50 protein-coding genes and 1 tRNA gene (1 of these 51 running past the window's edge) are annotated in these 57,671 nt (G+C 61.6%); 29 read left to right on the forward strand and 22 right to left on the reverse strand.

Features of this window, described 5'->3' with window-relative positions:
* The 5 genes from OW493_RS06475 to OW493_RS06495 form a co-directional block, all read left to right on the forward strand.
* A protein-coding gene (locus OW493_RS06475) for a sodium:solute symporter family protein (protein ID WP_164850310.1) crosses the window boundary here: on the forward strand, window positions 1-250 show its end. It extends 1,178 nt beyond the left edge of the window; 250 of the gene's 1,428 nt are visible here — the last part of the coding sequence; its start codon lies off the left edge, out of view; its stop codon occupies window positions 248-250.
* A 662-nt stretch (window positions 251-912) separates the two neighbouring features.
* Window positions 913-1,902 carry a TRAP transporter substrate-binding protein DctP gene (dctP, locus tag OW493_RS06480; RefSeq protein ID WP_084208578.1) on the forward strand — a complete coding sequence of 330 codons (990 nt, stop codon included), beginning with the start codon at window positions 913-915 and terminating at the stop codon, window positions 1,900-1,902.
* Window positions 1,903-1,912: 10 nt separating this feature from the next.
* The gene (locus OW493_RS06485; RefSeq protein ID WP_279874900.1) at window positions 1,913-2,464 is read left to right on the forward strand and encodes a TRAP transporter small permease; all 552 of its coding nucleotides are present in this window, start codon (window positions 1,913-1,915) and stop codon (window positions 2,462-2,464) included.
* 3 nt (window positions 2,465-2,467) lie between these two features.
* The gene (locus OW493_RS06490) at window positions 2,468-3,772 is read left to right on the forward strand and encodes a TRAP transporter large permease subunit (protein WP_289863644.1); all 1,305 of its coding nucleotides are present in this window, start codon (window positions 2,468-2,470) and stop codon (window positions 3,770-3,772) included.
* A 22-nt stretch (window positions 3,773-3,794) separates the two neighbouring features.
* Window positions 3,795-4,463: an RraA family protein gene (locus tag OW493_RS06495; protein WP_170212591.1), complete on the forward strand. Its 669-nt coding sequence runs from the start codon at window positions 3,795-3,797 to the stop codon at window positions 4,461-4,463.
* 79 nt (window positions 4,464-4,542) lie between these two features.
* On the opposite strand, the gene OW493_RS06500 is transcribed toward OW493_RS06495, so the two are convergent.
* Window positions 4,543-4,815 carry a helix-turn-helix domain-containing protein gene (locus OW493_RS06500; RefSeq protein WP_289863645.1) on the reverse strand — a complete coding sequence of 91 codons (273 nt, stop codon included), beginning with the start codon at window positions 4,813-4,815 and terminating at the stop codon, window positions 4,543-4,545.
* Between the two features lie 440 nt (window positions 4,816-5,255).
* A complete protein-coding gene (locus OW493_RS06505) occupies window positions 5,256-5,753 on the reverse strand; it encodes an OsmC family protein (protein WP_289863646.1) in 498 nt (165 codons plus the stop codon).
* 157 nt (window positions 5,754-5,910) lie between these two features.
* Here OW493_RS06505 and OW493_RS06510 point away from each other — a divergent pair, with 157 nt between their 5' ends.
* Window positions 5,911-6,996 (forward strand): hypothetical protein, encoded by a 1,086-nt coding sequence (locus OW493_RS06510; RefSeq protein WP_289863647.1) that lies wholly within the window; start codon window positions 5,911-5,913, stop codon window positions 6,994-6,996.
* A 12-nt stretch (window positions 6,997-7,008) separates the two neighbouring features.
* On the opposite strand, the gene OW493_RS06515 is transcribed toward OW493_RS06510, so the two are convergent.
* The 3 genes from OW493_RS06515 to OW493_RS06525 form a co-directional block, all read right to left on the reverse strand.
* Window positions 7,009-7,599, reverse strand: coding sequence for a hypothetical protein (locus OW493_RS06515; protein WP_289863648.1), 591 nt, complete (start codon window positions 7,597-7,599; stop codon window positions 7,009-7,011).
* Window positions 7,600-7,743: 144 nt separating this feature from the next.
* Complete coding sequence (locus OW493_RS06520) at window positions 7,744-8,667, reverse strand: hypothetical protein (RefSeq protein WP_289863649.1); 924 nt, start codon at window positions 8,665-8,667, stop codon at window positions 7,744-7,746.
* A gap of 65 nt (window positions 8,668-8,732) precedes the next feature.
* Window positions 8,733-10,391, reverse strand: a complete 1,659-nt coding sequence (locus tag OW493_RS06525; RefSeq protein ID WP_289863650.1) for a sigma 54-interacting transcriptional regulator — start codon at window positions 10,389-10,391, stop codon at window positions 8,733-8,735.
* 394 nt (window positions 10,392-10,785) lie between these two features.
* On the opposite strand from OW493_RS06525, the gene speB reads away from it, so the two are divergent.
* The 4 genes from speB to OW493_RS06545 all read left to right on the forward strand — a co-directional run bounded on the left by speB (window position 10,786) and on the right by OW493_RS06545 (window position 16,696).
* Window positions 10,786-11,736, forward strand: coding sequence for an agmatinase (speB, locus tag OW493_RS06530; RefSeq protein WP_289863651.1), 951 nt, complete (start codon window positions 10,786-10,788; stop codon window positions 11,734-11,736).
* Window positions 11,737-12,044: 308 nt separating this feature from the next.
* On the forward strand, window positions 12,045-13,361 hold the full coding sequence (locus OW493_RS06535; protein WP_084209696.1) for a YjiH family protein: 1,317 nt from the start codon (window positions 12,045-12,047) through the stop codon (window positions 13,359-13,361).
* A 131-nt stretch (window positions 13,362-13,492) separates the two neighbouring features.
* Window positions 13,493-15,145, forward strand: coding sequence for a 5-guanidino-2-oxopentanoate decarboxylase (locus OW493_RS06540; protein WP_289863652.1), 1,653 nt, complete (start codon window positions 13,493-13,495; stop codon window positions 15,143-15,145).
* 84 nt (window positions 15,146-15,229) lie between these two features.
* Window positions 15,230-16,696: an aldehyde dehydrogenase family protein gene (locus tag OW493_RS06545; RefSeq protein ID WP_289863653.1), complete on the forward strand. Its 1,467-nt coding sequence runs from the start codon at window positions 15,230-15,232 to the stop codon at window positions 16,694-16,696.
* Window positions 16,697-16,850: 154 nt separating this feature from the next.
* Here the strand turns inward: OW493_RS06545 and sulP are convergent, their stop codons facing one another.
* The 3 genes from sulP to OW493_RS06560 form a co-directional block, all read right to left on the reverse strand.
* Window positions 16,851-18,680, reverse strand: a complete 1,830-nt coding sequence (gene sulP, locus OW493_RS06550; protein ID WP_289863654.1) for a sulfate permease — start codon at window positions 18,678-18,680, stop codon at window positions 16,851-16,853.
* A complete protein-coding gene (locus OW493_RS06555) occupies window positions 18,673-19,986 on the reverse strand; it encodes an FAD/NAD(P)-binding oxidoreductase (RefSeq protein ID WP_289863655.1) in 1,314 nt (437 codons plus the stop codon). Before OW493_RS06555 ends, sulP begins: the two co-directional genes overlap by 8 nt.
* 79 nt (window positions 19,987-20,065) lie before the next feature.
* Complete coding sequence (locus OW493_RS06560; protein ID WP_289863656.1) at window positions 20,066-20,944, reverse strand: MBL fold metallo-hydrolase; 879 nt, start codon at window positions 20,942-20,944, stop codon at window positions 20,066-20,068.
* Between the two features lie 233 nt (window positions 20,945-21,177).
* Here OW493_RS06560 and OW493_RS06565 point away from each other — a divergent pair, with 233 nt between their 5' ends.
* The 11 genes from OW493_RS06565 to OW493_RS06615 all read left to right on the forward strand — a co-directional run bounded on the left by OW493_RS06565 (window position 21,178) and on the right by OW493_RS06615 (window position 35,237).
* Complete coding sequence (locus OW493_RS06565; protein WP_255304498.1) at window positions 21,178-22,650, forward strand: sugar porter family MFS transporter; 1,473 nt, start codon at window positions 21,178-21,180, stop codon at window positions 22,648-22,650.
* Window positions 22,651-23,026: 376 nt separating this feature from the next.
* Complete coding sequence (locus OW493_RS06570) at window positions 23,027-24,028, forward strand: substrate-binding domain-containing protein (RefSeq protein ID WP_169477265.1); 1,002 nt, start codon at window positions 23,027-23,029, stop codon at window positions 24,026-24,028.
* Between the two features lie 55 nt (window positions 24,029-24,083).
* The gene (locus tag OW493_RS06575) at window positions 24,084-25,352 is read left to right on the forward strand and encodes an extracellular solute-binding protein (protein ID WP_141391550.1); all 1,269 of its coding nucleotides are present in this window, start codon (window positions 24,084-24,086) and stop codon (window positions 25,350-25,352) included.
* 196 nt (window positions 25,353-25,548) lie between these two features.
* Window positions 25,549-26,397, forward strand: a complete 849-nt coding sequence (locus OW493_RS06580) for a sugar ABC transporter permease (RefSeq protein WP_289863657.1) — start codon at window positions 25,549-25,551, stop codon at window positions 26,395-26,397.
* On the forward strand, window positions 26,397-27,302 hold the full coding sequence (locus tag OW493_RS06585; protein WP_205700530.1) for a carbohydrate ABC transporter permease: 906 nt from the start codon (window positions 26,397-26,399) through the stop codon (window positions 27,300-27,302). The genes OW493_RS06580 and OW493_RS06585 overlap by 1 nt, the downstream gene beginning before the upstream one ends.
* A gap of 87 nt (window positions 27,303-27,389) precedes the next feature.
* Complete coding sequence (locus OW493_RS06590) at window positions 27,390-28,415, forward strand: ABC transporter ATP-binding protein (RefSeq protein ID WP_077375967.1); 1,026 nt, start codon at window positions 27,390-27,392, stop codon at window positions 28,413-28,415.
* Between the two features lie 124 nt (window positions 28,416-28,539).
* Window positions 28,540-29,883, forward strand: a complete 1,344-nt coding sequence (locus tag OW493_RS06595; RefSeq protein WP_289863658.1) for a trehalase family glycosidase — start codon at window positions 28,540-28,542, stop codon at window positions 29,881-29,883.
* Window positions 29,883-31,145: an AGE family epimerase/isomerase gene (locus OW493_RS06600; RefSeq protein WP_354670135.1), complete on the forward strand. Its 1,263-nt coding sequence runs from the start codon at window positions 29,883-29,885 to the stop codon at window positions 31,143-31,145. The genes OW493_RS06595 and OW493_RS06600 overlap by 1 nt, the downstream gene beginning before the upstream one ends.
* A gap of 348 nt (window positions 31,146-31,493) precedes the next feature.
* Window positions 31,494-32,789, forward strand: coding sequence for a DUF3100 domain-containing protein (locus OW493_RS06605; protein ID WP_084208564.1), 1,296 nt, complete (start codon window positions 31,494-31,496; stop codon window positions 32,787-32,789).
* A gap of 85 nt (window positions 32,790-32,874) precedes the next feature.
* The gene (locus tag OW493_RS06610) at window positions 32,875-34,035 is read left to right on the forward strand and encodes a M20 aminoacylase family protein (RefSeq protein ID WP_084208563.1); all 1,161 of its coding nucleotides are present in this window, start codon (window positions 32,875-32,877) and stop codon (window positions 34,033-34,035) included.
* A 119-nt stretch (window positions 34,036-34,154) separates the two neighbouring features.
* Complete coding sequence (locus OW493_RS06615; RefSeq protein ID WP_289863660.1) at window positions 34,155-35,237, forward strand: NAD-binding protein; 1,083 nt, start codon at window positions 34,155-34,157, stop codon at window positions 35,235-35,237.
* A gap of 49 nt (window positions 35,238-35,286) precedes the next feature.
* Here the strand turns inward: OW493_RS06615 and OW493_RS06620 are convergent, their stop codons facing one another.
* Complete coding sequence (locus OW493_RS06620; protein WP_289863661.1) at window positions 35,287-36,207, reverse strand: LysR family transcriptional regulator; 921 nt, start codon at window positions 36,205-36,207, stop codon at window positions 35,287-35,289.
* Window positions 36,208-36,634: 427 nt separating this feature from the next.
* On the opposite strand from OW493_RS06620, the gene arfB reads away from it, so the two are divergent.
* The 4 genes from arfB to OW493_RS06640 all read left to right on the forward strand — a co-directional run bounded on the left by arfB (window position 36,635) and on the right by OW493_RS06640 (window position 38,629).
* On the forward strand, window positions 36,635-37,048 hold the full coding sequence (arfB, locus tag OW493_RS06625; protein WP_289863662.1) for an alternative ribosome rescue aminoacyl-tRNA hydrolase ArfB: 414 nt from the start codon (window positions 36,635-36,637) through the stop codon (window positions 37,046-37,048).
* Between the two features lie 105 nt (window positions 37,049-37,153).
* On the forward strand, window positions 37,154-37,861 hold the full coding sequence (locus OW493_RS06630) for an SIMPL domain-containing protein (protein WP_289863663.1): 708 nt from the start codon (window positions 37,154-37,156) through the stop codon (window positions 37,859-37,861).
* Between the two features lie 73 nt (window positions 37,862-37,934).
* Entirely contained in the window at window positions 37,935-38,237 is a 303-nt protein-coding gene (locus OW493_RS06635) for a winged helix-turn-helix domain-containing protein (protein ID WP_077375943.1), read from the forward strand.
* Between the two features lie 83 nt (window positions 38,238-38,320).
* Window positions 38,321-38,629, forward strand: coding sequence for a hypothetical protein (locus OW493_RS06640; RefSeq protein ID WP_289863664.1), 309 nt, complete (start codon window positions 38,321-38,323; stop codon window positions 38,627-38,629).
* Window positions 38,630-38,730: 101 nt separating this feature from the next.
* Here OW493_RS06640 and OW493_RS06645 read toward each other — a convergent pair whose 3' ends face one another.
* The 3 genes from OW493_RS06645 to OW493_RS06655 all read right to left on the reverse strand — a co-directional run bounded on the left by OW493_RS06645 (window position 38,731) and on the right by OW493_RS06655 (window position 40,468).
* Window positions 38,731-39,066 carry a hypothetical protein gene (locus tag OW493_RS06645; protein ID WP_084208556.1) on the reverse strand — a complete coding sequence of 112 codons (336 nt, stop codon included), beginning with the start codon at window positions 39,064-39,066 and terminating at the stop codon, window positions 38,731-38,733.
* Between the two features lie 349 nt (window positions 39,067-39,415).
* Window positions 39,416-39,805, reverse strand: a complete 390-nt coding sequence (locus OW493_RS06650) for a DUF1090 family protein (protein WP_289863665.1) — start codon at window positions 39,803-39,805, stop codon at window positions 39,416-39,418.
* Between the two features lie 586 nt (window positions 39,806-40,391).
* Window positions 40,392-40,468 (reverse strand) — tRNA-Pro (locus OW493_RS06655).
* A 211-nt stretch (window positions 40,469-40,679) separates the two neighbouring features.
* Here OW493_RS06655 and OW493_RS06660 point away from each other — a divergent pair.
* Both OW493_RS06660 and OW493_RS06665 read left to right on the forward strand, forming a co-directional pair.
* Entirely contained in the window at window positions 40,680-40,955 is a 276-nt protein-coding gene (locus tag OW493_RS06660) for a hypothetical protein (RefSeq protein ID WP_084208554.1), read from the forward strand.
* A gap of 320 nt (window positions 40,956-41,275) precedes the next feature.
* Window positions 41,276-42,379: a GGDEF domain-containing protein gene (locus tag OW493_RS06665; RefSeq protein WP_127735216.1), complete on the forward strand. Its 1,104-nt coding sequence runs from the start codon at window positions 41,276-41,278 to the stop codon at window positions 42,377-42,379.
* Between the two features lie 206 nt (window positions 42,380-42,585).
* Here the strand turns inward: OW493_RS06665 and OW493_RS06670 are convergent, their stop codons facing one another.
* From OW493_RS06670 to OW493_RS06685, 4 genes are all read right to left on the reverse strand, one after another.
* Window positions 42,586-43,125, reverse strand: coding sequence for a YaeQ family protein (locus OW493_RS06670; protein WP_289863666.1), 540 nt, complete (start codon window positions 43,123-43,125; stop codon window positions 42,586-42,588).
* A 160-nt stretch (window positions 43,126-43,285) separates the two neighbouring features.
* Complete coding sequence (gene mtnK, locus OW493_RS06675) at window positions 43,286-44,536, reverse strand: S-methyl-5-thioribose kinase (protein ID WP_289863668.1); 1,251 nt, start codon at window positions 44,534-44,536, stop codon at window positions 43,286-43,288.
* A 213-nt stretch (window positions 44,537-44,749) separates the two neighbouring features.
* A complete protein-coding gene (gene cls, locus OW493_RS06680) occupies window positions 44,750-46,177 on the reverse strand; it encodes a cardiolipin synthase (protein ID WP_077375918.1) in 1,428 nt (475 codons plus the stop codon).
* A 171-nt stretch (window positions 46,178-46,348) separates the two neighbouring features.
* On the reverse strand, window positions 46,349-47,854 hold the full coding sequence (locus OW493_RS06685; RefSeq protein ID WP_077375915.1) for a fumarate hydratase: 1,506 nt from the start codon (window positions 47,852-47,854) through the stop codon (window positions 46,349-46,351).
* Between the two features lie 301 nt (window positions 47,855-48,155).
* On the opposite strand from OW493_RS06685, the gene OW493_RS06690 reads away from it, so the two are divergent.
* Together OW493_RS06690 and OW493_RS06695 are read left to right on the forward strand one after the other, a co-directional pair.
* On the forward strand, window positions 48,156-49,079 hold the full coding sequence (locus tag OW493_RS06690) for an N-acetylmuramoyl-L-alanine amidase (protein ID WP_289863669.1): 924 nt from the start codon (window positions 48,156-48,158) through the stop codon (window positions 49,077-49,079).
* A gap of 207 nt (window positions 49,080-49,286) precedes the next feature.
* A complete protein-coding gene (locus tag OW493_RS06695) occupies window positions 49,287-49,643 on the forward strand; it encodes a hypothetical protein (RefSeq protein ID WP_176494016.1) in 357 nt (118 codons plus the stop codon).
* Window positions 49,644-49,797: 154 nt separating this feature from the next.
* Here the strand turns inward: OW493_RS06695 and OW493_RS06700 are convergent, their stop codons facing one another.
* From OW493_RS06700 to uvrB, 6 genes are all read right to left on the reverse strand, one after another.
* A complete protein-coding gene (locus OW493_RS06700) occupies window positions 49,798-50,499 on the reverse strand; it encodes an ABC transporter ATP-binding protein (protein ID WP_084209692.1) in 702 nt (233 codons plus the stop codon).
* A gap of 74 nt (window positions 50,500-50,573) precedes the next feature.
* On the reverse strand, window positions 50,574-51,329 hold the full coding sequence (gene livG, locus OW493_RS06705) for a high-affinity branched-chain amino acid ABC transporter ATP-binding protein LivG (protein ID WP_084209691.1): 756 nt from the start codon (window positions 51,327-51,329) through the stop codon (window positions 50,574-50,576).
* Window positions 51,330-51,411: 82 nt separating this feature from the next.
* On the reverse strand, window positions 51,412-52,737 hold the full coding sequence (gene livM / locus OW493_RS06710; RefSeq protein WP_084208549.1) for a high-affinity branched-chain amino acid ABC transporter permease LivM: 1,326 nt from the start codon (window positions 52,735-52,737) through the stop codon (window positions 51,412-51,414).
* A complete protein-coding gene (livH, locus tag OW493_RS06715; protein WP_043336883.1) occupies window positions 52,737-53,657 on the reverse strand; it encodes a high-affinity branched-chain amino acid ABC transporter permease LivH in 921 nt (306 codons plus the stop codon). Before livH ends, livM begins: the two co-directional genes overlap by 1 nt.
* 230 nt (window positions 53,658-53,887) lie before the next feature.
* Complete coding sequence (locus OW493_RS06720; protein WP_289863670.1) at window positions 53,888-54,991, reverse strand: branched-chain amino acid ABC transporter substrate-binding protein; 1,104 nt, start codon at window positions 54,989-54,991, stop codon at window positions 53,888-53,890.
* Window positions 54,992-55,641: 650 nt separating this feature from the next.
* Window positions 55,642-57,669, reverse strand: a complete 2,028-nt coding sequence (gene uvrB, locus OW493_RS06725; RefSeq protein ID WP_289863671.1) for an excinuclease ABC subunit UvrB — start codon at window positions 57,667-57,669, stop codon at window positions 55,642-55,644.
* Window positions 57,670-57,671: the final 2 nt, after the last annotated feature.

Below are 57,671 nucleotides of genomic sequence, written 5' to 3' on the forward strand. Positions count from 1 at the left end.
TGGCAGCGCGATGCTTGTCTGCGGGGTACTGGTGCCGACGGTGGTGGCCCTGTGTCGCCGCTCGCCAGACCCGCGCGGCGGGGTGATCATGATGTGGGGCGGGCTTGCCACCGCCATTCTCTGGCAGCTGCTGGGTCATCCCTTCGGGCTGCATCCGGTGATGATCGGCCTGCCGGTCTCGCTGGCACTGATGCCGTTGGCGCTGCGCAAGCCGAGTCTGAACCTCGCGACCGACACCGCCACGCGCTGAGCCTGATGAGCGGGACTCGCGCCGCTGTCAGACGCTGGGGCACGCCTCGTCATGCATGAGACCTGCTGCATGAGACCTGATGCATAGGACCTGATGCATGCAACATGAAGCCCCGGTTCCCGATGCTGTCATCACGACATCGAGAACCGGGGCCTTGTTGCGGTCTTCGCTCGAAGCCCTGCGGTTCTTGCCTTTCTTGCAGTGGTGTCTGTTCTTTCCTCTTTTTCTCCCCCCTTCCCTTGCGTTCTCACCTTGTATTCCATCGCTTTCCACCAGATTCATCCCCCTGTATCGGTCAGAAGTACTCTGAGATATCTGCCAGTATCACTCTGGTTTCTCTACCAGGATCATCTCGTGTTGCCTTGTGGTTCGCACCGGGACTTTGCCTTGAATTGCCGAACTATGCCCCTCGAATTGACGCTGGAAGTCACTGGACAAAACACACAGGTTTTCTTACATAAATCTCGCAAATACTGCATATTGAAATTTGAAAGCCCAAAAGGCTGATGATTCGTTGACCGCAGCCAAGGCGGCTCATAGATTGAAGACGTACCATCAACGACAAGTCGCAAGGGACGCCGCTGCACCTCCTGGCCATCTGATCCCACCAGGTACGTGCAGTCAGCATCGCCCGACACAATAACGATAAAGTGGAAACTGCTATGAAAACCCTCAAGCCCGCTCTGTTGCTCCCGCTGCTCGCACTGCTCCCGGCCACCCAGTCAATGGCCACCGAACTGCGCATGCTGTCCAGTTACGACCAGACCACCGCCTATTCCCGTGAAATCGCCCAGCGCTTCATCAAGGAAGTCGAAGCCAATGACGCCGCCGACCTCACCATCCAGCTGACCGGCCCGGACGTCGTGCCGCCCTTCGAGCAGCTGCAGCCCGTCGCTGCCGGTGTCTTCCAGCTGCTCTACACCCACGCCGCCTATCACACCAACACCACTGGCGTCGGCGCGGCGATGGATGGCGTGGCAGTGAATCCGGAACAGACCCGCGAATCCGGCCTGTGGGACATGGTCGATGAGCACTACAACGGCCTGGGCCTCAAGCTGATCGCGATTCCGCCGCTGGGCAGCCATGGTTTCCAGTACGTGCTGAAGGAGCCGATCACCGGCACGCCGGGTCTGGACGGGCGTCGTCTGCGCGGCAGCCCCACCTATACCAATGTCACCAAGGGGCTGGGCGGTACGCCGGTGCTGATGTCCAGTGGCGACGTCTACTCGGCGATGGACCGTGGCGTGATCGACGGCGCGGCCTGGGGCCTGAACGGCGTCAAGGACATGGGCTGGCAGGAAGTCGCCGGCTACTACTCCAAGCCGACCTTCGGTCAGACTTACAACTTCGTGCTGATGAACCTCAACGCCTTCAACAGCCTGACCCCAGAGCAGCAGAAGGTGCTGCTTGACGAGGGCCGTCAGCTGGAGACCGAGATCGTCCCGGTGCTGGATGAACTGGCGATCGAGGAATGGAAGGCGCTGAACGAGGCTGGCATGCAGGCCACCGAATTCGCCCCGGAAGATGCCGAGCGTCTGGATGCCCTGGTCACCGACGGTATCTGGCAGCTGGGCATCGACAAGTCGCCGGAAGCCGTGACCGCCATGCGCGAGCTGGCGATCGAGAAGCACCTGACCACCGTCAGCGAGTAAGGAATCCACCATGCCAACCCTGCTTGCACGTGTGCATGACGGCGTGACGCGAGCAGGCTTCCTTCTGGGCGGTGTCACCCTGTGTGGCATCGTCCTGTGCTTCTGGCTGGAAGTCATCGCGCGCTATTTCTTCAATTCGCCCACCCTGTGGTCCGGCGCGATGGTGGCCTACCTGCTGTGCCTCTCCATCTCGCTGGCCGCGCCGGAACTGGCACGTACCCATGGCCATATCGCCATCACCGTGCTGCCGGAACGCCTCAGCCCTGCCACCCGCGCCCTCTATGACCGCCTGCTGGCGCTGATCACCGGTGGCGTCTGCGCCGTGGCCGGCTGGATCTGCCTGCAGGAAAGCCTGCGTCAGTTCCAGTACCACACCACCACCGCCATGGGGCTCGATATCCCCAAGGTCTGGGTGTCCTCCTTCATCGCCTACGCGTTGATCAATGCGGCCCTCTACTTCCTGCGCCACGCCTTCACGCGCGCCGCGCCCGAGACGACCCCATCGGACGACTCCGACTCCGCCGCCTCCTCGGCGACCACCGACGCCAGAAAAGGACCCTGAGTCATGGAATGGTATTTCTCTCTGGGCCTGGCCATCGCCTTGCTGATGGGCCTGTTCGCCCTCGGCATCCCCGTCTTCGCCGCCTTCCTGACCATCAACGTGCTGGGCACGCTGTGGTTGATGGGCACCGCCGGTTTCGGCATGTTCGCCAACAGTGTCTACGACAGCATGACCTCGGAGACGCTGACCACCATCGCGCTGTTCGTGCTGATGGGGGAGCTGCTGTTCCGCTCCGGCTCCATCGATGTGATCTTCGACTCGCTGGATGCCCTGATGGGCCGCATGAAAGGCCGCCTCTACTTCTTCGTCGTCGCCCTCTCGACCCTGTTCGGCGCCCTGTCCGGCTCGGCACTGGCCGTGACCGCCATGCTCAGTCGCTCGGCGCTGCCGACCATGCAGGAGCGCGGCTATGACGACAAGCTCTCCATCGGCCTGATTCTGGGCGGGGCGAGTCTCGCGCCGATCATCCCGCCGAGCCTGTTGGTGATCATCATCGGCTCGATGGTGGATGTCTCCATCGCGCGGCTGCTGATCGCCGGTATTCTGCCCGGCATCCTGCTGGCTGCGCTGTTCATCCTCTACGTGAAGGTGCGCATCACGCTGGACCCTCGCCGCGCGCCGCCGGTCGATGAAAGCGGTGGCGGCACGACAAAGGAGAAGCGTCGCGCCCTGATCAACATGCTGCCGTTCAGCATCATCATCTTCGCCGTGCTCGGGTTGATCCTGCTCGGTATCGCCACACCGTCCGAGTCCGCCGCCACCGGCGTGCTGGGCTCACTGCTGGTCGCCGCCTACTACCGCAAGTTCTCCTTCAAGATGGCGGGCGAAGCGGTGATGTCGTCGCTGAAGGTCAGCACCATGATCATCCTGATCCTGGCGTGCTCGAAACTGTTCTCGCAGTTGTTGAGCTTCACCGGCGCGACCAGCGGGCTGGTGAGCAGCGTGACCGGGCTGGATCTCGACCCGGTATGGATGCTGCTGATCCTGATGCTGATTCCGCTGATCGCCTGCATGTTCATCGACCAGATCGCCTTCATGATGGTGGTGATTCCCATCTACGCGCCGTTGGTCAAGCTGTATGGCTTTGACCCGGTGTGGTTCTGGACGCTGTTCTTGATCAACATCTCGGTGGGCAGTCTCACCCCGCCCTTCGGCTACAACCTGTTCGCGGTGAAAGGTGCCGCCCCCGCGACCCCGATGCAGACCATCTACGCCGCCGCCTGGCCCATCGTCATCTGCTTCCTGTTCGCGATGCTGATGCTCTACTGGGTACCGGCACTCACCACCTTCCTGCCCAGCCTGATCTGACCGACCACGCCGAGAGACTTCCATGTACCAACTCAATGACATGCCAGACCAGGTCGCGCCGGAGCTGCTGGCACAGCTCACCCAGTGCGAGACGGCCACCATCGGCCACTTCCACACCCACGGCTTCGTCGAACCGGCGATTGCCTGCATGCTGCCCCAGGTACGGATTGCCGGCACCGCCGTCACCGTCTCGCTGCCACCGGAAGATGGCACCCTGCTCAACCACCTGATGCGTCTGGTGCGCCCGGGCGATGTGCTGATCGTGCATCGTCAGGGCGATCGCCACCGCGCCTGCTGGGGCGGCGTGATGACCACGGTCGCCTCACGCCTGGGCGTGGCAGGCGTGGTGATCGACGGCATGGCCACCGATGCGCTGACCATTCGCGACAAGCATTTCCCGGTGTGGAGTCGCGGGGTCGCCTCGCTTACCACCCGCTTCGCCGGAATCGGCGGCGCACTCAACGTGCCGGTCAGCATCGGCGGCGTGGTCGTCAATCCGGGCGATGCCATCCTCGCAGACGAAAGCGGTGTCATCGTCATGGCCCCCTCAGAGGTCTCCGCCATCGCCACCCACGCCATCGAGGTCCAACAGGCCGAGGACGTGCTGCTGGCGAAGATCGCCGATGGTGCCTGCCTGCCCGACCTCACTGGCGCAAGCCAGCTGATCGAGGAAGTGAACGCACGCGGCTGATCATTAGTTTTGAATTATTTGGGGGGGATGCTCCCCCCATTTATGAGATACTTATCCACATGTCATGCAAGCTTTAAACTTAAAACTTACAAACCGATTCAATTTTTTCTAGCTTATCTTTTTGTACCATATTAACTTTTTTCAACCTTTCACACTCAATCTTGATTTTCTGACAACCAGGCTTCGGACAGCAAGGCTCATATCCATCACCTAAATAGCAGGATATAGTTCGCTTTACTGTAATTTCGGCCAGCCCCATAATATCAGCGATTTCATCTTGCGAATAAGCTTGCGTCGACCACATTTTAATCATCGCTAAACTTTCTTGACTTGTTACTTTCTTTCCTCGCATATCCCTATCTCCAGTAATCGATCTATCGATGATCTGACACCAATATTATAATTCATAAAACCTCAGCCACTTCAACTAAAAACTCAAAAATAAAAATCCAAAAAAAGTGTTGACTAAGCACTGCGTCTATTTTAAAAAAGATGCCGAAGCAGCAGCCCCTTTTACAGACCCAGTAAGCGCAAAGCTTATTCGGCGCTTTAACTGTTCTTCGCCTAATCTAATTTCATGCGTTCTAGTTTTGAGCAAAACTTTATTGCACTACTGCACTATTGCACTATTGCACTATTAAATTTCTGCTAGTGGCTTACCTTTTTAAGGTACAAATTGAAGTGTCATAAAGCGCTGAAATCAAAAAAGGCCACCAGATTGCTCTGGTGGCCTTTCGGGTTCTGACACGGTCAGTCCGACACGGTCAGTCTGACGCGGACTGAAGCTGCCCATCACTGATGGGTGATCACTGCCTCGCAGCTGACCGGGAAATTCAGCGAATTGGCGATGAAGCACAGCGCATGCGCCCGGTGGTGCAGCTCAAGGGCGAGCGCGATATCGTCGCCGGCGGCCAGGGTGATCTCAGGTCGCAGCACGATGGCGGTGAAGCGGCCCGCCTCAGCAGCTGGATCGCCTTTGCCGCCACTGGTGCCTTCCCGCATCGTGCCCTCAGCGTGATCGAGATAGGTCATGACACGAATGCCGGCGTCGGCACACAGATGCAGATACCACAGCTTGTGGCAGGCCGAGACGGAAGCCACCAGCAGGTCTTCAGGATTCCAGCGCGCACCGTTACCCCGAAAGGCGGGGTCCGCGGAGCCTTCAAGGCTCGGCTTGCCACTGACACTGGCCACGAAATCGCGCTCATAGGCGGTGTAATGCGTAGTGCCCTCACCGCGATTGCCGATCCACTCGAGATCAACCGAATAATGGTGTTGTCTGGACGTCATTGTCTGGGGGTCTCTTCACAAGGGGAGCGCGGACGCCGGCATGACGTGCCGCCTGATACTTCCGCATGATTAGTCTTCCAATCAAGGAGGGGAAGCAAGAAGTCCCCACACGCCGATGATAGGATTGGCACATTCGCACTCTGACAGGATGTCACGCATGGCGTTTGCAGCTGGACGACGGTTTACCGGGATTCCCGGGCTGGCAATCGCCGCCCTGACAGTCGGGCTCGGCCTGGGCTTATGTTTCATGACTGTCGGTGCCTCGGCACGCGCCGACGCCGCACAGTTCCGCCCCACGCCTCGGGTCATCAATACCCTGAGCAGCACCTACGGCTTCGTCATCGCTCAGGACATCACGCTGGCGCGCATCGCCGAGACCTATCCTGAACTCGCGCATGACGCTGACCTTGCCTCCGCCTACTTCGCGAATGCCTTCCCCGATATCACCACACGTCTCGCGGACAACCTCGAAAGCCTGATGGGGCGCGAGCACGCACGCGAAGTGCTCGACGGGATTCGCCGGCAGATGCAGAAGGAACTGGCCCCGCAACTGACCGCCGACAAGCTGACCACCGACTTCGCCGCCCGCTTCATCAAGGCCATCCGCCTGCGTGCCGAGGGCGAATACCTGCCCTCACCCTTCAAGGAATTCCTGCTGGCGACCAAGTACCAGATAGAGCCGGTGTACGAACTGTACGACGGCTATTTCCAGGAATTCCATTCCAAGGGCCATGCCAAGTCGCTGGGCATCAACCTTGCGCTGCACCTGCCCGCCTCGTGGTCTGCCGCCGAGGGTCGCCTACCGCATATCGTGCAGAAGTGGCAGAGTCAGGCCGGTACCGGCACCGACATGATCATCCTCGAGATCTATGACCTGCATGGCGACACCGTCAGTGACGGGCAGCTCAAGGTGATGGCCTCCACCAATACGCTGGCCCAGTGGGCGCCCATCAACAGTCAGATGCTCGACTCCGGCCTGACCCGGGTGGATCACCGTCAGGCCTACTGGTTCGATATCGCCATGACACAACGACACCAGGGCACACCCATCACCTCGCAGACCCGCGAATACGGCCTCTTCCTCGACGACAAGCTGATCCGCCTGCACTGCACCAGCTATCACCCCGCCGCCGACGGCACCGCCTACGCCAAAGCCAAGACAGACCTCACCGTCGAAGAAGGCTTCAGTGAGATCAAGCCGTTGTGTGAAGGGGTGATGGGGAGTCTGGTGGTGATGAAATGAATATAGTGTACCTTAGAGATACTTATATAGCTTAGATTTAAGAGAAGTTAATGCACCAACTCTCACCTTAATACCTGACTTTTTTGCAATATATATATCGAGCTCTCTTTTTAAATACCCATATAAATCAGATGATTTAGAGTAAGCCTCCAATATATTAAGATCTTCTTGGTGAACGCGTCCATTTATTTTATTATTTTCTTTATAACTAACATCCATAGCTTTAATTAAATTTGCATCTAAAATCGAGCCATATACATCCTTAATAAATTTATGTTTTTTACTATAAACGTAATACACTTCTTCCTTAGGCTTGTTTTCCTCATCTGGAGGCTCCTCATTAAAAATTCTAGCAAGCTCTATCTTAGAGTAATAATCATTTGCCTCGATAACTTCCGAGAGTGCCTCCCTAAAGTCCATAAGCACATGCTTGTTTGCATCCCAAACTCTATCGCGCCTTGATATAACAACAGAGCTCAGATGAATAATCACAGCAATAACAGTAGCAGTAGCGATCACCATATTAATAACTACGCCAATCGTTAGATAATCTTTCAGCTTATCTTGGTAAAACAAAAAAATTAGAGCAGTTAGTAACCCCAAGAAATAGCCGAATATTAACCTAATCATAAAAATCCACCAAGAATCATTTAAGATTTAACATACAAGCAGTAGATAAAAAGTACGCCGTTGACATGAATACTTGCCCGCACTGAATCAATGAATTATGTCATTTTGTGACATTGACTACTCGTGAACAACGAATACATAATCTTTGGGTATAATTAACTTGTCCTTGCTCTCTTCAAATCCAACAACAACATTATCACCAAAGCCACTCATTAATATATCAGCTTTTTCCATCCTCATATATGACTCTCCAAATTCACTAGGAACTAGGTTAATTTGGTGAAGCTTGGCGTAGGTATAGTATGGCTTTTTAATGTGGACAATAACATTCTCTGTACGTATACCTAACATTTTCATAGATCCCATGAGCATTTCACCACCCTTCCCGCCTAAGCCTGCTGTGATTACCATCATTAAAAAGACAACTGCTCCAATAAACATGGAAAAGTTAGTGTTTGAATGATCACTCTTTACACTTTGACTACGATAATCATAAAGTAAACTTCTTTTTTTCGTGACATACACTAGCAAATAAAACATCATGCCATTTAATAAGGGCACCAAAAATGAAACTAACAAAGAAAAAGACAGGAAAGATGATAACATATCATCGAAACTATCTATTTTTTTCCCTGCAGGCCAATTTGACCCGATTATTATTATTATTGCGGAAAGAGACATTAGCACAATAAATAAATTAAAATATCTTACATTATAAATATCTTTATCGACATCATATCTCCACTTGTTCTTGTTCAGCCTAAGCACTACCCTTTTTGACAGGTAGGATATAAAAGACAACATCAACAAACCTAAGCATATATTCGGAATCATAAACAACAAAAATATAATAGAAAAGGATCCGGCGCAAAATATAAATATAAGCCCATCACCTAAAGACACACCTGTAGGAAAATACCCTATCCTCAAACAATATAAGAAAAAAACAAAACCACCAAACATCAATCCAAACTTAAAAAACACTGTTAGTACAGAGGACAGGAGATCAATTGTACTTTTAGGGAACACATTATTTATCATGAACAACTACTCTATCTAGTTAAAAACAACACAGCCAACTAATTAAACCAAGAGTTAACAGTTAATTAAAGACTAGCTTTTTTGTTTAGTTTTCTCACCACCGACGGCTGACTGATCCCTGCCCTCTTGGCTATCGCATAGGTACTGGGCAGCTCGGCAGCCATCTCGCGTAACCAATGTGCTTCTATACGCGCAAGGCCTTCCTTGAGCGTTTCATTGGGGCCGAGTTTGGGGACTGGCATGGCTACCGCCCCCTCAGCGGCAGGCGCTGAGAGGGATTTTTCTCTATGTAATGTATCGGCAGTGGGAAAACTTTCAGTAACGCCTATTCCATTAGATTTGTCATTACTGAAGCCAAATGAATTGCCTAGTCCATTAGCGTTATTCGTGGAACAAGTGTTGAGCAGTGATTTCACTGAGTCGCTGTCAATGACATCACTGGGGGCGCTGAGCCAGGCGCGTTCCAGCCAGTTTTCCAGTTCGCGGATATTGCCGAGCCAGTCCTGACGCATGAGGATGGGCCATAGGGTGGCGTCGAGGAGTTTGCGGCGACCGTGACGTTGATTGAGGCGGGAGAGGTGTTGCTCGATCAGGGCGGGAATGTCTTCGCGGCGTTCGCGCAGCGGCGGCAGGCTGACGGGGAGCACATTGATGCGGTAGTAGAGGTCGAGGCGGAACTGGCCTTGCTCCACGCGGGCGGCGAGGTCTTGATTGGTGGCGACGACCAGTCGGAAGTCGGCGCGGCGGGTGGTGGTGTCGCCCAGGCGGGTGATCATTCCGTCCTGAATCACCTTGAGCAGCTTGGTCTGGGTGGCGAGCGGCAGCTCACCGATTTCATCCAGAAACAGGGTGCCGCCTTCGGCCTGTTCCATCAGGCCCGCCTTGCCGCGATTGCCCGCGCCGGTGAAGGCACCGGCTTGATAGCCGAACATCTCGGACTCGAACAGGCTTTCGGGGATGGCGCCACAGTTCACCTCGATGAAGGGGCCGTCGGCGCGTTGGCTCCAACGATGCAGTTGATGGGCGAAGGCAGTCTTGCCGACCCCGGATTCGCCCAGCATCAGTACCGTGGCGTTGGTGGGCGCGACCCGCTTGAGCAGCAGCGCTATCTCCCGCATCACGGGGCTTTTGACCTGTAGCTCGCCCAGTTCCAGCGCGGCGTCCTCGCACTCCGCCTGCTCACGCGCGGCCTGCTCACACAGGGCACGCCCCTGCTGCTGCGCGTCATGGGTAGTCTGCTCGGCACCTGAGCGCACACTCCCCACCGCCCCCCAATCACTTTCCCCCGCACTCCCCCCGCCCAGCTCACTGCCCCGCGAGTTGCGCCGCAGGTGATCCGTGAAGCGTTGCTGGAGCACCGCATATTCCTGCTGCAATAGCTGGATATCGGTGAGATCCATCGAGCGGCTGACCACGCACTCGAGCTTGCCCGCGACGAATACCGGATGCGCCTGCGCCACCACCCGCCGCCCGGTGGCGGTGAGCTGCATCATCTGCAGCGTTCTCCCTGTGCGCAGCACCTCCAGGCTGATGGAGGGCTTGAGCACCCCGCTGGCTTCCAGGTCATGCACGTTGGCGGCACACAGCGCCTCACGCGTCATGCCATAGACCGCTGCGGCGCCGGGGCTGACATCCAGCACCTGGCCGTCCGCGCTCACCACGAAGTAGTGGTCATGGGCGGTGTCGATGATGGTCTTGAGAATCTGGTGGTCGAGCTCTGACATGGCGGGTACCTCATGGTCGAGCCTGGGAATCGGGACGGGGCTTTCTGCGGGTCTTTCTCGCAGGTCTTTCTTCCTGACAGTGCGCTGCAAGTACTGCGCTAAAAGACACTCTCGATGATGCCTGAATGTGATCCACAAATGAATCGACGATCCATTTTTGAATCGATATTGACGCACGAGTGATCCACAAATGAATCACTCGACAACCATCTCTTTAGAAAATCCAATAAAATCAATCGACTGAAAATTGGCATGGTTACTGCAGTGCTGGGGTATGCGCCAAGGAGAATCGCCGGCTTTCATCACACCGTCCGGCCAGGCGATCAGGCGAACCATCACAATACCCCGCTCGCCGTCAGCGTATCGCGAGCGACTCAAGACCCTGGAGAGACAGATGAGCGAATTCAATCAGCCACTGGGCGGCAACGACATGCCACGTTTCGGCGGCCCGGCCACCATGATGCGCCTGCCGGCTCAGGAAACCGCGGAAGGCCTGGATGCCGCCTTCATCGGCATTCCGCTGGACATCGGTACCTCCAACCGTCCGGGCGCGCGTCTCGGCCCGCGTCAGATCCGTGATGAATCGCGCATGCTGCGCCCCTACAACATGGCCACCCGCGCCGCGCCCTTCGACAGCCTGCAGGTGGCGGACATCGGCGATGTGCCGATCAACACCTTCCACCTGCCCAAGAGCATGGACATCATTGAGAAATTCTACGATGAAGTGCTCAGCCACGATTGCGTGCCGCTCACCCTGGGCGGTGACCACACCGTCACCCTGCCGGTGCTGCGCGCCATCGCCAAGAAGCACGGCCCGGTCGGCCTGATCCACATCGATGCCCACGCCGACGTGAATGACCACATGTTCGGCGAGCCCATCGCCCACGGCACGCCGATTCGTCGTGCCCAGGAAGAAGGCCTGCTCGACAGCCACCGCGTGGTGCAGATCGGCCTGCGTGGCACCGGCTACTCCGCCGATGACTTCGACTGGTGCCGTCAGCAGGGCTTCCGCGTGGAAACCGCCGAGATGTGCTGGTTCAAGTCACTCGCGCCGCTGATGGCCGAAGTGCGCGACATGATGGGCGATCACCCGGTGTACATCACCTTCGACATCGACGGGCTGGACCCCTCCGTCGCCCCCGGCACCGGCACCGTGGAAGCCGGCGGCCTGACCATGCCCCAGGGCATGGAAATCGTGCGCGGCGCACGTGGCCTCAATATCGTCGGCGGTGACCTGATGGAAGTCTCCCCGCCCTACGACACCAGCGGCAATACCGCGCTGATGGGCGCGACCCTGCTCTACGAGATGCTCTGCGTACTGCCGGGCGTGCAGCAGCGCGACTGAGTCGCACCGCGCCTCCACTGCCAGTGAAAGACCCCGCCGGAGGGCGGGTCGCGTGCCAGGGGCCTGTCCCGTCTCTGGCACTTGAAGAATCCCCCGCGAAGACGGCATGTCGCATGCCGAATGACCGATCAGAGCCTGACCATTACAACAAGATCAAGGTGACCCGAATGACAACCAGCATCGACCCGACGGCGGAGCACGCACCGTCCCAGCATGACTCCGCGTCTGACTCCGCCGCGACCCCAGCGGCCCGCCCGAAGAAGGACCTGATCGCCACCCGCCCGGTGCCGCTCACGGCCAGGGGGCTGATGAAATTCCTGGTGCCGTCACTGCTCGGCGTCAGCTTCTTCCTGGTGCCGTTCAGCGTTGGCGACACCATCAACATCGGCATGGGCCTGATGGCCGATTGGCTCAAGGCCACGCTCGGCAGCGCCTTGCCCGCCATCGCCGTCGCGGTGCTGTGTCTGTCGGTGATCCTCACCGGCTTCGTCAAGCTCGCCAAGCCGAACTGGGCACGTCAGGGTGCAGCGCATGAGCTGTTCGATGTCGCGCCGGTGTGGTTTGCCATGCGCGCCCTCGGCGCCATCTTCGCGCTGATGACCTACTTCCAGTGGGGGCCAGCCGCCGTCACGGCGGCCTTCACCGGCGGCGTGATGCTCAATGATCTCGCCCCTGTCCTGCTGACCTTCTTCTTCTTCGCGGCCATTCTGCTGCCGCTGCTAGTGGACTTCGGCTTCATGGAATTCATCGGCAGCCTCGTGCGTCGCCCGTTCCGCGCCATCTTCAATCTGCCGGGACGCAGTGCCATCGATGCCACCGCCTCATGGATGGGCTCCGGCACCGTCGGCGTGCTGATCACCACGCAGCAGTACGAGCAGGGCTTCTACAGCAAGCGCGAAGCGGCGGTGATCGCCACCAACTTCTCGGTGGTCTCGATCGCCTTCGCGTTGCTGGTCACCAGCTTCATGAACATCAATCACCTGTTCGTGCCCTTCTATCTGACCGTCGTCATCGCGGGCCTGATCGCCGCCGTCATCGTGCCGCGTCTGCCGCCGCTGTCGCGCAAGCGTGATGACTACCACGAGCCGGTCGGCTGTCAGATCAGTGAAGAGAACCAAAGCGACTGTGGCGTGCTGCGTTACTCACTCGGCATGGCCGTCGCGCGTGCCGAGCATGCGCCGGGCCCGCTCAAGCTGGTGAAATCGGCCGGTTTCAACGTGGCGGACATCTTCCTCGGTCTGCTGCCGGTGGTGATCGCCATCGGGACCGTGGCGCTGATGCTGGCCGAGTTCACGCCGGTCTTCACCTGGCTCTCCTACCCGATGATTCCGCTGCTGGAACTGCTGCAGATTCCCCACGCGGCAGAGGCAGCCCCGGCGACGCTGGTCGGCTTTGCCGACATGTTCCTGCCGGCGGTGCTGGCCAAGGACATCGACAGCGAACTGACCCGCTTCGTGATCGCCTGCCTGTCCCTGACCCAGTTGATCTACATGTCCGAGATCGGTGCCCTGCTGCTCAAGTCGAAGATTCCGCTCAAGATCTGGGAACTGGTGGCCATCTTCGTGTTGCGCACGCTGATCACCCTGCCGATCATCGCTGGTATCGCCCACGTCTTCGTGTTCTGAGCCGAGGCCAGCACGCCGCAAGAGCGCTGTGCCACCACCAGCCTCCTGTGCCTGGGCTCCTGTTCCTTGGACTCCTTTTCCTCATGACTTCCGGGGGCGCCACGGCGCTCCCGTCTGCCGGATAGCCTGCCATGACCTGTGCTGAACTCCTGATCCGACTGCTGCGTGACACCTACGGCGTCGATACCGTCTTCGGTATTCCCGGCGTACATACCGTCGAACTCTACCGGGGCCTGGAGCCCGACGCTGATCCCGCTGCGCGCAGCATTCGCCACGTCACCCCGCGCCATGAACAGGGCGCCGGCTTCATGGCCGATGGCTATGCCCGCAGCACCGGCAAGCCCGGAGTGTGCTTCATCATCACCGGCCCGGGGATGACCAACATCACCACCGCGATGGGCCAGGCGCTGGCCGACTCCATCCCGATGCTGGTGATCTCCAGCGTCAATCGCTCCGACACCCTCGGGCGGGGCCAGGGGCGTCTGCATGAGCTGCCCAGCCAGCAGCAGCTGGTCTCGGGCGTGGCGCGCTTCAGCCACACCCTGCTCGACCCGTCCGCGCTGCCGGAAGTGCTGGCCCGTGCCTTTGTGCTGTTCGAGGGTGCCCGCCCCGGCCCGGTACATCTCGAGATTCCCATTGACCTGTTCAATGCCGAGATTCCACTGCCTGCCGGTCGTAGCACCCATGACGTCACGCGCTCACGCATCGGGCGTCTCGCGCCGGACCCGACGCTGATCGACGAGGCCGTGGCCCTTCTGACAGGCGCCCAGCGCCCGCTGGTACTGCTGGGCGGTGGCTGTGTCGCCGCGCCCGAGGCCGCGCGTCAACTGGTGGAGGCGCTGGATGCCCCCACCGTTACCACCATCAATGCCAAGGGCCTGCTCGGCGGCGCCCACCCGCTGGATCTCGGCGCCAATGCCGCACTGCCTGCGGTACGCGAGCTGGCGCGCGACGCCGATGTGGTGCTGGCGATCGGCACCGAGCTTGGCGAGACCGATTACGACGTGGTGTTCGATGATGGCTTCGTGATCGGCGGAGAGTTGATCCGCATCGATATCGACCCCGAGCAGCTGGCGCGCAATCATTCGGCCGCGCTGGGTATCGTCGCCGATGCCGGCCTGGCGCTGGAGACGCTCGCCGACCGGCTGACCGACCTCGAGGGCAACCCGCAAGGCACAGGTCGCGGCGCGCAGATCACCGCCGCGACGCTGGAAGCCCTCGCCCTGCCGACCGACCCGGCCTTCGCGCCCTACGTGCCGCTGTTCGACACCCTCCAGCAAGCGCTGCCGGAGGCGATCTGGGTCGGCGATTCCTGCGCCACGGTCTACGCGGCCAACCACCTGCTCAGCCAGCCGGCACCGCGCCGCTACTTCAATGCCTCCACCGGCTACGGCACGCTCGGCTACGGCCTGCCCGCCGCAATGGGCGCGACCCTGGGCCGCCCGGACCTGCCGGTGATCGCGCTGGTCGGCGATGGCGGCATCATGTTCACGCTGTCGGAACTCGCCTGCGCGGTAGAAGAACAGCTGCCGGTCGTCATCGTGCTGTGGCACAACCAGGGCTATGAAGAGATTCGCCGCTTCATGGACAACGCCGGCGTCACGCGCCTGGGCGTCGACATCCAGGCCCCCGACTTCCAGCTGCTGGCCCGCGGCTTCGGCTGCGCCGCCGTCGCCATCGATTCCCCCCAGGCACTGCAGGTCGCCTTGGACGAGCGCGACGCTAGCGCCCCGCTGCTGGTGGAAATCGACGCGGCCGGGTGGCAGCGCTCAATCGCCGGCTGAGTCCGACTCGGCGCATCGTATCTCTTCACAACATTGATCAATGACCGCCAGTCCCCCGTATGTCACTGGCGGCAAGGAACTCCCATGTCAGCTACCTCAATGCACAAGCTCGATCATCAATTCATCAACAACGAGTGGGTCAAATCCCACGGCGAGCGTCGTCTGGCGGTCACCAATCCCTTCGAGGAAACCGTCATCGCCGAGGTGACGGCGGGGGATGCGCGTGATGTACAGGCCGCCGTCACGGCGGCTGCCAATGCCTTCGAGGGCTGGCAGGCACTGAGTGGCGCCGAGCGTGCCGTCTATCTGGAGGCCTTCGCCGAGGGGCTGACATCTCGCCGGGAAGCGCTGGTGGAAATGTCGTGCCGCAACAACGGCAAGATTCGCGCCGAGGCCGAGATCGATCTCGATGACGCCATCGGCTGCTACCGCTACTACGCCGAGCAGGCACGCGCGCTGGATGCCCGTCAGGGCGCGGTGGTCGCGCATGATATCGAGGGCTATGCGGCGCACAGCTATCAGGAGCCGGCCGGCGTGGTGGGGTTGATCACGCCGTGGAACTTCCCGCTGGTCACCAGTGCCTGGAAGGTCGCGCCGGCGCTCGCCGCGGGCTGCACCCTGGTGATCAAGCCGTCTGAAGTGACGCCACTGCCGGAGCAGGTGATGGCCGAGATCGCCCTGGAAGCCGGACTGCCGGCAGGCGTGTTCAACCTGCTGCACGGCGATGGCGAAGGCATCGGCGCGCCGCTGACCCGTCATCCGCGCATCGACAAGATTTCCTTCACCGGCAGCAATGTGGTCGGCGAGAAGGTCATGCAGGCCGCGGCCTGCGGCACGCGCGGCGTCTCCTTGGAGCTTGGCGGCAAGTCGCCGATCATCGTGCTCGACGATGCCGACATCGACGACGCCGCTGACTGGGTGATGGCCGGTATCTACTTCAATGCCGGGCAGATCTGCTCCGCCACCTCGCGCCTGCTGGTGCATGAGGCCATCGCCGATGACCTGCACACCGCGCTTGCCAACCGTATCGATGCACTGGTGCTGGGTGACCCGCTGGACGCCGCGACCCAGATGGGACCGATGACCAGCGCCCGCCAACGTGACACCGTGCTGGGCTATCTCAATGTGGCGCGCGAGGAAGGTCTGACGGCGCTGCGCGATGACACCCATCGCAGCCTGCCGACCAAGGGCTACTTCGTGGCGCCGACGCTTTACACCGATGTCCCGGTGGAGAGCCGTCTGTGGCGTGAGGAGATCTTCGGGCCGGTGCTGTGCTCACGTCGCGTGGCGGATGAGGCCGAGGCGATTCGCCTCGCCAATGACAGCGATTTCGGGCTGGTGGCCACGGTGGTCAGTGGTGATGCCAGGCGCGCCCAGCAGGTCGGCCGCCGTCTGCGTGCAGGCGTAGTGTGGTACAACAGCGAGCAGCTGCCGCTGGTACAGGCCAGCTGGGGTGGCTTCAAGCGTAGCGGCATCGGCCGCGAGCTGGGCCCGTGGGGCCTGGCGGGCTATCTGGAGGTCAAGCACATCATCGGGCCGGTACTTGACTGAACGTATTGACTGAGCGTCTTGCCTGATCAGATGACGAAAACGCCCCGCCTCGGCAATCCCCGAGGCGGGGCGTTTTCATTCACCTTTTTACTTCACCACTTTTCCTTTGCGGCTTCCCTTCACGGCTTTCCCATGAAACCAGCGCCTTCTCCTATCAGCCGGCCGCCGCCGTCTGGCTGACCCCATCCCGTGCGCAGCACTGGCCACAATGGCTGCCGTGGATGCTCAGCGCCTGCCAGGCATCGAAGGTGCTCAGATAGATCTCGCCGCCGAGATTGACCGGCAGTTCAGAGCGCTTGAGGCGGTCCATCACCGGGCCCTTCACTTCGCTCAGATGCAGCGACACCCCGGCTGCCGTCAGGCGTTCATTGATGACCTCCAGGCTTTCCAGCGCGGAGGCATCGATCAGGTTGACCGCCTGGCAAGCCAGCACCAGATGCCTGAGCGACGGCTGCTGTGCCACCAGCGCCAGCACGGTGTCTTCCAGATAGCGCGCATTGGCGAAATACAGGCTCTCATCGATGCGCAGTATCGCCAGCTCCGGGTCGGTCTCGACCTCATGTCGCTCGACATTGCGAAAGTGCTCACTGCCCGGCACGCGTCCGACCAGCGCACTGTGCGGCTGGCTGGTGCGCTTGAGATAGAGCCCCAGTGACACGAGGATGCCGACGATGATGCCGCTCTCCACCCCCTGCACGAGGGTGATGATCAGCGTGATCATCAGGGCCGCCCCATCGCCCTTCGAGTAGCGGAAGGTGCGCCTGATCGCCGCGAGGTCGATCAGACTGCTGGTGGCGACGATGATGATGGCCGCCAGCGTCGCGCGTGGCAGCCACGCCAGCCAGTCCGTCAACCACAGACTGGCGAGCAGAATGCCGATGGCCGTGAAGGCCCCCGCCAGTGGCGTGGCCGCCCCGGCATCGAAGTTGACCACCGAGCGCGACAGCCCGCCCGAGATGGGCATGCCGCCGCTGACCCCAGCACCCATGTTGGAGAGCCCCAGCGCGATCAGCTCCTTGTCGGGGTCGATGCGCTGACGCCGACGCGCGGCGAGGGTCTGGGCCAGTGCCAGCGACTCGACGAAGCCGACCACGCTGATCAGCAGCGCCGACACCAGCAGTCCCGACCAGTCATTGCTGACAAGGGACGGCAGGCTCAGGGTGGGCAAGCCGCCGGGCACGCTGCCGACCAGTGCCATGCCCTGCTCGCCAAGCCGCAAGCCCCAGGCCAGCAGACTGGACAGGATGACGGCGAGGATCGGCGTGGTCTTGCACAGCATGCCCGCCGCGCTCTCGCGCATCCCGAGGGCCATCAGGCCCTGCTTGAGATGACGACGCGCCAGCGTCAGGGCGGCCCAGCAGCCCAGCCCAAGGGCCAGTGTCGGCCAATGCACGCCGGCCCCTTGCGGCAATGACAGCCACGACTCCCCCATCTCGAGCAGATTGCCGCCACTCAGGCGCAGGCCGCTCATGGGCCCGAGCTGGCTGGCGATGATCAGGACACCGGAGGCCGTCATGAACCCGGAGATCACCGGGTGGCTGATGAAATTCACCAGCGCCCCCAACCGCAACAGCCCCATCGCCACCAGCATGGCACCGGAGATGAGCGCCAGCAGCAGCGCAGCGGCGAGCATCTCGGGCGTCGAGAGCGCGGCACCATCGGCACCGCTCATGCCTGCGATGGCAGACGCCGTCATCAACGAGATGATCGCCACCGGCCCGACGGCCAGCGTGCTGCTGGTGCCGAACAGCGCATACAGCACCAGCGGCAACATGCTGGCATACAGGCCGACCTGCGCCGGCAGCCCCGCCAGCAGCGCATAGGCGAGTGCCTGCGGCACCAGCATGACACTGACGATCACCGCCGCCAGCAGATCTCGCCCGAGACTCTGGCGATCATACTGGGCAAGCCAACCCGCCAGCGGCAGCCAGCGGGCCAGCGCGCCGCGCGAGCGTGCGTTGGTCAGCTCGGACGGCTCAGACATCGCGTGACGCCGGACGCGCCAGCCACTCATGGCCCTTGAGCATCAGGTTCCAGTAGATGAACGGCAGGCCCCGTGCCTTGAGCTGCCAGGCCAGGCGCGTCGGGCGGGTACCGTCATTGAGCCACTTGGGGAAGGTCGGCTGCAGCTCACCGCCGTAGCCGAATTCCGCCAGCACGATGCGTCCGTTCTCCACCGTCAGCGGGCAGGAGCCATAGCCACGATAGCCCGCCGCCAGCGAGTCGCCGGCCAGGGTCGCGAGCAGATTCTCCACCACCACCGGCGCCTGCTTGCGCACGGCCGCGGCGGTCTTGGCGTTCGAGGTGCCGCTGATATCTCCCAGACCGAAGATGTCGGGATGGGTGATGTGCTGCAGGGTCTCGGGTTCAAGCTCCAGCCAGCCAGCGGCGTTGGCAAGCCTCGAGTCCTTGATCAAGGCCGGCGCCTTCTGGGGCGGTACCACATGCAGCATGTCGAAGGACTGCTCGACGATCTGCGGCTCACCGCCTTCCTCGGCCGCCGCCACCTCGAAGCGCGCCGTCTGCGCTTCCCCATCCACGGCGATCAGACGCTGATGGAACTGCACCTCGATGCCATAGCCCTTCACAGCCTCTTCCAGCGCAGGCACATAGGCCGGCACGCCGAACATCACGCCCCCGGCGTTGTGGAAGGTGACCTCCAGCTGACCGAGCACATCTTCACGCTGCCAGTGATCGCAGGACAGATACATCGCCTTCTGGGGGGCGCCCGCACACTTGATCGGCATCGGTGGCTGGGTGAACAGCGCACGACCGCTGCGCAGGGACTGCACCAGCTGCCAGGTATAAGGCGCGAGATCATAGCGGTAATTGGAGGTGACGCCATTCTTGCCCAGGGTCTCTTCGAGGCCTTCGATGGCCGCCCAGTCCAGCTCAAGCCCGATGGCCACCACCAGACGCTCATAGCGAAGCTTGCGCCCATCCCCCAGCGTGACCTCATGCGCGTCCGCGTCGATGCCCACCACGGACTCGCGATACCAGTGCACGCCCTTGGGCATCACCGTGGACATCGACCGGCGAGTGGACTCCGGGGTGAAGATCCCGCCGCCGACCATCGTCCAGCCCGGCTGGTAGCTGTGCTGCTCCGATGGCTCGACGATGGCGATATCCATGCCGGCCTGACGCTTGAGCAGGCTGGCTGCCACGGCAATCCCGCCGGCCCCTCCTCCCAGAATCACCACCTTGTGGGCATTGGGGGGCACCGTGACGGTCGTCTCGCCCCTGGTTGCTGGTGACGGTGATGAGGCTGAATCGCTGGCGGGATTGTTCATCCGTGACTCCTTGAAAAGAAAATGGGCATAGACACGTAAGAAGTCTACGTCATTTATTTACCTGTGCAGGCGGTGAGGGTCAGAAACGATTGAGCGGAATCTTGAGATAGGCCTGATCATTGGCGTCCTCAGGCGGCATCTGGCCGGCCCGCATGTTGACCTGGACCGCCGGCAGCATCAGGCGCGGCATGCCAAGCCCGGCATCACGCTTCGAACGCATGGCCACGAAGGCCGCTTCATCAATCCCGGTGTGCACGTGGATATTATGCTTACGCTGCTCCCCGACCGTGGTCTCACAACAGAAGCCCTCGCGCCCTTCGGCGGAATAGTCGTGACACAGATACAGGCGGGTGCTGTCAGGCAGCGCCAGCACCTTGTGGATCGAGCGGTACAGGGTGCGCGCATCACCGCCGGGGAAGTCACAGCGCGCGGTGCCGTAATCGGGCATGAACAGCGTATCGCCGACGAAGACGGCGTCACCGATCACATAGCTCACGCAGGCCGGCGTATGGCCCGGAGTATGCAGCACACGGCATTCAAGCCCGCCGATGGCCAGGCTGCCGCCCTCTTCCAGCAAGCGGTCGAACTGACGTCCGTCACGCGCGAAACCCGCCTCGGCCGCGAAGATGTCCGCAAAGATGTCCTGCACCTCACGGATACGTGCCCCGATCGCCAGCTGGCAATCAAGCTTGTCTTTCAGGTAGGCGGCGGCCGACAGGTGGTCGGCATGGACGTGGGTCTCGAGAATCCATTCCACCTCCAGCGACTCGTCCGCGATGTGGGCCAGCAGGGCATCCGCCGACTGCGTGGTGGTGCGGGCTGCGGGGTAATCGAAATCCAGTACCGGATCAATGATCGCGCAACGCCGGGAGTGCGGGTCACGCACCAGATGCGTGAAGGTATTGCTGTCTTCGTCGAAGAAGCTCTCGACATGGGGCTGCAGTGTCGGGGTTGTCATCCTTCGGCCTCCTGAGTCAATCAAGGGTGAATGGACCTCAGCCTACGCCTGTCCGAGCGCGAACGCAAAAATAGAATAACGATACAACCATTTGGAATAACGGTAGCACCTAATTGATAACCTATTGATATCAGCCATCAAAAAAGGCACGTGACGGTGCCTCGGATATCGCCAGGCGCGCCTCTCACCCTAAGGTATAGCGGATAAACGATATCGCTCACGTTAGGCTATTATTGTCAGGTGACACGATTCACCTATACACTCTTGAACGATTAACCTCCGCGAATCGCTGTCTTTCCTTCACGCCTCATTGGATGAGCTACGCCATGCCACGCATTCTTCAATGGTCGATCACGGTCGCTCTCGCCGGCTTCCTGTTCGGCTTCGATACCGCTGTCATCTCAGGTGCGGACACCTCTCTGCAGAGCCAGTGGGGTCTCAGCGACCTCATGCACGGCCTGGTCATCATGTCGATGGCACTGTGGGGCACGGTCATCGGCGCCATCTTCGGCAACTGGCCGACAGATCACTTCGGCCGCCGCGCGACCCTGATCGGGATCGGGATCCTCTATCTGGTCTCGGCGCTGGGCTCGGCGCTGGCCACCGACCCTTACGTGTTCTCGTTCTTCCGCCTGCTGGGGGGGCTCGGTGTTGGCGCGTCCTCCGTGGCAGCGCCCATCTACATTTCCGAGATCGCCCCCCGCGAGCGCCGTGGCGCGTTGGTCGGGCTCTACCAGTTCAACGTGGTGTTCGGGATCGTGATCGCCTTCGTCTCCAACTACTTCATCGGCTTCATGGACGGCGAGAACTGGCGCTGGATGCTGGGGGTGGAAGCCGTGCCGGCCGCGCTCTACCTGCTGATGATCTGCAAGGTACCGCGCAGCCCGCGCTGGTTGATCCTCAAGCGCAATGACGAGGCGGCCGCCGCCGAGATCATCCGACTGATCAACCCCAAGGCCGACATCGCCGAGGAAATCGCCATCATCCGTGGCACGGAAAGCGAAGAAAGTGCCAAGCAGCACACCCGCCTGTTCGCCTGGCGCTACCGCCTGCCGATCCTGTTCGCCTTCCTGATCGCGGCCTTCAATCAGCTCTCCGGCATCAACTTCATCATCTATTACGCGCCGCGCATTCTGGCCGAGGCGCAGCTGGAATCGAGCGCCGCCCTGCTCTCGACGGCCGGAATCGGGGTCATCAATCTGGTCTTCACCATGCTGGGGATGTCACTGATCGACAAGCTGGGCCGCCGCACCTTGATCCTGATCGGCTCGGCCGGCTATCTGCTGTCGCTGTGCCTGATCGCCTGGGCCTTCCATCTCGAGGACTTCTCCGCCATGGGCGGCTATGGCGTGCCGATCCTGCTGGGCGTGTTCATCGCGGCGCATGCCATGAGTCAGGGCACGGTGATCTGGGTGTTCATCTCCGAGATCTTCCCCAACAAGGTCCGTGCCATGGGGCAGTCCTTCGGCAGCTCCGTACACTGGATCTTCGCGGCCCTGATCGCGCTGCTGATGCCCACCATCCTCAGCCAGTTCAGCGGTGGGCCGGTGTTCGCCTTCTTCGCCTTCATGATGCTGCTGCAGCTGATCTTCGTGCTGTTCTTCATGCCCGAGACCAAGGGTGTCTCGCTTGAGGAACTGCAGGGCCGCCTGGTTCGTCCCACCCGACGCGAACAGGCCGCAGCGCTCGAACCACAGAGCCGCTGACCCCGCGACGGCCCGCCTCTCGGCTGACACATGCCATCCCCACGACGCCCCGCTCTGCGGGGCGTTCTCGTTGCTGCCGTCTTGATTGCCCTCTTCAGCTCCCTCGTCAGTATCTTCTTCAGTACCCTCTTCAGCCCCCTTGAGTGCCCTCTTCACTGCCCGGTTCACGATGTCGTGAAACGTTCAATCAGCGTGTCATCAGCGCCAACGCAACAGGAAGGCGCAACGTCTGAAAATTACGAATCATTACTGACATATCCTTTGGTATCGAAAGCATTGCGGGGGCGCCAAATTTAGTGAAATGATCCATCCGAAACGTTTCGGAAGATGCTTTCCAGCGATTTCACGCCCAGACACCTTGCCAGAGGCCTGCACCATGCCACCGAAGATCACGCTGAAATATCTCGCCACTGAACTGGGGCTCTCGGTGACCACCGTCTCTCGCGCCCTGGGGGGGTTCGAGGATGTCAGCGTAGCGACGCGTGAACGAGTCCAGGCCTTCGCCAACGACGTGGGCTATCAACCCAACCAGAGCGCACGCCGTCTGAAGACCGGCCGCACCTCCTCGGTGGGCTACATCATGAACGGCGCCCAGGGCGACTTTCGTGACCAGTTCAACACCCGCCTGCTGGTGGCGCTGGGGCAGGCACTGCACGATGCCGCACCGGAGCACGACCTCATCGTCACCACGGTGCCGGAAGACCGCGACGAGCTGGAGACCTACAAGCGTTTCATCGATGGCGGCAAGGTGGACTCCTTCGTGGTGGCGCGTACTTGCATCCAGGACCCGCGCGTCGATTTCCTGCTCGACAGCGGTGTCCCCTTCGTCACCCACGGTCGCACCGGCCGCGCCGACGAACACGACTGGGTCGACATCAATGCCGCCGATGGTTTCCTGCGCGCCACTCGCCATCTGATCCAGCAGGGACATCACAACATCCTGTTCCTCAACTTCTTCAGCGATCTCTATACCGCGGTGGAGCGTGAGACCGGCTATCTGCAGGCCATGCGCGAGGCCAGTCTCGCCCCCAGCTCGCGCCACTGCCCCCACGGTTACGCCAGCGCCTATCAGGTCGCCAGAGAGGTGCTGGCGAGTGCCGATGCCCCCACCGCCTTCGTGTGTGCCAGCGACATCTTCGCCTACGGGGTGATGGAAGCCGTCAGCGAGAGCGGGCGGGCGCCCGGCCGGGATATCGCCATCATCGGGGCGGACAACCTGCCACCGCTGATGTATCAGCAGCCCAGCCTGAGCACGCTGGACATCTCCTTCGAGACCGTCAGCCAAGCGCTGATCGAGCTGGTACTGGCCCCGCGAGAGGGTGTGCCACGCCACCGCTGTTTCGATTACGAGCTTCTGCTGCGCGATACCACTGCCTGACGCGCCGCCCGTGAACGCTGCCTCTTCATCTCACTACCCGCCCCGGGAGACACCCATGCGCAAGATGCCGACCGCCCTCGCCGTGATGGCACTGTTGGGTAGCACCTCCGCCCTCGCTGACCTCACCTTCTTCAGCACCCAGGCAAGGCCGCTGGAAGAAGCCCAGCAGATGCGCGAGATCGCCCTGGCCCCCTACGCCGAGTCCATCGATTACATGCCGCAGGAAACCGGTACCTTCCTGTCACGACTGGAGGCGGAGAAGTCGAGTCCCGAAGGCGCGCTGGACCTGCTCGGCGGCCTGCATGGCGAGCTGGGCTCGCTGACGCCCGGCATTCTCGCGCCACTGGATACGCTGGCAAGCACGCTCAAGGACAAGGGCATCAGCGAGCAATACCTGACGCTGGGCAAGCTGGGCGGCGAGCAGCAGCGCTACATCCCCTGGATGCAGGCCACCTACATCATGGCGGCCAATCGCAAGGCGCTGCCCTACCTGCCCGAAGGCGCGGATCTCGATGCACTGAGCTATGACGAGCTGCTGGCCTGGGGGCGCAATCTCGAGACCGCCACCGGCCAGCCCAAGCTGGGCTTCCCGGCCGGTCGCAAGGGGCTGATCCACCGCTTCCTGGAAGGCTATCTCTACCCGTCCTTCACCCATTCGGTGGTGCGCGAGTTCCGTAGCGCCGATGCCGTGGCCATGTGGCAGAAGTTCCGCGAGATCTGGGCGGTGACCAATCCACGCTCCACCGCCTACGGCTTCATGCAGGAACCGCTGCTCAATGGTGAGGTATGGGTGGCGTTCGATCACACCGCGCGCCTCAAGGATGCCTTCAACAAGCGTCCCGATGACTTCGTGGCCTTCCCGGCGCCGGCAGGCCCCAGCGGTCGCGGCTACATGCCGGTGGTGGCAGGGCTGGCGATGCCGGCCAATGCCTCCGATCCCGCAGCCAGTCGCAAGCTGATCCGCTATCTGATGACGCCCGAGGCCCAGATTCGCACTCTGCGCGCCACCAACTTCTTCCCCGTGGTCACCGCTGAATTGCCCGATGATCTGCCCGCCAGCATTCGCATGTCTGGCAAGGCGGTGGCGACACAGTCTTCCGCCGAGGATGCCGTGCTGTCCCTGCTGCCCAGCGGCCTGGGGCAACAGGCGGGCCTATTCAACAAGATCTACCGCGATGCCTTCGTGCAGATCGTGCTGCGCGACGCCGACATCGAGGAGACGCTGGATATTCTCGCCCCACGCCTGCAGACGCTGATCGACACCGCAGGGGCCAGCTGCTGGCTGCCGGACACGCCCAGCGACGGCCCCTGCCCGGTCAAGTAATTCGCTCACTCGAGCCGTCGCTCGACAGCACCGACAGAACGCATCACTCGCATCACTTGCATCACTTGCAACACAAGCAGCAGCAACGGCACCCCTCGACGGGTCGCCATGACGGTACGCCAACCCCTGTCATGCCGACCCGGTGCCACGAAACCCTTCCGACACGCCATCACAACAACGTCAAAGGTGAGCAAAGATGAAGCACGATCGCTGGCTACCTTATTACCTGATCGCCCCCAGCCTGCTGTTCATGGGCGCCTTCTTCCTCTACCCCTTTCTGGAGATCTTCGCCCAGGCCTTCACCCAGCCTGACGGCGGCGTGAGCCTCGCCAACTTCACGCGCATCTATCAGGACTTCAATTTCTGGCCCTCGCTCAAGAACACCCTGCTGCTCACCGGTGTCGTGGTGCCGGTCCAGCTGGTGCTGGCCATCGGCATGGCGCTGATGGTCACAAAGATGAACAAGGGGCGCGACAGCATCCTCTACATCTGGACCATCCCGCTGGGCATCTCCGATCTGGCCGCCGGCATCATCTGGCTGGCGATCCTGGAGCAGTTCGGGTTTCTCAACAGCTTCTTGAGCGCGGTCAGCGTGATCGACGCGCCAACCTCGTGGCTCAACTATCGGAACGCCTTCGCGCTGTTCCTGGCGGTGGTGGTCGCGGAAATCTGGCGCGGCACCGCCATCGTGCTGGTGATCCTGGTGTCGGGCATGGGGCTGATCCCCAAGGAATATGACGAGGCCGGTCAGGTGTTCGGCGCCAGCTACTGGCAGCGCCTGTGGAAGATCACCCTGCCGATGCTGCGCCCGAGCATCCAGTCGGCACTGATCCTGCGCACCCTGCTGGCACTGGAAGTCTTCGCGGTGGTGATGATGCTGGGCGGCAGCGACATGCCGGTACTGATGAGCGAGACCTTCGACTGGCAGTTCCTCTATCAGCAGACCGGCGCCGCCTCCGCCTACGCGGTGTTGATCATGCTGATCTCGGTGGTCATCACCGGCTGTTACCTCAAGTTCCTGAACGTTCCGAAGGAGGCACGCTGATGAAATCCACGACATCCGAGGCCATCATGCCGGCTCCCGTGTCTTCTCGTTCCGATTCCCAGGCCCCGGCGCAGGCGCAGAGCGCACACAAGCCACGCCGTCATGACATGGCCTGGAAATGGCTGTTCCGTGCCGGTGTCGCGATTCTGGTGCTGTGGGTGCTGGTGCCCATCGCCCTGCTGATGCTCAACAGTGTCAGCACCCCGGAACAGATCAGCGGCTGGCCCAAGACCCTGACCCCGGCGCTGAGCTTCGAGACCCTCGACTTCTTCTGGCACTACCAGGGCGTGATCAGTGCGCTGGGCAACTCGCTGCTGGCCGCCGCCTTCACGATGGTGATCGCCATCGTGCTCGGCGCTCCCGCCGGGTATGCGCTGGCCCGCTTCGTGTTCCCGGGCATGAACGCCTTTCGTCTGATCATCATCCTGTCGCGGGCCTTCCCGATGCCGCTGCTGGCGCTGCCGCTGGCCGTCATCTTCATCCAGGTGGGCATCGATGACTCCATCCTGGGGCTGGCGATGGTCCACGCCACCCTGGCACTGCCCTTCGCGGTGCTGATCACCTCGAGCCTGTTCATGGGCATCCCGGTGGAACTCGAGGAAGCCGCCTGGCTGATGGGCTGCAACCGCTGGCAGGCCTTCCGCCGTGTGGTGCTGCCGCTGGCCGCGCCGGGCATCACCGCCTCTGCGGTATTCGCCTTCGTGATCTCGTGGAACGAGGTGTTCGCCTCGGCGATTCTCACCGTCGAGAACCGCACCCTGACGGCCTTTCTGGTCCAGAGCCTTTCCGAGTCGCCCGCCGAGATCAAATACGCCGGCGGCCTGATCCTGGTCGTCCCGGCGCTGCTGTTCCTGTTCGCGATCCGCAAGTACCTGTTCAGCATGTGGGGCATTTCCAACCGCTAGCGTACGGCCCTTCATCCGGCCAATGCATGACGACGGCGGTCACCTGTCCATCCAGCGCCGTCGCTCACGATTACAAGGAGTCCGACCATGTCAGCCATCCAGATCAGTGCCGTACGCAAGCAGTTCGGCAAGCAGGAAATCCTCAAGTCCATCGATCTCGAGATCCGTGACAAGGAATTCACCGTGCTGCTCGGCCCGTCCGGCTGCGGCAAGTCCACCCTGCTGCGCATCATCGCGGGGCTGGAGTACGAGAGCAGCGGCTCGATCCGCATCGGCGAGCGTGAGATCACCTCACTGGCACCGCGGGATCGCCGCATCGCGATGGTGTTCCAGAACTACGCCGTCTTCCCGCACATGACGGTGGCGGAGAACATCGCCTTCGGCCTGCGCGTGCGCAAGGACAGCGAGGCGCACATCCAGCGCAAGGTGAAGGAAACCGCCGAGCTGATGCACATCGAGGACCGTCTGGATCACTACTCCGGCCAGCTCTCCGGCGGTCAGCGTCAGCGGGTCGCGGTCGCGCGTGCTCTGGCGATGGAACCGGAAGTGCTGCTGATGGATGAGCCGCTCTCGAATCTGGATGCGCTGCTGCGCCTGGAGATGCGCGCCGAGCTCAAGACCATCCTCGCCGCCTCCGACACCACCACCATCTACGTGACCCATGATCAGGTCGAGGCCATGAGCCTGGCCGACCGCATCGCGGTCATGAAGGGGGGCCAGATCGAGCAATACGCGCCGCCCTCCGAGATCTACCACTATCCGGCGACCGAATTCGTCGGCAGTTTCATTGGCAATCCACCGATGAACTTCATCGCCCCGGATGCACGCTGGCACCAGGCCGCCCCGGCCGCCAGCCAGATCCACAGGTGCGGTATCCGCCCCGAGGACTTCGAGGTGCGTTTCGAGCCCACCGAGGACTTCGCGCCGGTCCGTGTGCTGGTCACGGAGCTGCTGGGCTCCCACAAGCAGCTGACTGCCCGCTTCGGGGACGAGATGCTGCGCGTCAACGTACCGAGTGACCTGGAGATCGCCAATGGCAGTGACATCCACATCCGGCCGCTGGCCGAGAAGATGCGCTTCTATGACCACAGCGGCCAGCTGATGTCGGCGTGAGGCGTGTTGATCCCTTTCGACCCGAGCCTTTGATTGCGAGCCTTTGATTGCGAACCTTTGATCCAGAACCTTTGATCCAGAACCTTTGATTTCGAACCTGTCATCCCGAACGGAGCCGACTTACATGAATGCCAAGCTCGACGCGCTCAGCGCTCACGACGTTCTCAAGCTCAACGACCTGGGCGGCTACACCGTCCCCACGCGTGGCCTCTACCCCTTCCAGTGGAACTGGGACGCCGCCATCACCGCGCTGGGCTGGCTGGCCGCCGGTGACGAGGCACGTGCCTGGCGTGAGATCGAGCGTCTGCTGGAAGGCCAGTGGGACAACGGCATGGTGCCGCACATCGTCTTCCACGGGGATGCGGAAACCTACTTCCCGGGGCCGGAAGTCTGGGGCGTTAAGCGCAGCCCGGCGACCAGCGCCATCTCCCAGCCACCGGTGCTGGCCAGCGTCATGAAGCTGCTGTTCGAGGAAGGCCGTGACCGCCGGCTTGCCGAGGAGAAACTGGCCGCCACCCTGCCTGGCGTCATCCGCTATCACCTGTGGTTCTACCGCGACCGTGATCCGGAACACACCGGTCGCGTGTGCAGCTATCACCCCTGGGAGTCCGGCATGGACAACAGCCCCCAGTGGGATGGCCCGCTGGCTGGCGTACCGCCGGTCGATGCCGAATACGTGCGCCGCGATACGGGGCTGGTCGATCCGTCCGAGCGCCCGCACAAGTACGAATATGATCGTTACATCTATCTGGTGAAGTTCTTCCAGCAGAACGAGCACGACGCCGAGGTGCTGTATCGCGACTGCCCGTACCGCGTCGAGGACATCAGCCTGATCTCCATCCTGCACCGTGGCACGCGCGACCTGATCGCGCTGTGCGAAGAGGATGCCGCCGGGCTTGGCCTGGTCAACACCCACGGCGAGGCGCTTTACAGCCTCAAGCAGTCGCTGGCGCGCACCGAGGAAGGCGTGCAGGCGCTGTGGAGCGATGAGCTGGGCTGCTTCCTGAGCCGCGATGCGCGCGCCAACGTGCTGCTGGAGCACGTCACCACCGCCGGTATCCTGCCGCTGTTCGCCGGGGTCGCCAGCGGTGCCCAGGCGCAGCGCATGGGCGGCTTGCTCGAGGACTGGCTGGAACAGGCGCCCTTCGGTGTCGCCTCCACCCACCCGGCCAGCACCCGCTTCGAACCCAAGCGCTACTGGCGCGGGCCGAGCTGGCTGCACATCAACTGGATGCTGGCCATCGGCTGTGAGGAATATGGCATGTCCCGCGAGGCCGACCGGATCAAGCAGGCCAGCCAGCAGTGCATCGCGGCGGCAGGCTACTATGAATACTTCAATTCGGTGACCGGCGAAGGCTGTGGCGGTCGCGACTTCTCCTGGACGGCAGCGATGGACCTCTACTGGCTCAACCCGCTGGAAAGCTTCACCGCCAGCAAGGCGGCGTCCGGCGTCGAGGAGGTCTCCTGATGACTCAGCACGCCTCTCAACAGATGCAGGCGCCGCAGAAGGCACCGCTGACCCGGCAGGCTGTGCCGCCCATGCCGGCAACGTTCGCCAGCCGCGGCTTTCTGGACACGCATATCCGCTCGATCATGGACTTCTATCTGCCGCGCGCGGTGGATCAGGAACGCGGCGGCTACTTCCAGGCGTATCGTGATGACGGCAGTGTGTATGCACCCGCAGCGCGTCATCTGGTCAGCAGCACGCGGATGATCTTCAACTTCGCGATGGAATATCTGCGCACCGGTGACCAGGCGTGTCTGGCCGCGACCCGTCATGGCATCGATTATCTGCGCGAGGTGCATCTCGATCCGCAGACCGGTGGTTACCTGTGGTCGCTGAGCGAGCAAGGCGAGGCGGATCATACCAACCAGTGCTACGGACTGGCCTTCGTGATGCTGGCCTACGCGACGGCCTGGCGCGCCGGTATCGAGGAGGCCCGCGGCTGGCTGCACGAGACCCACGCCCTGATGGAGCAGCATTTCTGGTCGGAGCATCACGGTCTGTACGCCGATGAAGCCAGTGCCGACTGGCAGACACTGTCTGACTACCGTGGCCAGAACGCCAACATGCACGCCTGTGAAGCCATGCTGGCCGCCTTTGAAGCCACGGATGACGAACGCTATCTGGAGCGGGCCATGACCCTGGCCCGCAATATCTGCCAGCGTCAGGCCGCCAAGGCCGATGGCCTGATCTGGGAGCATTACGATCGCGACTGGAACGTCGACTGGGACTACAACCGCGACGACCCCAAGAACCTCTATCGTCCTTGGGGCTTCCAACCGGGCCACCTGACCGAATGGGCCAAGCTGCTGCTGATGCTCAAGCGTCACCGCGATGACGACTGGCTGCTGCCGACCGCGAAGCGTCTGTTCGATACCGCGATGGATCTGGCCTGGGACGGCGAACGTGGTGGGCTCTACTACGGCTTCGCGCCGGATGGCACCATCTGCGACGATGAGAAGTACTTCTGGGTGCAGGCCGAAAGTCTGGTGGCCGCAGCGCTGCTGAACGAGGCCACCGGCGAGTCGCACTACGGCGAGTGGTATGAACGCCTGTGGGCCTACGCCTGGCAGCACTTCATCGACCATCGCTACGGCGCCTGGTATCGCCTGCTGAATGCCGACAACCAGCGCTTCGATGATCTCAAGAGCTCGCCCGGCGCCAAGTGTGACTATCACAGCCTCGGCGCCTGCCATGAGCTGCTGCGCGTGATCACAAACGACTGAGCCCTGTCGCGCTGCGACTGCACCACCCGACACCCCGCCCTGTGCGGGGTGTCCTCGTATGAGGAGAGCCTTCTCTGTCCATCGCCGTCCGCCAGCATGCTCTATTTATTCGCACACCTATCATGTTTCTTTAGCGCGCCGCTCGTGACAATACTGAAACCCGCTGATCGCTCCACCAGAGGGCGACAGGCTCGGGGTCTCCCCGAGGCGGTGCCCGTGTCTGAGACGTCGTCACGACACAAGCGCGCACTGGACAGGAAGGCGCCTCACAAGTCGTTGCTATTCAAGCAGTTCTTACACAAGAAGCTACTACACAAGCAGTCACTACAATAACAAGCGGAGTCCCACATGCCCCTCGCTCAACTCCTGGACTGGCGGTTGCATCTGCTGGTCGTGGTGCTATCTCTCGGCGCCGAACTGATCGGTATCCTCAAGTTCCCCCTCGGCCCCGGCACCCTGCTGCTGTTGCCCCTGTTCTATGCCTTCATTGCGGCCGTGCTGTGCAATCCGCACCTGTTCAGCGGCACGAAACGCGTCATCCCGCCGGTGATCAGCGCGGCGGCAGGACCGGTCATCCTGCTGTCGATCATGCCGTTCATCGCCCGCTTCGGCTCCACCATCGGCCCGGCCATCGAGCAACTGATCTCGGCAGGTCCGGCGCTGATCCTGCAGGAGCTGGGCAATCTGGGCACCATGCTGATCGCGATGCCGATCGCGGTCGTGGTGCTCAAGATGGGCCGTGAGGCGATCGGCGCGACCTACTCCATCGCGCGGGAACCCAATATCGCGATCATCTCCGACAAATATGGCCTCAAGGGGCCGGAAGGTGTCGGCGTGATGGGCGTCTATGTCGTGGGTACCATGTTCGGCACCCTGTGGTTCGCGCTGATGGCGGGCTACCTGACCTCGCTGGACATCTTCGACCCGCGTGCGCTGGCCATGGCGTGTGGTGTCGGCAGCGGCAGCATGGTGGCGGCATGTTCCGGCGCCATCGCCGGTGCCCTGCCGGAGATGGGCGAGGAGCTGCTGGCCTTTGCCGGCGCCAGCAACCTGCTGACCTACGCCACCGGCCTCTACGTGTCCCTGTTCATCGCCCTGCCGGTCGCCGAGCGTCTGTTCACCTTCTTCAGCCGCAAGCGAGCCGGCGACAATGGCGCCATGAATGACGAGGAAGCCACGCTGGCCTCCGAGGCGCTGGTTGAAGATCGCCCGGAGAACCAGCTGGGCAAGACGGCACTGGTGGTCGCGGCGGTCTGTGTGGTCGGCTGGGTGGTCAACACCATCAACGGTGCCAGCCTGATCGACGCCGCCCCCGGCATGCTGATCCTCTACGTGATGACCATGCTCGGCCTTGGCGTCGCTCGCCTGATGCCCTTCTATCTGCCGGCCATCGCCTGGGTGTCGCTGGTCAGTATCCTGATGACGCTGCCATGGTTCCCGGGCAGCGGCTGGATCACCGAGCAGCTGAGCTTCGTCAACTTCCTTGCCATCGTCACGCCGGTACTCGGCTACGCGGGTCTGGCGCTGAGCAAGCGCGAGTTCAGCATGTTCCGCCAGGCAGGCTGGAAGCTGGTGATCATCTCGCTGCTGGTCTTCACTGGCACCTATATCGGCTCGGCGGTCGTGGCGCAGGCACTGCTCTGATCACACGGGCTTCGCACGTTGCTTCCCCCCCTCTCAACACATTCAAGCCGGCACTCCAGGGTGCCGGTTTCCACAGGAATTCAGCATGCAACTACCCGAGAACATCGACGAGGCACTGCTGCGCAGCTGGCGTCATGAGTTTCATCAGCATCCCGAGACGGCCTTCGAGGAGCACCGCACCTCGGCGCGCGTCGCCGAGATCCTGCGTGCGGCGGGTCTCGAGGTCACCACCGGACTTGCCGAGACCGGCGTGGTGGCGGTGCTGGATGGCAATCTGGGGCCGGGACGTACCATCGGTCTGCGTGCCGACATGGACGCGCTGGATGTCACCGAGGCCAACGCCGTCTCACATTGCTCGCACACACCCGGCAAGATGCATGCCTGTGGCCACGATGGCCATACCACCATGCTGCTGGGCGCGGCCTGCATGCTGGCGCGTGATCCGGACTTCGCCGGGCGCGTGGTGTTCGTGTTCCAGCCCGCCGAGGAAAACGAAGGCGGCGGACGCCGCATGGTCGAGGATGGCCTGTTCGAGCAGTTCCCGATGGAGGCCATCTACGGCCTGCACAACTGGCCGGGACTGGCGCTGGGCGAAGCCGCCGTGCATGACGAGGCGGTGATGGCGGCCTTCGATGTCTTCACCCTGACCTTGAGCGGTCATGGCTGTCATGCGGCCATGCCGCATCTGGGCAAGGACACCATCCTGGCGGCCTGCCAGCTGGTGACCCAGCTTCAGGGGCTGATCAGCCGCGAGACGCCGGCCCACAAGACCGCGATTCTCAGCATCACCCAGTTCCATGCCGGCGATGCCTTCAACGTGATGCCGGAAGTGGTCGAGCTGCGTGGCACGCTGCGCTGTTTCGACCCGGCACTGCGGGCGCACCTGCAGCAGCGCTTCCATGATGCCGTCGATGCCATGGCGACCTTCCATGGCCTCAAGGTCGAGTTCGACTATCAGCCACGCTACCCGGCGACCCTCAATACTCCGGGACACGCCGAACGCTGTGCCAATGTCCTGGCGCAACTGCCCGGCATCCAGAAGGTCCATCGCGATCTGCCGCCCTCCATGGCCTCGGAAGACTTCGCCTATCTGCTGCAGGAGTGCCCCGGCGCCTATATCTGGCTGGGCAACGGCGAGGACAGCGCCTCACTGCACAACCCCAACTACGACTTCAACGACGCTGCCACCCCCATCGGGGTCAGCTATTGGACGTCACTGGTGCGCGAGTTGCTGACGCGCGATTGATGGCCACATGCCCTTGGCGGCAAGCGCGATGCGGATGACGTCGCCAGGCGCGGCGTTGAACTTGATCAAGGACCATCGCAATCTACACAGTGTCATGACTCTGGTGAGGAAGGAGCGACATGAAAATCAGCGTGATCGGCAGGGAAGCCATTGGCGCACGGAGCCGTACGGCGCTCTCAAGGGCAGGGTTTGAGGTGGCGGGCCAAGTGGCAGACAAGCTGACGGACCAGGTGACGGCCGAGACGGCGGGCGCTGCGACCGCCACGGTGGAGCAACGCTGCCACGCGCCTCATGAGCAGAGCGAGGCCGAGCGTTGGTTCGATACGCATGCACGGCCGCGTGAGCGATTCACCAGCGAGGTCTACCTGCTGGCGCTGGCAACCTCCCAACAGGTGCAGAAGGTACTGACCGGCAAGGAAGGACTGCTGCGACTGGCACCGCCGGGCAGTGTCATCGTCGATCTCTGCCGGGGCGATGTGAACATCAGCCGTGAGTTGGCCGTGCAGACCCGGCTGGCTGGCCATCACTGGCTGGAAGCGGCTTCCAGTCGCGACCCTCGCGATGAGAGCGAAGGCCACCTCACGCTGCTGGTCGGCGGTGATGACGCCACCGTGCAACGCATGACGCCCCTGCTCGAGGCCATCGCTACCCGCCACCTGCACGTCGGGGATGCCGGCTGTGGGCATGCGGCCGTGCTGGCCAATGACTATCTCCACGCCGCCCATCTCATCACCACGGCAGAGGCGATCGCGATGGCCTATCGCGCCGGGGTGCGGCCTCACGCCTGCATCGATGCCATCAATCTGGGGGCCGGCCGCAGCGCCGTCAGCGAGGTGAATTTCCCGCGCTGGGTGCTGCCGGGAGATTATGATTCCGGTATCTCCACCGGCGCCCTGCGCCGCGACCTGCGCCTGGCGCGCAGCTACGTGACCACCCTCAAGCTGCCTTCCGGGTTGATGAAGGCGGTCTTCGATCGCTGGCAACCACCCGAACTGTGCCCGGCGGATGAAGATGACATCCATCATCTGTGTGATCGCTGGCTCAGTGATATTCCCGCTCAACTGCGTCACACCTCATCACCTGCCACCGATGCCCCGAGCACGCCGACCGACGACGCCGGGGCGCCTCGCTCATCAGGTCGCGATGCCTCGGCGCCGGGCAGGGTGACGGATGGCTCACGGCCGCCTGCCGAGAAAGCCTGAGCCCACCCCCATCGCGGGCTGACGCGTCTTGTCTTCGCCCCCGACAGGCCTACTCCTGACGGGGGCCACTGAAGGCCGTGATCCAGCGCTCCAGGTGGCGCAGAAGTTGCAGACTGGCCCGTGGCATGCGCCGTCCGATCCGCGTGATGATGTGGGCGCGTGCCTGGCGAAAGGCATTGCATTCCACATCACGAGCGATCAATACGCCCTCCTCCAGCTCTCGCGCAGCCGCGAAGGCCGGCAGCAGCGTGATGCACAACTCCGAGCGTGCGGCCTGCTTGAGCACCTCCATGGAATTGGTCTGCATCACCATGTGGGGACGTACGCCCGCATCACGAAAGCCGTCATCCATCAGCTGACGCACTCCATGGGTGGGGCCCCACAACGCCATGGGATGCGCTGCCACCTCTTCCAGGGTCAGCGCATGCTTCACCGCCGCCAGCGGATGCTCCGGGGACATCATCGCCACCAGCGGTTGTGGGCTTGAATGCCAGAAGCGCAATTGAGGGTGCACGCGTTCGTGGTACATCAGGCCGATATCCGCCTCATCCTCGACCACACGGTCGATGATGCTCTGCATGCTGCCGGTATTGACCTTGAGGGTGATCCCCGGGTACTGGGACCGGAAGGCGCGCAGGGGGATGTTGACGAGATCGCCCACGAAGCCTTCGCCGATGATCAGGCGAATCTCGCCGGTTTCCAGCCGCTGGTAGGCATCCAGACGCTCACCGAAGCTTTGATCCAACTGTTCGCGCTGCTGAATGTAGTCCAGCAGCATCTCGCCCACTCGTGTCGGCTGTACGCCATCACGGGTTCGCTCGATGAGCGTGGCGGCCATCGCCTCTTCCAGCAATCCGATCTGGCGACTGACCGCTGACGGCGCGATATCCAGACGAGCGGCGGCCTGCCGGATCGACCCCGCTTCAATGGTGACCTGAAAATAGACGAGGCGTTGATGCGGAATATCCATGAGTGAACGCTGCGCAAGAGATTGAACTGAGGCCAGACATCCCGCATGTCCATGACCCTACGGAGGAACGTCTCGAGGGCCACGGCCCGATGCCTTGACGTCGCGGGGACTGGGAAGCACGCTCGAGAAGAGCGCTTGACACGAGAAAGACTCACGTGGATGCAGAGGCCGGCTATCAGCCGCCCGGCGGTCAGCGACTCCTGCCTCACTACGCAACAGCGTACCAGATACATGCCCGAGAAGGCGGAGTGAGTGTCGCCTGCCGTGATATCTTCGCAACCAGATTGTGCCAGACGAGGATATTCCCCTCTCGGCTGACTCTGCCGGCCGACTCTCGGGCGATTCTGAAGCCCGACGTTGATTGCGGTAACATGACCCCACGACCGCGACAGATTCGATGCGGCTCCCCACGACAAGGAGATATGCCATGTTGACCATCTCCAGTTCGGTGACACTGGCGGATTGGGAAATCGACCTCACCCAGATTCGTGCTCAGGGCAATGGCGGCCAGAACGTCAACAAGGTGGCGTCAGCCGTCCACCTGCGGTTTGACGTGCAACGCTCCACCCTGCCCTCGTTCTACAAGGAACGCCTGATGCAGTTGTCGGATCAACGCATCAGCAAGGACGGCATCATCATCATCAAGGCCCAGAGCCACCGTACCCTTGAACTCAACAACGAAGATGCTCTGGCACGCCTCAAGGCGCTGATCCTCGATGCCGTCAAGGTACAGAAGGCACGCCGCGCCACTCGCCCCAGCAAGGGCGCCAAACGGCGGCGGGTCGACAGCAAGACTCGCAAGGGCAAGATCAAGGCGATGCGCGGCAAGGTCCAGGACTGATCCGGCGCCCACGGCGGATCGACACACTCAGCGCTGATCGGCAGGCCCGGGGCTTGATCAGACAGGCTCGGCAACGGGCCTTCCACCTCTCAAGGAAGATGTGACATGCGCACTCTCGCAAGCTCACTGGTATTGGGCGGCCTGCTGGCCGTGGGGATGGTCTGGAGTGGCAGCTATCTCAAGGAAGCGGCACAGGTCTGGGAGGCGTCCAACCGGGTGGTGACGGTCAAGGGCCTGGCGGAGCGCGACGTCAAGGCAGACCTGGCTCTCTGGCCACTGCATTTCAGCGTCAATGCCAACCACCTGTCCGACCTGCACGAGGCGCTGGCTGATGATGAACGCAAGATTCGCGACTTTCTCACCGCTCGCGGCTTCCCGTCCGAGCAGATCAGCATGACGTCACCGCAGGTAACCGACCTGCATGCCAACAGCTACAACGCCCAGCGCCCTGACGAGCGCTACCGCGCCGAGGCCACGGTACTGGTGCGCTCGCCCGAGGTGGACCTCGTCAAGCAGAGCGCCTCCCGTACCGGCGAGCTGGTGCGTGACGGCATTCTGCTGTCGGCGGACTATGCCTACCGCACCGAATTCCTGTTCACGGGGCTTGCCGCTCTCAAGCCGGAGATGATCGCGGCCGCCACCGCGGATGCACGACGTGCCGCGCAACAGTTCGCCGAGGATTCCGGCAGTCAGGTGGGGCATATCAAGCATGCAAGCCAGGGCTACTTCTCGATCTCGGATCTCGACAGCTATACCCCCGATATCAAGCAGGTCAGGGTCGTCACCACCATCGACTACACGCTCAGTCACTGACCTCCCGGCGGGCGGGCGATCGCCCCCGCCGCTCCTTATCGCCTTTCATGATTTCCTCGCCAGCGGAGCCTGCATGTCCGACACCGTTCTCAGCAAGACCCAGACCAGCTTCTATCGTCGCCTGTTCGTGGCGCATCTCATCGCCCACGAGATCGCCAGCGTGCCGGACATCATCGAGGCCACCGGCATGCCGAGGCGCACCGCCCAGGACACCATCTCGGCACTTGCCGAACTCGAGATTGTCTGTGAATTCCAGCATGCGGAAGGTCAACGTCACAACATCGGTCACTACGTGATTCGGGACTGGGGGCCAATCAATGCCCAATGGGTCGCCGACAACGCCGCACGACTGCAACGAGTGCTGGGCTACGCGTGATTGATCGCCACGCGCGATTCGATGCACTGCTGACGCTGGGCGTCTGCACGATATGGCAGGGTCATTCTGGAGGGAGTTGAGACATGTTGACGGCGGACATCTGGACAAGCGCTCTCGAGCACGCCGTCATCGCCGTGATCATCCAGCTGATGCTCTGGCCAGTCTTCACGCTGTGGTCGTCTGGCGCCATTGCGGTCGCCATCTTTCTGGGCCGGGAAATTGCCCAGCACGAGTACAAGGGGGGTGGCCCCAAGGCAGTGGCCTGGGATCATGGCCTGCTGTACCACTGGAACTGGGACTCCAGCCTGGACGTGGCCCTGCCGCTGGTGTCATGCGTGATCTGCGCGACACTGGTGCAGACTGCAAGACATTGGCGCAGGCGCTCTGCCTGAGCCGGAACGGCTGTGTCAGCCCCGCCTCGATACCGCTGCCCCGGCATCGAGTCATCCTGCCTGTACCGCAATTCCCATGTACACGTCTGAGGCACGCACTCTCAGCCAGAGTACGCCACTGGGGATACCTCGACCTGACGCTTCCTGCGTCGGATCGGGTGCTGCGCACGACTCTTGAGATACTCCGCCAGCGTCTTCGGCTCGATGCTGGGATGCTGATAGACGTAATCCTCCGTGATGATCGACAGGAATTCGGCACTGCGTGCCCCCGCGACCTCTATCCCCAGCACGAAGTCCTGTCCCTGATGCACCTCGAACAGGAAGTTGGGGGCTTGCGCCGCACAGGTCCTTGCCACGTAGCCATCCCCCAGACTTTCCTTGAGGATGGAACGCTCCGGGTTGAACCGACTCTCCATGTAAATGTTAACCGTTTTCATTCTCACCTCCCTTGAAGGCAAGCCAGTATATACTAGAAATCTAATACTCACAGCATCAAGAAAGCCATGCGAGCATGACCAGGCCTCGCAGATCGAGCCTTTCTTGATCTTGATCAATAAGCGCAATAACTCAGCAATATCAATATGTTGAAATGATATAACACGACCGTATGCAAGCCCTGACTCACTCTCGCTCACCGTATCAGATGCTCATGTCCTTTCATCCCGCGACAAAAGAAGAGGCCAACCGAACTCTCGGCTGGCCTCTATCTGGACTCTGGTCGGGACACTGGCGGACGAGGACGTCAAACCGGCTCATGTCTCTCTTATGTCTCTCTTATGAAAACGATCAAAGACTTCCATCGACAGCCAATTCACCTCTCGCCTCGCTCAGCGCTTTCTGGGCTTCCGTCAATTTCTTCTCTTTCTTCTCTATCTTGTCCTTGTCACCATCCGACAAGGCGTCTTCCAGCTCCTGTCGACGCTCCCCGACCTCCTCCTCCCTTTCGCGGATCTTCTGCTCTCTTTCCTTGTGCAAGGTGGATTCATCACAGCCATTTTCCACAGCCGCGAGCGCTTTCTTCAAGCCTTCCACCTTATGGGCATTTCCCTGCGCATTGGCATCCTCGAGCTCCTGCTTGATCGAATCTGCCTTGTCCTGACAACCAGTCACGAGTTCTGGAGAGGCCGCGGACACGGAAGATGCCAAGGCACTCAGCCCCATGGCAATCAATGGCAATGCGATAGCTCGGCCGAGGGTAGCGTCTCTGGACATGATCTTTTCCTGGGTGGGGGGGGTCTCGACCCACCAGTACCGTAATCGCTAATAGAAGACAAGCGAGAAGCACTGTCACGAGTTCACTGACAGCCAGCCATTGCACCTGGAAACCAGAGAACCTGGAAACCACAGAACCTGGAAACCACAGAACCTGGAAACCGGCATCCATGCCCGCGAACCGATAGCCCCTTGAACCAGCAGAGGGTCGAGCGAAAGATCGTCAGCAAGTGAGCAAGGACGAAATCATGACGATAAAGTAGAACGGCAGGACGAGAGGACGAGAGGACGAGAGGACGAGAGGACGAGAGGACGAGAGGACGAGAGGACGAGAGGACGAGAGGACGAGAGGACGAGAGCAGAAGGATAGCGCTCGAGAAAGGACAACAGACCATGAGCGCTGCCAGCGCTCTGAAAGAACGCAAAGAAGCCAGCTCAATGAGCTGGCTTCTTTGCAACGATGACCGAATGAACTGGGATCATATAGGGATCATCGTTCGGAATTCAGAGGCTTTCAAGCGAATGAAAGTCTTCTGAACCCCTTCAATTCTGGTCGGGACGACAGGATTCGAACCTGCGACCTCTGCAACCCCATTGCAGCGCGCTACCAAGCTGCGCCACGTCCCGACTTCGTCCTTGAAAGGCTTCCCCCTCAAGACGAGACGTAATGTACCGCATTGATCTCAAAAAGAAAAGCCCGATATGAACATTTCTTGCCATTCGTCGCGCAAGCGCGTGACTCGCAACCCGTGGCGCTCCGGAAAAGATTGAATTCTCCCATGGGACGAACCATGTTCTAGTCATGACCCCATCAGTACCACTTGATAGGAAGGATGACATGGCGAACGTTCATTTCACTCTCACGACGCACCTGAAGAACGGGCAAACCGTCAGCGGCGACCCGATCAAGGTCAGTGCCAGTAGCACGCCGCAAACGGGCAACACGATACAGAAAGGGGACTGGCCGGCACTGGACGCCCTGTCACCCAACTTCCCCGTCACTGTCACGAAAGTGGAAGAAGATGATGACGGCAACACCCTCGTGGCACTCACCGAATCGGACAAGCCTGACCCCTCGGACCCGGACAGCTATCGCTACACGCCGTGGAAATAGCCTCGGACAGGCAGCCACACGAGAAAAGATGCATCGGCCCCCCATTGGCAGTATCGTCCAGACAGCATGAGGACTATCTCATGAAAGCCGAGCCTGTCGCCGGGCCACTGCTGCCCTGCCGCCTGTCATCGAGGACAGGCGGCCCCTGAGGCGATGGTGAGTCACGCCCGCCCGCACAGGCGAGAAACGTTGGGGCACAGTGAAACCGGAAACGGCTTTCCTCGAGTAGGCTGACACTGAACAACGACCAACGTCACATGAGCCTTCATCATCAGCCGATGCCTGAAGCATCCGACTGGCCCAATGACCGTCGAGGTACCATGACTCGTCTTGCAAAAATGGTAGGCACCAGCTGGCGCTGGTTGGTTGGCGAGAATGGCTCCGCACGACAGATTCTGCACCACGGGTTTCTGGTATCCGCTGTCCTGATCGGCCTGTTTTCCGCTGTCTTCAACTATCTGATGGAGCTGACGGTCCCCGCGTACAGCGTGGCGCTTGCCGTCATCAGTCTGATGGTCATGGTGATGTGGTATCGCTCACGTTTCCACGGGGAGTTCAGCCGCATGTCCTGGCTGTTCTGCACCCTGGTGACCTTCGTGATGCTGCCGGGCAACTGGGTCTTTAATCACGGCGCCTCGGGCCCGACGCTGCTGTTCTATCTCATGGCCGCCGCTTACGTGCTGGGGGTTCTCCCGCCGGACCGTCTGCGTCGTGGCGTCATCATCAGCGGCCTGATGCTGATGCCCTGGATTCTGCTGTGGGGGGAGATGGCCAACCCGCAACTGGTCTCCTCCTACGCGAGTACCGCGATGCGCAGCCTGGACATGGGGGTCAGCTATACCCTGGCGTTCGGACTACTGAGCCTCGTGATCGCCGGTTACGCCAAGCGCATTCGAGAGGAGCGTGATCTGGCTCGCGCCTATGCAAAGAAGCTTGAACGCCTGAGCCGACTGGACAGTCTGACCGGACTCTACAATCACCGCACCATCCATGAACACGCCGAACACCACCTCAGCGGACGCGACATCAGCTGTCTGCTGATCTGTGATCTGGACCACTTCAAGCAGATCAATGATGCCCACGGCCACCCCTACGGCGACCAGGTCCTGGCGCACTTCTCGATGCACATCCAGACGTTGAGCCGAGAATACTCAGGCAAGGCCGGGCGTTATGGGGGAGAGGAATTCATGATCCTGCTGCCGGGCAATCTTGCCGTGGCCCGAGAATTCGATCGCCAGTTGCGTGAAAGCTGTGAGGCGTCTCCCCTGGCCCACGGCGTGATCCGCTTCAGTACCGGGGTCAGTGAACGGCGCCATCCGGATACCCTCAGCAGCTGGGTGCAACGCAGCGACGAGGCGCTCTACCACGCCAAGGCCAGCGGCCGTGATCAACTCATCGTCGATCACGACATCAGCATGGTGTGAGGCCAGGCCTATCCGGCAATCAGACTTGCCTGCGTTGCGAGCCGTCCGCCACGATTCACCCCCTACGATTCGCCCCCTACGATCCGCCCTCTACGATCCGCCCTCTACGAGGCGGCCCCCGCAAATCAAGATTTGCGGGGGCCGCCTCGTGGTATCTGACCTGAAGGTTCAGGGGCAGTCAGCCAGTGCCGCGAACGGCATGTCGCTCAGCGCTCCCCTTTCAGCCACTCCAGATTGATCTCGTGCTGACCATTGTCATCGGTGATGAAGATGGTGCCCTCGGAGATCATCATGATCCACTTGATGTTGCGTGGCAGGGATTCGGTGATGGCGTCCAGTGCGCCCTCAGGAACCGCGGCAATGCTCAGATTGGACAGTCCAGCCACTGCCGGCACCACCTTGGTTTTCCAGACGCGCAGGCTACCGTAGGCGAGCAGCGAGGTGCGCTCGGTGCGCCGCGAACACCAGGTCAGGCGCTCGGCATCCGGCTGGCCCACCTCGATCCAGTGCAGCACGCGGCCATCCAGACTCTTCTCCCACAGCGCCGGTTCATCGACGTCCGACAGACCACGCCCGAATGCGATGTTCTCGCTGTACCACAGCGCATGGCCCAACAGGCGAACACACAGACGCAGCTCGGTTTCAGAGGGGTGACGGGCAACGGTAAAACGCAGGGTCTCGTAGACACCACGATCAAGGTCGGTCAGCGAGAGATCAACCTTGTAAGGCGTGGAAGACAGGGCCATGAAAGTCTCTTATTGAAAAGCGGATGCTCGGCAGGACATCTCCCGCCAGCGACCCACGCAGCCAGGACAAGCCTGACTGCGTGGCGATGAAAGCGCAGAGTCTACCCTAGCCGGCGCCGCAACGCTTGCGACGAGCGTCAAAGCCCTGACGCCGCATGCCTCACCCCAGCAGACGCGCGACCACGCCATCCGCCGCCGCGAGGTCTTCCAGCGACTCACGCGCAAGGATGAGCTCACGCCCGAGTGCCAGGGCACGGCGCTCGGCACGCGCCCGCACGGCACCATCGTTGATCGACTCAAGCTCCAGCACGTGCGCAAGCCCGATGGAGCGGCGAATCAACTCACAGCCCGCATAACCCAACGCATCACGCAGGATACGGCTCAGCAATCGTTCCGCCACCCCGGGTGCCGCAAAGCTGGCATCCGGCGTGTGGGCGGCCTGCTCACGATACTCACGAGCGAAGCTTTCCCAGCTGGCGACCGCCTGGGCGCGCAGCTGCGCCACGTAGTCACGCCTGTCGCCCTCCTCACCCTCGAGTTCGGTATGCGCGCAGGCTGCCAGCCACAGCGCCGCCAGCCAGCTGCCGATATCGAAGCCCGCCGGACCGAAGAAGCCGAATTCCGGGTCGATGACCTTGGTGCTGTCTTCACGCACGAAGATCGATCCCGCATGCAGGTCGCCATGCAGCAGCGCCTCGGGTGTGGACAGGAAGCGATGCTTGAGCTCCGCCACTTCCACTTTGAGTGCCGCGTCCTGCCACAGGGCTTCGGCATCGCTGCGCAGCGCCGGATTGATGCTGTTGCGCTCGTGATCGCAGAAAGGGTCCACGAAGAACAGGTCTTCGGTGATCTTGCATTGATCGGGATTGGTGAAGCGTGCGACGCGCGCCTTCTTGTCGTGGGCATCGAGTGCCAGATCACTGCTGCGATAGAGCGTCGTGGCCAGAAAATGTCCCATCTGCTGACCCAGCTGCGGCAGTGACGCACGCTCCAGGAAGGCGTGTCGCAGATTGCGGTGATCGCCGATATCTTCCATCACGATCGCCGAGCGGGCTTCCTCGAAGTGATAGAGCGCCGGCACCAGTTCAGGCGCGCAATCGGCCTCGAACTGCAGCGTCTCGGCCTCGATGCGCACCCGCACCAGCGACAGCGGCCAGCTTTCGCCGATGATGCGCACCCAGGGCAGTCCCTGCTTGACGATCACCGAGGTTGAGCGGTCCGGCGTGCAGACGCGATAGACATAGTTGATGTTGCCATCGCCGATCTCCTCGACCTGAAGCTCACTGGCCATAGTGAAGGCAGGCAACTGATCGCCGACATGCTGGCGTGCGAAGGCAATGACATCGGCGTCATCCCGGAATTGATACTCGATGGAAGGTGCCTGGCTGGCGTGAGGGTCTTGAACGGTCATGGCAGGTCTCAGCGCGGAATCATGAAGCCGCCGTCCTGAATGCCCTCTCCAATGCATGGCGAGAGGAGCATCCAGGCTCTCAGTTTATTCCAAAAAGAAATAAACAGGCGATCAGTTATAGCGAGAAGATGCCTGCAATGGCCACGAATGACAAGACCTGCCGAGTGAGTTTCGTTCAACTCGGCAGGCGGCAGGTTCATGCAGTGCGCGGGGTCACTGGATCGGGGCCAGCAGATAGGCCGCCCGCGACACCAGCTTGCGCCACATGGGCCGCGCCTCCAGCTCCTCGCAGCTGATCTCGCGACAATGACGGAAGTCCTCTTCGAGCATGGCCTCCACCTCTGCCGCGAACTGGTGATCCGGCACGAAGGCGGTGACCTCGAAGTTCAGACGGAAGGAACGATTGTCGAGGTTGACCGTCCCGATGGTCGCCGTGTGGCTATCCATCAACATCACCTTCTGATGCAGAAAGCCCGGCTGATAGCGGAAGACGCGCACGCCCGAGCGAATCATGTCGGAGAGGAACGAGAAGGCCGACAGGAACACCAACAGATGATCGGGACGTTCGGGGATCATCACCCGCACATCCACGCCTCTCAGCGCTGCCAGCTTCAAGGCATCCTGCACGCCCTGGTCCGGCACGAAATAGGGGCTGGTGATCCAGATGCGGCTGACCGAGGAGTGGATGGCCTGCTGAACCAGCAGACTGGCCGTCTCGCGACGGTCCGCCGGGCCGGAAGGCACGATCACCACGTGCTGACATTCTTCACAGCTGATGCGCGGCTCCCACTCCAGCGACAGCACCTCGCCAGTCGCCCAGTGCCAGTCCTCCCAGAAGGCCTCCTGCAGCCCCATCACGCTGGGTCCTTCCAGCTTGAGGTGAGTATCGCGCCAGGCGCCGTAGCGTTCGGAATGGCCCAGATACTCATTGCCCACATTCAGCCCGCCGACAAAGCCCACTCGGCCGTCGATGACGGTGATCTTGCGGTGATTGCGGAAGTTGATCTGGAAGCGGTGCCGCCAGCCCCGCGAAGAGTTGAAGGCACTCACCTCGCAGCCGGATTCCAGCAGATCATTGAGGTACCCATCCGGCAGCTTGCGCGAGCCGATCTCGTCATACAGGAAACAGACCCGCACGCCACGTTCGGCACGCTTCATCAGAGCCTGCTTGAGCCGTACACCGAGCTCATCATTCCGCACGATGAAGAACTGGATGAGGATGTAATCCTCGGCCGCCTTGATGGCCGCGAACAGGGCATCGAACGTCTCCTCGCCATTGATCAACAGCTTGGCGCGATTGCCGGTGGTCACCGGCATCATCGCCAGACGTTCGATGGCATCCAGGTGCGTGGGGTTGCCGCCCAGCGGACGCGAGAGCCAGGGGGAGAGCTTGGGACGAAAACGCATCAAGACGCGTCGCATCGTCGAGTCACGCTCCTCGCGAGCACTGACATAGCCATAGAAACGGGGACGCCCGAATACCCAGTAAAGCGGCAGGGCGACGTAGGGGAAGGTCAGCAGACACAGAATCCAGGCAATCGCACCCTGTGAGGTACGACTGGACATCAGGGCCATGACGGCGGTCATCGCACCCAGAATGTGACTGCTCAACAGCAGAAAGCCAAGTAACCAGGCGGTCATTGCAGCTCCATTGCAGGCGTCAGGGTCGCCAGATTATGCCACAGCTGCGCTGGCAACGATGCCTCGGCGTAGCAGAGTCCAGATGCGCAGAACCCCGCCGATGTCATGACACGGGCGGGGTTCCTGGCTCATGTTCTCACGGACATGACGTGCACATCACGCAGACGGCCTTCAGGCGCGGCTGGCGATGATTTCCTTCCACTTGGCCGGGCCGGTCTGGTGCACGGAGACACCTGCACTATCGACCGCCACGGTGACCGGCATGTCCTCGACCTCGAATTCGTAGATCGCTTCCATCCCCAGGTCTTCAAACGCCAGCACGCGGGACTTCTTGATCGCCTGGGCGACCAGGTAGGCGGCGCCGCCGACCGCCATCAGGTAGCTGGACTTGTTGTCACGGATGGCGTCGATCGCGGTCGGGCCACGCTCGGCCTTGCCGACCATGCCCAACAGGCCGGTCTCTTCCAGCAGCGTACGCGTGAACTTGTCCATGCGGGTCGCGGTGGTCGGGCCAGCCGGACCGACGACTTCGTCACGGATCGGATCGACCGGGCCGACGTAGTAGATGAAGCGACCTTTCAGATCCACCGGCAGCTGCTCACCACGTGCCAGCATCTCGGTCATGCGCTTGTGGGCCGCATCACGGCCGGTCAGCAGCTTGCCGTTGAGCAGCAGGGTGTCGCCCGGCTGCCAGCTCTGCACTTCCTCGGGCGTCACGGTGTCGAGGTTGACGCGCTTGACGCTGTCGCCCGCTTCACGGGTGATTTCCGGCCAGTCCTCGAGCTTCGGTGCCGGCAGCTCTGCCGCGCCGCTGCCATCCAGGGTGAAGTGCACGTGACGGGTCGCCGCGCAGTTCGGGATGATCGCCACCGGCTTATTGGCCGCGTGGGTCGGGTAATCCATGACCTTGATGTCGAGCACGGTGGTCAGACCGCCGAGGCCCTGTGCGCCGACACCCGTCGCGTTGACCTTCTCGAACAGCTCGAGACGGATCTCTTCGGCGCGGTTGGAGGCACCACGCTTCTGCAGTTCCTGGATATCGATCGGCTCGAGCAGGGATTCCTTGGCCAGCTGCATCGCCTTCTCGGCGGTACCGCCGATGCCGATGCCCAGCATGCCGGGCGGACACCAGCCAGCGCCCATCTTCGGAATCTGTTCCAGCACCCAGTCGACCACGGAGTCGGAGGGGTTGAGCATCGCGAACTTGGACTTGGCTTCGCTGCCGCCGCCCTTGGCCGCGACGTGGATCTCGACGGTATCCCCCGGCACCAGCTTGTGGTGGATGATGGCCGGCGTGTTGTCCTTGGTGTTGGCACGCTTGCCGTCCGGGTCTGCCAGCACGGAGGCGCGCAGCACGTTGTCCGGCAGCAGATAGGCGCGGCGGACGCCTTCGTTGACCATGTCATCCAGGCTCATCTCGGCCTCGAAACGCACGTTCATGCCGACATGGACGAAAACGGTGACGATACCGGTGTCCTGACAGATGGGACGATGACCCAGGGCACACATCCGGGAGTTGATCAGAATCTGCGCGATGGCATCCTTGGCGGCCGGATTCTCTTCACGCTCGTACGCCGCGTTCATGGCGTCGATGAAGTCCTTCGGATGGTAGTAGGAGATGTACTGCAGCGCGTCGGCGACGCTCTGGATCAGGTCATCCTGGCGGATCACGGTCATCAGGATCGGCTCCTCAAGGGCAAGCGATGGAAAAGGCAGGCACACTGGCGCCCAGGGCGTCAGGCCGATTACTGTTGTCAGGGACAGAAATCGCGCCACCATGGGGCGGGCGCCGGGTCAGGTGGCCGGGATTATACCTCAAGCGAGCACGCGGCGGCAGAGCGAATCCTGCAACCCGCATGTCAGGACATCCCAGCTCATCCAGCAGAAATGTCGGGCGTGGAGACTGCCATCATGCCCCGCGCGATGACCCCCGATTCACTGCCACCTCTTCACTGCCACTTCCCCTCGCGAGCGACTCATGACATCAGGCTTCAACGCGTTTCGCCCTCTCACCTACTTGACGATAGCCTCGCTGACGCTGCTGTCGGGCTGCATGCAGCATTCCCGGTCGGACACTGACGAGGCCTCGGGGAGCTATCAGCGGATGGAGGCCAGCACCGAGAGTCAAAGCAATTCTCGCGTGCGCCATCTGGTACTGCATTACACCGATGATGATCTCACAGGCTCTCTGATCAGCCTCACCGGCGCTGACGTCAGCGCGCATTACCTGCTCTCGGCACCTGCAGATGGCGAAGCGCTTCCCCGTGTCTACCCGCTGGTGTCAGAGAACCGCCGCGCCTGGCACGCCGGCATCAGCCAGTGGGGTGAACGCGGCCACCTCAACGACACCTCCATCGGCATCGAGATGGTCAATGCCGGGCCCGAGGCGCTCACGCCCCTGGCACCCGGGCAGACGGAGACCCGAGCTTCCGGCGTGGCAAGGCGCTGGTCCCCTGATCGCCACTTCGCGGCCTGGAACGAGCAGCAGATCGCGGCCTTGATCGCGCTGGCCTCCCCCATTGTGCACCGCCATGACATCAAGGCAGTGGATGTCGTCGGACACTCCGACATCGCCCCGGACCGTAAGACCGACCCCGGCCCGCGCTTCCCCTGGCGCCGTCTGCATGAAGCCGGCATCGGGGCCTGGCCACGGGATGCCGACGTCAGCTGCTTTCGACAACAGATGGCCAGCGATGGACTGCCCGCGGAGAAGACCTTGATCGCGGCGCTCGCCCACTATGGCTATCCAGTGGAGGCCGAGCGGCCCTGGATGGCGATCGCCGCGTTCCAGGCGCACTTTCGCCCCGGGGCCATCAGTGGCCAGTTTGATGCGGAAAGCGCCGCGATCCTGCTGGCCCTCAACATGCGCTATCGCCAATCGACGCCCTGTCAGGCTCGGTGAACTCGTGAATTTCCGTCATCCAATCGTCATTCATCTGTCACATTGCTGCCGCAGCATCGACACTTCCCTGACACCTGGAGCGGTGTTGCATGGCACTTTGCCAACGGCCGTCTACTCTGGGTACAGACATGACCAGAGAGGGTCATGGATCCACACGCTTGCGACTGGCGAGGAGACGCCGGAACCCCCATCACGATGAGGTTCATCATGGCCGATAACATTCTCAGTGCAGTACCCGATACGGCAGACGACATGCCCACCACCCCTCTCCCCGGAGCGCTCGGGTTCGTCGTCTGTGATGACAAGCGCATCTATGGGGCAGGCATGAGCGAGGAAGACTGTCTCGACAATGCCCTTGAATGCCTGTGCGGCTTCTGTGAGCGCAGCGCGCTCAAGAAGATGCTGGAACTGTGTCAATCCGGCGTGCGCTATCCGTTGCGCCAGCTTCCGGCCAGCCAGGCCTGCGTCAGCAATTGCCAGGTCTCCGGCCCTACCGATCATTATCGTATCCATGACGGCGTCGCCTATGCTCCGGAAGAATTCGTGACACCTCTCTCGGCGTAAGCCATTCACGCCACTTTTACCCGCCCCCTGGCTCGCACCCTGCATCGCGTCCTCAAGAAAGCGCCCCTGCCACCGAGGGTTCAGTGACAGGGGCGCGTTCTGTTGCATTGCCTTCCTCCGGTGAGACGCGACAGCGAATCACGTGCCAGACCTCTCAGCCGCCAAGATAGGCGCGGCGGACCTCGTCATTGGCCAGCAGCGCCTTGCCGCTGTCCGCCAGCACGACACGTCCGTGTTCCAGCACATAGCCGCGATCGGCGATCGACAGGGCGCGATGCGCATTCTGCTCCACCAGGAAGATGGTGGTGCCCTGCTCACGCAGCTGCTCGACGATCTCGAAGATCTGCCCGATCACGATGGGTGCCAGCCCCAGCGAAGGCTCATCCAGCAACAACAGCCGCGGCCGACTCATCAGGGCACGCCCGATGGCCAGCATCTGCTGCTCGCCACCGGACATGGTGCCGCCGCGCTGATGGAAGCGCTCCTTGAGGCGCGGGAAGAGCCCCAGCACATGCTCGATGCTGCGTTCGTTCTCCTCCTTGCTCTGGTAATAGCCGCCCATGGCGAGATTCTCCTCCACCGTCATGCCGGTGAAGATGCGGCGACCTTCCGGCACCACCGACAGCCCACCGCGCATCACGCGCGCCGTGGGTGTGCCGGTGATCTCCTCGCCCTCGAACCACACCCGCCCGCTGGTCGGACGCGGATCGCCACAGATCGACATCAAAAGCGTCGTCTTGCCGGCGCCGTTGGCACCGATCAACGTCACGATCTCGCCCTGCCCCACGGCCAGCGAGACATCATTGAGTGCCTGCACCGGCCCGTAATGTGTCGTCAGATGCTCGAGCGCCAGCATGGCATCCCGCGGCGCAAGTGCCTCGCTGGCAGGCACGGTCTCTGGCATGACTGCATCAACATGCTCACTCATGCTCATTCCTCCCCCAGATAGGCCTTGATCACGGCATCGTTGCGTCGAATGTCATCCGGGCAGCCATCCGCCAGCGGCTGACCCTGATTGACCACGTAGATGTGATCCGAGATGCCCATCACCAGACTCATGTCGTGTTCGATCAACAGCACCGAGATGCCCTCATCGCGGGTCAGGCTGACGATCAGGTCATCGAGATCCCGGGTCTCGTTGGGGTTGAGGCCAGCCGCCGGCTCATCCAGCATCAGCAGCCGTGGCCTGGCCACCATGCATCGCGCGATCTCGAGTCGCCGCTGCTGCCCATAGGCCAGATTGCCGGCCTCGCGATTGGCGAATTCGAGCAGACCGACACGCTCCAGCCAGTCACCGGCATGCTGCATCAGCGCCTTTTCACTGCGACGATAGCCCGGCGTCTTGAACAGGCCCTTGAGGAGATTGCGTTCGGCGTGCATGTGCTGCGCCACCAGCAGGTTCTCGATGACCGTCATCTCCTTGAACAGCCGCACGTTCTGGAAGGTGCGTACCATGCCAGCCTGGGCGATCCGGTACCCCGGCAGGCGATGCATGGCGCGATTCTGGAAATACACCTCGCCGCCGGTGGGCTGATAGAAGCCGGAAATGCAGTTGAAGACGGTGGTCTTGCCCGCGCCATTCGGCCCGATGACCGATACCACCTCGCCCGGATGTACCTGAAGCGTCACGCCGTCCACGGCCTTGAGGCCACCGAACTGCATGGTGAGATCACGTACGTCCAGCAGCGGTGCCCCGCCCTCGGCGCGTGCTTGGCGGTGTGAGGAAGCGGCTGGCGCCTCATTGTCGAATGCTTGCTTGTCATGTGCGTCAGCCACGGTCGAGCTCCATCTGCGGTCGTTTGAGCGGCACCAGGCCTTGAGGACGCCACACCATCATCAGCACCATCATCAGCCCGAACAGCAACATGCGATATTCATTGAACTCACGGGCCAGCTCCGGCAACAGCGTCATGGCGATCGCCGCCAGGATGACGCCCAGCTGGGAGCCCATTCCGCCCAGCACCACGATGGCGAGAATGATCGCCGACTCGATGAAGGTGAAGGACTCGGGACTGATGAAGCCCTGACGCGCGGCGAAGAAGGCACCGGCGAAGCCCGCGAAACTCGCCCCGATCGTGAAGGCCGAGAGCTTGATGCCGGTGGGATTCATGCCCAGTGAACGGCAGGCGATGTCATCCTCGCGCAGCGCCTCCCACGCCCGCCCGATGGGCATGCGCAGCAGCCGATAGATCACGAACAGCGTGATCAGCACCAGGATCAAGGCCAGCAGGTACAGATAGATCACCTTGAAGGCCGGGTCGTAGTCGATGCCGAAGAACTCATGGAAGGCGATGTTGCCCTCATCGGCTCGCCGCGAGAACTCGAGATTGAACAAGGTCGGCTTGGGAATGCGCGCGATGCCATTCGGGCCGCCGGTCAGCTCCGTCCAGTTGTTGAGCAGGATACGGATGATCTCGCCGAAGCCCAGCGTCACGATGGCCAGGTAGTCACCCCGCAGCCGCAGCACGGGGAAGCCGAGCAGATAGCCGAACAGCGCTGTCATCAACCCCGCGATGGGCAGCGCTTCCCAGAAACTGAAGCCCAGATAGCTGTTGAGCAGTGCGTAGGTGTAGGCGCCGACGGCATAGAAGCCCACGTAACCGAGATCCAGCAGTCCCGCGAGACCCACCACCACGTTGAGCCCCAGGCCCAGCATGATGTAGATCAGCGTCAGGGTCGCGAGATCCACCGCCGAGCGGTTGGACAGAAACGGGAAGATCAGCAGCGCACCGATGGCCAGCATGATCCACAGCTGACGCTTCTGACCGCTCATCACGTCGGGGACGCGGAAACGTGATGGCTTGCGGGTACGCGCACGCCATTCCTCGATCTGTGGCCGCACCAGCTGGTGCAGGAAGACGGCCAGTGACGCGGCCAGCAACCAGCCCCAGGTGTCCATGCCCATCAAGCGTACCGTGGTGGTGATACCGGTGGACTCGAGCTGAACCCCCAGTACCGAGCCACCCAGCACGAGAGTCAACACGGCGGCCGCAAGTGCCGACCACCAGGGACGACGATAGGAGGGCTGTGGCGGAATCGTCTCGGCGGGCGAGGTGCCCGCTGTCTTCAGAGTCTGTTTCGCAAGCTTGGGCATCAGATCTTCTCCACTTCGGGCTTGCCGAGAATCCCGGAGGGACGGAACAGCAGAATCAGGATCAGCAGTCCGAAGGCCACCACGTCCTTGTATTCCGTGGACAGATAGCCGCCGGTCAGCGCCTCCGCGACGCCCAGCAGCAGGCCACCCAGCATCGCGCCGGGGATACTGCCGATACCGCCCAGCACCGCCGCCGTGAACGCCTTGAGCCCGGCCAGGAAGCCGATGTAGGGATTGACCACGCCGTAGTACATGCCGAGCAGCAGTCCCGCCACGGCGGCAAGCGCCGCCCCGATCACGAAGGTCATCGAGATGATCATGTCGGTATTGATGCCCAGCAGACGCGCCATGCCGGCATCCTGGGAGCAGGCACGACAGGCACGCCCCAGGCGCGAGCGCGAGATGAACGATGACAGCAGCAGCATGCACACCAGCGTGACGCTGAAGATGATCACCTGCATGTAGGACAGATTGACCGCGAAGCTTTCCAGCCCGAACTCCCAGCCGCCCGGGATCAGGCTGGAGATCGCCATGTCCCGCGAGCCCTGGGCCAGACGCATGTAGTTCTGCAGGAAGATCGACATGCCGATCGCCGAGATCAGCGCGATCAGACGCTTGGAGCCTCGCACCGGGCGATAGGCCACCCGCTCCACGGCGAAACCGTAGGCACAGGACACCAGCACCGCCACCAGCAAGGCGGCCGCCATCAGAAAGAAGGGGTTGGCGATGCCCAGCATGCCCAGCGCCGCGATGACGATGAAGGTCACGTAGGTGCCGATCATGTAGATCTCGCCGTGGGCGAAATTGATCATGCCGATGATGCCGTAGACCATCGTGTAGCCGATGGCGATCAAGGCATAGGTACTGCCGATGGTCAGGCCATTGATGACCTGCTGCAGGAAGTAGAGGATGTCTTCCATTGAAACGACCCTTGGCCGCGACAGTGTTCGGCTTGTGGCCGGAGACTGTCAGGGAAATGCCGCATGCGCGACGACGACGGGAAGGCACGGCGATGTTGCATCGCCATGAACTCGACCGAACGGAGAGGCCCGCCATGCCACGCGGCATGACGGGACAGCGTGTCGGCATTGATCCGCCGAGCCTCATGACAGGTCACGAGACCGCAGCGAGTGCTGATATCAGCCGCTGATCAATGTGCCGCTTCGCTCTTGGTACCGTCGGCGTGCCAGTTGTAGACGACGAAGTTGAAGTCCTTCAGATCGCCCTTCTCATCGTATTCGACCTTGCCGATGGGCGTGTCGAAGCTGTTGGCCTTGAGATATTCGGCGACATCATAGGGGTCGGTGGAATCGGCGCCCTTGATGCCATCGGCGATCAGCTCCACTGCGGTGTAGGCGGGCATGACGAACGGACCGGAAGGGTCCTGCTCCTTGTCCTTGAAGGCCGCGACCAGATCCGCGTTCTTCGGGTCATTCTCGAAGGCCGGCGGCAGTGTCACGTACAGACCTTCCGAGGCCTGGCCGGCAATCTTGGAAATGTCCGGATTCCCGACCCCTTCCGGCCCCATGAAGGGCGCGTCGAAGCCCAGTTCACGCGACTGACGCAGCAAGAGGCCCAGTTCCGGGTGATAGCCGCCGTAGTAGACGAAGTCGACGTTCTCCTTCTTGAGCTTGGAGATCAGCGCCGAGAAATCCTTGTCACCCGCCGTGATGCCCTCGAACAGCACCACATCGATACCCGCTTCCTTGACGGTATCGCGCACGCCGGTGGCGATACCCTCCCCGTACTGCTGCTTGTCGTGGATCACGGCCATGTGCTTGGGCTTGATCGTCTCGGCGATATAGCGCCCCGCAACCGGCCCCTGCAGCGAGTCCAGGCCGATGGTGCGGAAGACCAGCTCATAGCCCTGCTCGGTGATGGTCGGACTGGTGGACGCCGCCGTGATCATCATCACGCCTTCCTCGGCGTAGATGTCCGAGGCCGGTTGCGTCGCGCTGGAGCACAGGTGGCCGATCACGTACTGGAGGCCGTCATTGACGATCTGGTTGGCCACCGCCACCGCCTGCTTGGGATCACAGGCGTCGTCGTATTTGACGCCCTTGAGCATCTCGCCGTCGACGCCGCCGGCGGCATTGATCCGCTCGATGGCCATCTCGGCACCGATGAACTGCATGTCACCGTACTGGGCGACCGGCCCCGTGACCGGGCCTGCCATGGCGATGGTGATATCTGCCTGAGCCTGGGTGGACATCGCCGCGGCGATACCGAGAGCGAGAAGAGACCTGCGCATCATGATGAGAATTCCTGTTCCCGATTATTGTTGTACTACGGCCGGGCAGACCTGACGGGTGCCTTGCGGCAGCATTGCGCCGCCCGAAAAGGACTGGCGACAATCGCTGTCATTCGCTGACCTTGTCCGCCGCCGCCAGCCATCAGGCAGGCGACTCGCGACGCCAGGAATGCCTTGAAAGCATTATTGGCAGCAGCGAATACGCATGTAAAGCGACCGTTTGAGCGCTCATGAATGCAGGCCAAGGCCCTACCAATAGCGAAAAAGACTGCGCTTTCCATTCTGGCCAGACAATCGTTGGCATTGACGATGAAAGCCAGTCATTGGCGTATGTGAAGACGCAGTTGACAGGAATTCCCTCTTCACTTGCACCATCAGGTCGCATTGCTGCACCCACCCCGGCTACGCCCAAGGTTGTAGGAAAAGCAATCCTGCCGCCCTCCCGAGGCAACCGGTTGCCCCTGAGCCATGCACTGAGCTGCAATATGATGATCTGCGACGCAATAGACAAGATAACGGGATAACCTGTTGATGGCACCTCCCCGTCAGATACCCGCCAGCCCTGAACGCCACGCGCCCGACGATGGGTGACATCGTCGGGCGCGCAGGGTCATGCCTTTAGCAACGCGAATGCTGGGGGATGGAGAGTAGCGTCAGCCCAGCGCGAGCAGGCGGTTGCGCACGTCATTGATCTGATCGCGCAGTCGACCGGCTTCCTCGAATTCGAGATTCTTGGCCGCCGCGAACATGGCATCTTCCAGTCGGCTGATTTCCTTCTCGAGTGCCTGAGGGCCTTGAGCCGCCAGAGCCGCATAGTCCGGCGTCTCTTCCGCCACCTGTCGCTCGTTGCCCTTGCGACGACTGCTCTTGCGTCCCGGTGCCTGGGCACCTTCCATGATATCCGCCACCGATTTGGTGATGGTACGCGGCGTGATGCCGTGCTCTTCATTGAAGGCCATCTGCTTCTCACGGCGGCGCTCCGTCTCGGCTATCGCACGCTGCATGGAATCGGTGATGCGATCGCCATACAGAATGGCCTTGCCGTTGGCGTTGCGTGCCGCACGGCCGATGGTCTGGATCAGGGAGCGCTCGGAGCGCAAAAAGCCCTCCTTGTCGGAATCCAGAATCGCCACCAGCGAGACTTCCGGGATATCAAGGCCCTCACGCAGCAGGTTGATGCCGACCAGCACATCAAACTTGCCAAGACGCAGATCCCGGATGATCTCGACGCGCTCGACGGTGTCGATATCCGAGTGCAGATAGCGCACCCGAACATCGTGCTCTCCCAGGTACTCGGTCAGGTCTTCCGCCATGCGCTTGGTCAGCGTGGTGATCAGAACGCGCTCACCGACCTCGGTGCGCGCCTTGATCTCGGAAAGCACGTCATCGACCTGGGTCGAGGCAGAGCGCACCTCGATGACCGGATCAAGCAGCCCCGTGGGACGGACGACCTGCTCCACCACCTGCCCGGCATGCTCTTCTTCATAGGTACCGGGCGTCGCCGAGACGAAGACGGTCTGCGGCAGGATGCTCTCCCACTCCTCGAATTTCATCGGGCGATTGTCCAGCGCCGACGGCAGACGGAAGCCGTATTCGACCAGCGTCTCCTTGCGTGAACGGTCTCCGCGATACATCCCGCCGACCTGAGGCACGCTGACGTGGGACTCGTCGATGAAGACCAGCGCGTCCTTGGGCAGGTAATCGAAGAAGGTCGGCGGCGCATTGCCGGGATCACGCCCGGACAGATAGCGCGAGTAGTTCTCGATGCCGTTGCAGTAGCCCAGTTCCATCATCATCTCGATGTCGTAGAGGGTACGCTGCTCCAGACGCTGCGCCTCGACCAGCTTGTCGTGCTTGCGCAGGTAATCGAGGCGCTCGACCAGCTCTTCCTTGATGTGATCGACCGCGGCGACGATGGTCTCGCGCGGCGTCACGTAGTGGCTCTTGGGGTAGATGGTCATGCGCGGCACCGACTCGGCCACTTCGCCAGTCAGCGGATCGAACAGGCGGATGGAGTCGATCTCGTCATCGAACAGCTCGACACGCACGGCCTGCTCCTCGGAGTCCGCCGGGAAGATGTCGATCACGTCGCCGCGCACGCGATAGGTACCGCGCCGGAAATCCATGTCGTTGCGGGTGTACTGCAGCTCCGCCAGGCGCCTGAGGAAACCGCGTTGGTCGATCTGCTCACCACGATTGAAGTGCAGACGCATCTTCAGGTACTGATCCGGGTCACCCAGGCCGTAGATCGCCGAGACGGAGACCACGATGATCGCATCGCGCCGCTCCAGCAGCGCCTTGGTCGCTGACAGGCGCATCTGCTCGATGTGGTCGTTGATCGAGGCGTCCTTCTCGATGAAGGTATCCGAGGACGCGACATAGGCTTCGGGCTGGTAATAATCGTAATAGGAGACGAAGTACTCGACGGCGTTGTCAGGGAAGAACGACTTGAACTCGCCATAGAGCTGGGCTGCCAACGTCTTGTTGGGCGCCATCACGATCGCGGGGCGCTGCAGACGCTCCACGATGTTGGCGACGGTGAACGTCTTGCCCGAGCCGGTCACACCGAGAAGCGTCTGATGCGCAAGACCCGCTTTCAGGCCAGTGATCAGCTTCTCGATGGCAGCCGGTTGATCACCGGCTGGCTTGAACTTGGAATTGATGCGAAATGGTTTGCTCATGC

It is taken from the genome of Cobetia sp. 14N.309.X.WAT.E.A4 (genome assembly GCF_030397495.1).
In the GTDB taxonomy this organism is placed as follows: domain Bacteria; phylum Pseudomonadota; class Gammaproteobacteria; order Pseudomonadales; family Halomonadaceae; genus Cobetia; species Cobetia marina.

Coding starts and splice junctions, on each gene's coding strand:
- OW493_RS06525 (WP_289863650.1), bottom strand. CDS start 10,391: ATGTCAGAGCTCGACCACCAGATTCTCAAGACCATCATCGACACCGCC.
- OW493_RS06600 (WP_354670135.1), top strand. CDS start 29,883: ATGACTCAGCACGCCTCTCAACAGATGCAGGCGCCGCAGAAGGCACCG.
- dctP (WP_084208578.1), top strand. CDS start 913: ATGAAAACCCTCAAGCCCGCTCTGTTGCTCCCGCTGCTCGCACTGCTC.
- OW493_RS06510 (WP_289863647.1), top strand. CDS start 5,911: ATGGCGTTTGCAGCTGGACGACGGTTTACCGGGATTCCCGGGCTGGCA.
- OW493_RS06620 (WP_289863661.1), bottom strand. CDS start 36,207: ATGGATATTCCGCATCAACGCCTCGTCTATTTTCAGGTCACCATTGAA.
- sulP (WP_289863654.1), bottom strand. CDS start 18,680: ATGTCTGAGCCGTCCGAGCTGACCAACGCACGCTCGCGCGGCGCGCTG.
- OW493_RS06605 (WP_084208564.1), top strand. CDS start 31,494: ATGCCCCTCGCTCAACTCCTGGACTGGCGGTTGCATCTGCTGGTCGTG.
- OW493_RS06540 (WP_289863652.1), top strand. CDS start 13,493: ATGACCTGTGCTGAACTCCTGATCCGACTGCTGCGTGACACCTACGGC.
- OW493_RS06640 (WP_289863664.1), top strand. CDS start 38,321: ATGTTGACGGCGGACATCTGGACAAGCGCTCTCGAGCACGCCGTCATC.
- OW493_RS06690 (WP_289863669.1), top strand. CDS start 48,156: ATGACATCAGGCTTCAACGCGTTTCGCCCTCTCACCTACTTGACGATA.
- OW493_RS06545 (WP_289863653.1), top strand. CDS start 15,230: ATGTCAGCTACCTCAATGCACAAGCTCGATCATCAATTCATCAACAAC.
- OW493_RS06505 (WP_289863646.1), bottom strand. CDS start 5,753: ATGACGTCCAGACAACACCATTATTCGGTTGATCTCGAGTGGATCGGC.
- arfB (WP_289863662.1), top strand. CDS start 36,635: ATGTTGACCATCTCCAGTTCGGTGACACTGGCGGATTGGGAAATCGAC.
- speB (WP_289863651.1), top strand. CDS start 10,786: ATGAGCGAATTCAATCAGCCACTGGGCGGCAACGACATGCCACGTTTC.
- OW493_RS06630 (WP_289863663.1), top strand. CDS start 37,154: ATGCGCACTCTCGCAAGCTCACTGGTATTGGGCGGCCTGCTGGCCGTG.
- OW493_RS06720 (WP_289863670.1), bottom strand. CDS start 54,991: ATGATGCGCAGGTCTCTTCTCGCTCTCGGTATCGCCGCGGCGATGTCC.
- OW493_RS06520 (WP_289863649.1), bottom strand. CDS start 8,667: ATGATAAATAATGTGTTCCCTAAAAGTACAATTGATCTCCTGTCCTCT.
- OW493_RS06535 (WP_084209696.1), top strand. CDS start 12,045: ATGAAATTCCTGGTGCCGTCACTGCTCGGCGTCAGCTTCTTCCTGGTG.
- OW493_RS06660 (WP_084208554.1), top strand. CDS start 40,680: ATGGCGAACGTTCATTTCACTCTCACGACGCACCTGAAGAACGGGCAA.
- uvrB (WP_289863671.1), bottom strand. CDS start 57,669: ATGAGCAAACCATTTCGCATCAATTCCAAGTTCAAGCCAGCCGGTGAT.
- OW493_RS06615 (WP_289863660.1), top strand. CDS start 34,155: ATGAAAATCAGCGTGATCGGCAGGGAAGCCATTGGCGCACGGAGCCGT.
- OW493_RS06590 (WP_077375967.1), top strand. CDS start 27,390: ATGTCAGCCATCCAGATCAGTGCCGTACGCAAGCAGTTCGGCAAGCAG.
- OW493_RS06645 (WP_084208556.1), bottom strand. CDS start 39,066: ATGAAAACGGTTAACATTTACATGGAGAGTCGGTTCAACCCGGAGCGT.
- OW493_RS06500 (WP_289863645.1), bottom strand. CDS start 4,815: ATGCGAGGAAAGAAAGTAACAAGTCAAGAAAGTTTAGCGATGATTAAA.
- OW493_RS06635 (WP_077375943.1), top strand. CDS start 37,935: ATGTCCGACACCGTTCTCAGCAAGACCCAGACCAGCTTCTATCGTCGC.
- OW493_RS06665 (WP_127735216.1), top strand. CDS start 41,276: ATGACTCGTCTTGCAAAAATGGTAGGCACCAGCTGGCGCTGGTTGGTT.
- OW493_RS06670 (WP_289863666.1), bottom strand. CDS start 43,125: ATGGCCCTGTCTTCCACGCCTTACAAGGTTGATCTCTCGCTGACCGAC.
- OW493_RS06490 (WP_289863644.1), top strand. CDS start 2,468: ATGGAATGGTATTTCTCTCTGGGCCTGGCCATCGCCTTGCTGATGGGC.
- OW493_RS06560 (WP_289863656.1), bottom strand. CDS start 20,944: ATGACAACCCCGACACTGCAGCCCCATGTCGAGAGCTTCTTCGACGAA.
- OW493_RS06700 (WP_084209692.1), bottom strand. CDS start 50,499: ATGCTGGCGCTCGAGCATCTGACGACACATTACGGGCCGGTGCAGGCA.
- OW493_RS06485 (WP_279874900.1), top strand. CDS start 1,913: ATGCCAACCCTGCTTGCACGTGTGCATGACGGCGTGACGCGAGCAGGC.
- OW493_RS06610 (WP_084208563.1), top strand. CDS start 32,875: ATGCAACTACCCGAGAACATCGACGAGGCACTGCTGCGCAGCTGGCGT.
- cls (WP_077375918.1), bottom strand. CDS start 46,177: ATGACCGCCTGGTTACTTGGCTTTCTGCTGTTGAGCAGTCACATTCTG.
- OW493_RS06495 (WP_170212591.1), top strand. CDS start 3,795: ATGTACCAACTCAATGACATGCCAGACCAGGTCGCGCCGGAGCTGCTG.
- livH (WP_043336883.1), bottom strand. CDS start 53,657: ATGGAAGACATCCTCTACTTCCTGCAGCAGGTCATCAATGGCCTGACC.
- OW493_RS06580 (WP_289863657.1), top strand. CDS start 25,549: ATGAAGCACGATCGCTGGCTACCTTATTACCTGATCGCCCCCAGCCTG.
- OW493_RS06575 (WP_141391550.1), top strand. CDS start 24,084: ATGCGCAAGATGCCGACCGCCCTCGCCGTGATGGCACTGTTGGGTAGC.
- OW493_RS06695 (WP_176494016.1), top strand. CDS start 49,287: ATGGCCGATAACATTCTCAGTGCAGTACCCGATACGGCAGACGACATG.
- OW493_RS06585 (WP_205700530.1), top strand. CDS start 26,397: ATGAAATCCACGACATCCGAGGCCATCATGCCGGCTCCCGTGTCTTCT.
- mtnK (WP_289863668.1), bottom strand. CDS start 44,536: ATGACCGTTCAAGACCCTCACGCCAGCCAGGCACCTTCCATCGAGTAT.
- OW493_RS06555 (WP_289863655.1), bottom strand. CDS start 19,986: ATGAACAATCCCGCCAGCGATTCAGCCTCATCACCGTCACCAGCAACC.
- OW493_RS06685 (WP_077375915.1), bottom strand. CDS start 47,854: ATGACCGTGATCCGCCAGGATGACCTGATCCAGAGCGTCGCCGACGCG.
- OW493_RS06570 (WP_169477265.1), top strand. CDS start 23,027: ATGCCACCGAAGATCACGCTGAAATATCTCGCCACTGAACTGGGGCTC.
- OW493_RS06595 (WP_289863658.1), top strand. CDS start 28,540: ATGAATGCCAAGCTCGACGCGCTCAGCGCTCACGACGTTCTCAAGCTC.
- livM (WP_084208549.1), bottom strand. CDS start 52,737: ATGCCCAAGCTTGCGAAACAGACTCTGAAGACAGCGGGCACCTCGCCC.